Source organism: Pseudomonas sp. PA15(2017) (genome assembly GCF_001945395.1).
Taxonomy (GTDB): Bacteria; Pseudomonadota; Gammaproteobacteria; order Pseudomonadales; family Pseudomonadaceae; genus Aquipseudomonas.
Genome location: NZ_MSXV01000004.1, coordinates 1 through 56,789 on the forward strand (window position 1 = coordinate 1; position 56,789 = coordinate 56,789).

The 56,789-nt window shown below is 64.4% G+C and carries 53 protein-coding genes (1 of these 53 running past the window's edge); 34 read left to right on the forward strand and 19 right to left on the reverse strand.

Translation table 11 applies throughout. The annotated features are described in order from the left end of the window. Positions 1-149 precede the first annotated feature (149 nt). A complete protein-coding gene (locus BVH03_RS01480) occupies positions 150-728 on the reverse strand; it encodes a YceI family protein (RefSeq protein WP_075959545.1) in 579 nt (192 codons plus the stop codon). 62 nt (positions 729-790) lie between these two features. Continuing rightward, positions 791-1,336, reverse strand: coding sequence for a cytochrome b (locus tag BVH03_RS01485; protein WP_075959546.1), 546 nt, complete (start codon positions 1,334-1,336; stop codon positions 791-793). A 265-nt stretch (positions 1,337-1,601) separates the two neighbouring features. On the opposite strand from BVH03_RS01485, the gene BVH03_RS01490 reads away from it, so the two are divergent. Beyond that, on the forward strand, positions 1,602-3,005 hold the full coding sequence (locus BVH03_RS01490) for an adenosylmethionine--8-amino-7-oxononanoate transaminase (RefSeq protein ID WP_075959547.1): 1,404 nt from the start codon (positions 1,602-1,604) through the stop codon (positions 3,003-3,005). Positions 3,006-3,049: 44 nt separating this feature from the next. Here the strand turns inward: BVH03_RS01490 and BVH03_RS01495 are convergent, their stop codons facing one another. After that, a complete protein-coding gene (locus BVH03_RS01495; protein ID WP_075959548.1) occupies positions 3,050-4,360 on the reverse strand; it encodes an OprD family porin in 1,311 nt (436 codons plus the stop codon). Between the two features lie 383 nt (positions 4,361-4,743). On the opposite strand from BVH03_RS01495, the gene BVH03_RS01500 reads away from it, so the two are divergent. Together BVH03_RS01500 and BVH03_RS01505 are read left to right on the forward strand one after the other, a co-directional pair. Continuing rightward, entirely contained in the window at positions 4,744-5,463 is a 720-nt protein-coding gene (locus BVH03_RS01500; protein ID WP_075959549.1) for a 16S rRNA (uracil(1498)-N(3))-methyltransferase, read from the forward strand. A gap of 335 nt (positions 5,464-5,798) precedes the next feature. Further along, on the forward strand, positions 5,799-6,320 hold the full coding sequence (locus BVH03_RS01505) for a cytochrome b (RefSeq protein WP_075959550.1): 522 nt from the start codon (positions 5,799-5,801) through the stop codon (positions 6,318-6,320). A gap of 36 nt (positions 6,321-6,356) precedes the next feature. On the opposite strand, the gene BVH03_RS01510 is transcribed toward BVH03_RS01505, so the two are convergent. The 9 genes from BVH03_RS01510 to pilG all read right to left on the reverse strand — a co-directional run bounded on the left by BVH03_RS01510 (position 6,357) and on the right by pilG (position 20,569). After that, positions 6,357-6,887, reverse strand: a complete 531-nt coding sequence (locus BVH03_RS01510; protein ID WP_075959551.1) for a bacterioferritin — start codon at positions 6,885-6,887, stop codon at positions 6,357-6,359. A 116-nt stretch (positions 6,888-7,003) separates the two neighbouring features. After that, positions 7,004-7,474, reverse strand: a complete 471-nt coding sequence (locus BVH03_RS01515; RefSeq protein WP_075959552.1) for a chemotaxis protein CheW — start codon at positions 7,472-7,474, stop codon at positions 7,004-7,006. Between the two features lie 12 nt (positions 7,475-7,486). Further along, positions 7,487-8,545: a chemotaxis protein CheB gene (locus BVH03_RS01520; protein ID WP_075959603.1), complete on the reverse strand. Its 1,059-nt coding sequence runs from the start codon at positions 8,543-8,545 to the stop codon at positions 7,487-7,489. Next, complete coding sequence (locus BVH03_RS01525) at positions 8,542-16,101, reverse strand: Hpt domain-containing protein (protein ID WP_075959553.1); 7,560 nt, start codon at positions 16,099-16,101, stop codon at positions 8,542-8,544. Before BVH03_RS01525 ends, BVH03_RS01520 begins: the two co-directional genes overlap by 4 nt. A 14-nt stretch (positions 16,102-16,115) precedes the next feature. After that, positions 16,116-16,964: a protein-glutamate O-methyltransferase gene (locus tag BVH03_RS01530; protein WP_075959604.1), complete on the reverse strand. Its 849-nt coding sequence runs from the start codon at positions 16,962-16,964 to the stop codon at positions 16,116-16,118. A 68-nt stretch (positions 16,965-17,032) separates the two neighbouring features. Next, a complete protein-coding gene (locus tag BVH03_RS01535) occupies positions 17,033-19,081 on the reverse strand; it encodes a methyl-accepting chemotaxis protein (RefSeq protein WP_075959554.1) in 2,049 nt (682 codons plus the stop codon). Between the two features lie 82 nt (positions 19,082-19,163). After that, on the reverse strand, positions 19,164-19,703 hold the full coding sequence (locus tag BVH03_RS01540) for a chemotaxis protein CheW (RefSeq protein ID WP_075959555.1): 540 nt from the start codon (positions 19,701-19,703) through the stop codon (positions 19,164-19,166). 44 nt (positions 19,704-19,747) lie between these two features. Continuing rightward, positions 19,748-20,113, reverse strand: coding sequence for a twitching motility response regulator PilH (pilH, locus tag BVH03_RS01545; RefSeq protein WP_013789448.1), 366 nt, complete (start codon positions 20,111-20,113; stop codon positions 19,748-19,750). 48 nt (positions 20,114-20,161) lie between these two features. Continuing rightward, positions 20,162-20,569 (reverse strand): twitching motility response regulator PilG, encoded by a 408-nt coding sequence (gene pilG, locus BVH03_RS01550; RefSeq protein ID WP_070885873.1) that lies wholly within the window; start codon positions 20,567-20,569, stop codon positions 20,162-20,164. A 228-nt stretch (positions 20,570-20,797) separates the two neighbouring features. On the opposite strand from pilG, the gene gshB reads away from it, so the two are divergent. From gshB to BVH03_RS01585, 7 genes are all read left to right on the forward strand, one after another. Beyond that, positions 20,798-21,760, forward strand: a complete 963-nt coding sequence (gene gshB, locus BVH03_RS01555) for a glutathione synthase (protein ID WP_075959556.1) — start codon at positions 20,798-20,800, stop codon at positions 21,758-21,760. Positions 21,761-22,129: 369 nt separating this feature from the next. Next, entirely contained in the window at positions 22,130-23,026 is an 897-nt protein-coding gene (locus tag BVH03_RS01560) for an energy transducer TonB (protein ID WP_075959557.1), read from the forward strand. 69 nt (positions 23,027-23,095) lie between these two features. Next, the gene (locus BVH03_RS01565; protein ID WP_075959558.1) at positions 23,096-23,665 is read left to right on the forward strand and encodes a YqgE/AlgH family protein; all 570 of its coding nucleotides are present in this window, start codon (positions 23,096-23,098) and stop codon (positions 23,663-23,665) included. Further along, complete coding sequence (gene ruvX, locus BVH03_RS01570) at positions 23,665-24,108, forward strand: Holliday junction resolvase RuvX (RefSeq protein ID WP_075959559.1); 444 nt, start codon at positions 23,665-23,667, stop codon at positions 24,106-24,108. The genes BVH03_RS01565 and ruvX overlap by 1 nt, the downstream gene beginning before the upstream one ends. Positions 24,109-24,129: 21 nt before the next feature. Continuing rightward, positions 24,130-24,651 (forward strand): bifunctional pyr operon transcriptional regulator/uracil phosphoribosyltransferase PyrR, encoded by a 522-nt coding sequence (gene pyrR / locus BVH03_RS01575; protein ID WP_075959560.1) that lies wholly within the window; start codon positions 24,130-24,132, stop codon positions 24,649-24,651. Continuing rightward, positions 24,648-25,655, forward strand: a complete 1,008-nt coding sequence (locus BVH03_RS01580) for an aspartate carbamoyltransferase catalytic subunit (RefSeq protein WP_075959561.1) — start codon at positions 24,648-24,650, stop codon at positions 25,653-25,655. The genes pyrR and BVH03_RS01580 overlap by 4 nt, the downstream gene beginning before the upstream one ends. Further along, positions 25,655-26,926, forward strand: a complete 1,272-nt coding sequence (locus BVH03_RS01585; RefSeq protein WP_075959562.1) for a dihydroorotase — start codon at positions 25,655-25,657, stop codon at positions 26,924-26,926. Before BVH03_RS01580 ends, BVH03_RS01585 begins: the two co-directional genes overlap by 1 nt. Positions 26,927-27,171: 245 nt before the next feature. On the opposite strand, the gene BVH03_RS01590 is transcribed toward BVH03_RS01585, so the two are convergent. Continuing rightward, positions 27,172-27,570 carry a TM2 domain-containing protein gene (locus BVH03_RS01590; protein WP_075959563.1) on the reverse strand — a complete coding sequence of 133 codons (399 nt, stop codon included), beginning with the start codon at positions 27,568-27,570 and terminating at the stop codon, positions 27,172-27,174. A gap of 156 nt (positions 27,571-27,726) precedes the next feature. Here BVH03_RS01590 and BVH03_RS01595 point away from each other — a divergent pair, with 156 nt between their 5' ends. Continuing rightward, positions 27,727-28,938 carry a putative DNA modification/repair radical SAM protein gene (locus BVH03_RS01595; RefSeq protein ID WP_075959564.1) on the forward strand — a complete coding sequence of 404 codons (1,212 nt, stop codon included), beginning with the start codon at positions 27,727-27,729 and terminating at the stop codon, positions 28,936-28,938. Next, positions 28,938-29,795: a TIGR03915 family putative DNA repair protein gene (locus BVH03_RS01600; RefSeq protein ID WP_075959565.1), complete on the forward strand. Its 858-nt coding sequence runs from the start codon at positions 28,938-28,940 to the stop codon at positions 29,793-29,795. The genes BVH03_RS01595 and BVH03_RS01600 overlap by 1 nt, the downstream gene beginning before the upstream one ends. 356 nt (positions 29,796-30,151) lie before the next feature. Here the strand turns inward: BVH03_RS01600 and BVH03_RS01605 are convergent, their stop codons facing one another. Both BVH03_RS01605 and BVH03_RS01610 read right to left on the reverse strand, forming a co-directional pair. Next, positions 30,152-31,297 (reverse strand): PilT/PilU family type 4a pilus ATPase, encoded by a 1,146-nt coding sequence (locus tag BVH03_RS01605; RefSeq protein WP_075928470.1) that lies wholly within the window; start codon positions 31,295-31,297, stop codon positions 30,152-30,154. Positions 31,298-31,381: 84 nt separating this feature from the next. Further along, a complete protein-coding gene (locus BVH03_RS01610; RefSeq protein WP_075959566.1) occupies positions 31,382-32,416 on the reverse strand; it encodes a type IV pilus twitching motility protein PilT in 1,035 nt (344 codons plus the stop codon). Positions 32,417-32,552: 136 nt separating this feature from the next. On the opposite strand from BVH03_RS01610, the gene BVH03_RS01615 reads away from it, so the two are divergent. From BVH03_RS01615 to BVH03_RS01665, 11 genes are all read left to right on the forward strand, one after another. Further along, on the forward strand, positions 32,553-33,239 hold the full coding sequence (locus tag BVH03_RS01615; protein ID WP_075959567.1) for a YggS family pyridoxal phosphate-dependent enzyme: 687 nt from the start codon (positions 32,553-32,555) through the stop codon (positions 33,237-33,239). A gap of 37 nt (positions 33,240-33,276) precedes the next feature. Further along, on the forward strand, positions 33,277-34,095 hold the full coding sequence (proC, locus tag BVH03_RS01620) for a pyrroline-5-carboxylate reductase (protein WP_075959568.1): 819 nt from the start codon (positions 33,277-33,279) through the stop codon (positions 34,093-34,095). A gap of 11 nt (positions 34,096-34,106) precedes the next feature. Further along, positions 34,107-34,697, forward strand: a complete 591-nt coding sequence (locus tag BVH03_RS01625) for a YggT family protein (protein ID WP_075959569.1) — start codon at positions 34,107-34,109, stop codon at positions 34,695-34,697. Positions 34,698-34,842: 145 nt separating this feature from the next. After that, entirely contained in the window at positions 34,843-35,139 is a 297-nt protein-coding gene (locus BVH03_RS01630; protein WP_075959570.1) for a DUF167 family protein, read from the forward strand. 109 nt (positions 35,140-35,248) lie between these two features. Further along, positions 35,249-37,231, forward strand: coding sequence for a dynamin-like GTPase family protein (locus tag BVH03_RS01635; protein ID WP_075959571.1), 1,983 nt, complete (start codon positions 35,249-35,251; stop codon positions 37,229-37,231). A gap of 123 nt (positions 37,232-37,354) precedes the next feature. Continuing rightward, entirely contained in the window at positions 37,355-38,494 is a 1,140-nt protein-coding gene (locus tag BVH03_RS01640) for a homoserine O-acetyltransferase (protein WP_075959572.1), read from the forward strand. A gap of 2 nt (positions 38,495-38,496) precedes the next feature. Continuing rightward, a complete protein-coding gene (metW, locus tag BVH03_RS01645) occupies positions 38,497-39,117 on the forward strand; it encodes a methionine biosynthesis protein MetW (protein ID WP_075928463.1) in 621 nt (206 codons plus the stop codon). A gap of 8 nt (positions 39,118-39,125) precedes the next feature. After that, positions 39,126-39,530, forward strand: coding sequence for a DUF4426 domain-containing protein (locus tag BVH03_RS01650; protein ID WP_075959573.1), 405 nt, complete (start codon positions 39,126-39,128; stop codon positions 39,528-39,530). Continuing rightward, positions 39,527-40,120 (forward strand): RdgB/HAM1 family non-canonical purine NTP pyrophosphatase, encoded by a 594-nt coding sequence (gene rdgB / locus BVH03_RS01655; RefSeq protein WP_075959574.1) that lies wholly within the window; start codon positions 39,527-39,529, stop codon positions 40,118-40,120. Before BVH03_RS01650 ends, rdgB begins: the two co-directional genes overlap by 4 nt. A gap of 84 nt (positions 40,121-40,204) precedes the next feature. After that, positions 40,205-41,359: a radical SAM family heme chaperone HemW gene (hemW, locus tag BVH03_RS01660; protein ID WP_143485880.1), complete on the forward strand. Its 1,155-nt coding sequence runs from the start codon at positions 40,205-40,207 to the stop codon at positions 41,357-41,359. A gap of 79 nt (positions 41,360-41,438) precedes the next feature. Then, positions 41,439-41,762, forward strand: a complete 324-nt coding sequence (locus BVH03_RS01665; RefSeq protein ID WP_070885853.1) for a DUF3392 domain-containing protein — start codon at positions 41,439-41,441, stop codon at positions 41,760-41,762. 6 nt (positions 41,763-41,768) lie between these two features. Here the strand turns inward: BVH03_RS01665 and BVH03_RS01670 are convergent, their stop codons facing one another. The 3 genes from BVH03_RS01670 to rph all read right to left on the reverse strand — a co-directional run bounded on the left by BVH03_RS01670 (position 41,769) and on the right by rph (position 44,022). After that, the gene (locus BVH03_RS01670; RefSeq protein ID WP_075959575.1) at positions 41,769-42,767 is read right to left on the reverse strand and encodes a hypothetical protein; all 999 of its coding nucleotides are present in this window, start codon (positions 42,765-42,767) and stop codon (positions 41,769-41,771) included. A 131-nt stretch (positions 42,768-42,898) separates the two neighbouring features. Beyond that, on the reverse strand, positions 42,899-43,273 hold the full coding sequence (locus tag BVH03_RS01675; RefSeq protein WP_075959576.1) for a DUF4870 domain-containing protein: 375 nt from the start codon (positions 43,271-43,273) through the stop codon (positions 42,899-42,901). A gap of 26 nt (positions 43,274-43,299) precedes the next feature. Next, complete coding sequence (gene rph / locus BVH03_RS01680; RefSeq protein ID WP_075959577.1) at positions 43,300-44,022, reverse strand: ribonuclease PH; 723 nt, start codon at positions 44,020-44,022, stop codon at positions 43,300-43,302. 163 nt (positions 44,023-44,185) lie between these two features. Between rph and BVH03_RS01685 the strand changes: the two genes are divergently transcribed. The 5 genes from BVH03_RS01685 to BVH03_RS01705 all read left to right on the forward strand — a co-directional run bounded on the left by BVH03_RS01685 (position 44,186) and on the right by BVH03_RS01705 (position 49,103). After that, complete coding sequence (locus tag BVH03_RS01685) at positions 44,186-45,049, forward strand: YicC/YloC family endoribonuclease (RefSeq protein WP_075959578.1); 864 nt, start codon at positions 44,186-44,188, stop codon at positions 45,047-45,049. A 110-nt stretch (positions 45,050-45,159) separates the two neighbouring features. Further along, positions 45,160-45,780, forward strand: a complete 621-nt coding sequence (gene gmk / locus BVH03_RS01690; protein WP_075959579.1) for a guanylate kinase — start codon at positions 45,160-45,162, stop codon at positions 45,778-45,780. A 132-nt stretch (positions 45,781-45,912) separates the two neighbouring features. After that, positions 45,913-46,176 (forward strand): DNA-directed RNA polymerase subunit omega, encoded by a 264-nt coding sequence (gene rpoZ, locus BVH03_RS01695; RefSeq protein ID WP_013789418.1) that lies wholly within the window; start codon positions 45,913-45,915, stop codon positions 46,174-46,176. A 60-nt stretch (positions 46,177-46,236) separates the two neighbouring features. Further along, entirely contained in the window at positions 46,237-48,345 is a 2,109-nt protein-coding gene (spoT, locus tag BVH03_RS01700; RefSeq protein WP_075959580.1) for a bifunctional GTP diphosphokinase/guanosine-3',5'-bis pyrophosphate 3'-pyrophosphohydrolase, read from the forward strand. A gap of 377 nt (positions 48,346-48,722) precedes the next feature. Next, on the forward strand, positions 48,723-49,103 hold the full coding sequence (locus tag BVH03_RS01705; protein ID WP_075959581.1) for a RidA family protein: 381 nt from the start codon (positions 48,723-48,725) through the stop codon (positions 49,101-49,103). A 39-nt stretch (positions 49,104-49,142) separates the two neighbouring features. Here BVH03_RS01705 and BVH03_RS01710 read toward each other — a convergent pair whose 3' ends face one another. Then, complete coding sequence (locus BVH03_RS01710; RefSeq protein WP_075959582.1) at positions 49,143-50,000, reverse strand: SDR family oxidoreductase; 858 nt, start codon at positions 49,998-50,000, stop codon at positions 49,143-49,145. A gap of 618 nt (positions 50,001-50,618) precedes the next feature. Here BVH03_RS01710 and exbB point away from each other — a divergent pair. From exbB to BVH03_RS01740, 6 genes are all read left to right on the forward strand, one after another. Further along, entirely contained in the window at positions 50,619-51,299 is a 681-nt protein-coding gene (exbB, locus tag BVH03_RS27125; RefSeq protein WP_371915330.1) for a tonB-system energizer ExbB, read from the forward strand. Positions 51,300-51,303: 4 nt separating this feature from the next. Continuing rightward, a complete protein-coding gene (exbD, locus tag BVH03_RS01720) occupies positions 51,304-51,732 on the forward strand; it encodes a TonB system transport protein ExbD (protein WP_075959584.1) in 429 nt (142 codons plus the stop codon). Beyond that, entirely contained in the window at positions 51,729-52,472 is a 744-nt protein-coding gene (locus BVH03_RS01725; protein ID WP_075959585.1) for an energy transducer TonB, read from the forward strand. Before exbD ends, BVH03_RS01725 begins: the two co-directional genes overlap by 4 nt. Positions 52,473-52,614: 142 nt before the next feature. Continuing rightward, positions 52,615-53,538, forward strand: coding sequence for a hydrogen peroxide-inducible genes activator (locus BVH03_RS01730; RefSeq protein WP_075928452.1), 924 nt, complete (start codon positions 52,615-52,617; stop codon positions 53,536-53,538). Between the two features lie 8 nt (positions 53,539-53,546). Continuing rightward, positions 53,547-55,622, forward strand: coding sequence for an ATP-dependent DNA helicase RecG (gene recG / locus BVH03_RS01735; protein WP_075959586.1), 2,076 nt, complete (start codon positions 53,547-53,549; stop codon positions 55,620-55,622). A gap of 93 nt (positions 55,623-55,715) precedes the next feature. Continuing rightward, positions 55,716-56,789 carry the 5' portion of an aminoacyl-tRNA deacylase and HDOD domain-containing protein gene (locus BVH03_RS01740; RefSeq protein ID WP_075959587.1) on the forward strand. It continues 330 nt past the right edge of the window, so the window shows 1,074 of its 1,404 coding nt (coding positions 1-1,074); its start codon is at positions 55,716-55,718; its stop codon lies beyond the right edge, outside the window.

Below are 56,789 nucleotides of genomic sequence, written 5' to 3' on the forward strand. Positions count from 1 at the left end.
CTGCTTTGCCCGCGACCTTCGCCCTGGATATAACCCATAAACGACAATGCCCCTATCAACCGATAGAGGCATTGTCTTCAACTCACCCTCGGACTGCTAGGTTTTCACACAGTCTGTCAGAGCCGGCGTTTTTGTTTCTAGCGTCAGGCTTACTTGCGCACGCCTTCCACGGAAATGATCAGCTCGACTTCCTGCGAAACCGGGCCCAGATCCTTCTCGATATTGAAGTCCTTCAGCTTCAGCTTGGTGCTGCCCTCGAAGCCGGCGCGGTAGCCGCCCCATGGGTCGTCACCCTGACCGATGAACTTGGCGGCGATCACCACCGGCTTGGTCACGCCGTTGAGGGTCAGGTCGCCAGTGATGTCGGCAGCGCCCTGGCCGGTCGACTTGACCGAGGTGGACTTGAAGGTCGCGGTCGGGTTCTTGCTGACGTTGAGGAAATCGGCGCTACGGATGTGCTTGTCGCGCTCGGCGTGGTTGGTGTCGACGCTTTCGGTCTTCAGGGTCACGTCGACCTTGCTGGCCTCGGGGTTCTTCTCGTCGAAGCTGAAGGAGCCGTCGAAATCCTTGAAGGTGCCGTACAGCCAGCTGTAGCCCAGGTGACTGATCTTGAAATTGACGAAGGCGTGCTGGCCTTGCTTGTCGATGGCGTAGTCGGCAGCCATTGCCTGGCCAGCGCCCAGCAGAGCGGTACCCAGCGCCAGTGCAGCGAAAGTCTTCTTCAACATGGAAACTCCTTGTGAGATGAAAATGGATGGCGCTGCAGAGCAACGCCGAAACCGCAGGAAGATCAGCGCCCGAAGATACGCAGCAAGGTGCGATCACGGTCGATGAAGTGGTGCTTCAACGCAGCCAGGCCATGCAGGACCGCAAAGATCACGATAGCCCAGGCCAGGTATTCATGAATCAGGCCGGCGACATCCCCCTGATTGGGAATGCTGGTCACACTCGCCGGCACCTCGAACCAGCCGAACACGCTGATGCCCCGGCCATCGGCAGTGGAGATCAGGTAACCGGAAGTCATCAGCACGAACAGCCCCAGGTACAGGAAGCCGTGCCCCAGCTTGCTGGCCACGCGCGTCAGCCGACCATGCTCGGGCAACGCCGGCGGCGGCGGGCTGGCCAGGCGCCACGCCAGGCGCGCCAGCATGACGATGAACAGCAGGATGCCGATGCTCTTGTGGATGTTCGGCGCCGTCTGGTACCAGGTGCTGTAGTAGCTCAGCCCGACCATCCAGAAACCAAGGGCGAACAACCCGAATACCGCAAGGGCCACCAGCCAATGCAGGGAGATGCTGATGAGACCGTAACGGAACGTAGAATTACGCCACTGCATGGCCTGCTTCCAGAAGTTGAGTTGGACAGAGATTAGCAACAAACCTATCGACTAATAGCAGAAATTGTTGCTGTGAAATATCGAGAAAGGCGATAGCTGAGCACCATCACCAGATGCCAACGAGGTTAGTCCTTGACCTATTCGAAGCGTTCAAAGCCACGGACCTGAACGGTCGCTTTCAGCGGATCAGCGGTGGCAGACGGCAAAAAACGGCAGGTGCGCGCTTCTGATAGGCTTGCCCGCTGATAATTGGGAGAGCGACTCGATGAGTAACCAACACTGGATGCAGCGTGACCTGGACGTCCTCTGGCACCCTTGTACACAGATGAAGGACCACGAGCGTCTGCCGCTGATCCCGATCCGCCGCGGTGAAGGCGTGTGGCTGGAGGACTTCGAGGGCAAGCGTTACCTGGATGCCGTCAGTTCCTGGTGGGTCAATGTGTTCGGCCACGCCAACCCGCGTATCGGCAGGCGCATCAAAGAGCAGGTGGATCAGCTCGAGCACGTGATGCTGGCCGGTTTCAGCCACCAGCCGGTGGTGGAATTGTCCGAGCGGCTGGTGAAGATCACGCCGCCGGGGCTGAGCCGGTTGTTCTACGCCGACAACGGTTCCTCGGGCATCGAAGTGGCGCTGAAGATGAGCTTTCACTATTGGCTCAACAGCGGCCAGCCTGCGAAGAAACGTTTCGTGACCCTGACCAACAGCTACCACGGCGAAACCGTGGCGGCGATGTCGGTGGGCGACGTGGCGCTGTTCACCGATACCTACAAGGCGCTGTTGCTCGACACCCTCAAGGTGCCGAGCCCGGATTGCTACCTGCGCCCGGAGGGCGTGAGCTGGGAAGAGCACTCGCGGACGATGTTCGCCGCCATGGAGCAAACCCTGGCCGAGCACCATCACGAAGTCGCGGCGGTGATCGTCGAACCTTTGATCCAGGGTGCCGGCGGCATGCGCATGTACCACCCGATCTACCTGACGGTGCTGCGCGAGGCTTGCGACCGCTACGGCGTACACCTGATCCATGACGAAATCGCCGTCGGCTTTGGCCGCACCGGCACCATGTTCGCCTGCGAGCAGGCCGGCATCACGCCGGACTTTCTGGTGCTGTCCAAGGCGCTCACCGGCGGCTATCTGCCGATGGCCGCGGTACTGACCACCGATGAGGTCTACGCCGCGTTCTATGACGAATACGCCACCCTGCGTGCCTTCCTGCATTCGCACACCTACACCGGCAACCCGCTGGCCTGCGCCGCTGCTCTGGCGACCCTGGATATTTTCGAGGAGGACGGCGTGATAGAGGCCAACAAACGGCTCGCCGCGCGCATGGCCAGCGCGACCGCACACCTGGTCGATCACTCTCACGTCGCCGAAGTGCGCCAGACCGGCATGGCCCTGGCCATCGAGATGGTGCAGGACAAAGCCGGCAAGGTCGCCTACCCCTGGCAGGAACGCCGCGGCCTCAAGGTGTACCAGCACGCCCTGACCCGCGGCGCATTGCTGCGGCCACTGGGTAGCGTGGTGTATTTCCTGCCGCCCTACGTGATCAGCGAAGAGCAGATCGACTTTCTCGCTGACGTGGCCAGCGAAGGCATCGACCTGGCTACCCGCACTTCGGTCAGCGTACCGGTAGGCGACACCCGCTATCCAGGCTTCCGCGATCCAGGCTGACGGCGCAGGCAGGTGGGCGAGCGCCACCTGCCGTCATGCCTTGCTCAGAGCACGCTCAGCGGATACTCGACGATGAAGCGCACCTGGTCGGAGTCCACATCCGAGGTTCCGGAGATACGGTGCGTGGCCTGGCGCAGGCGGAACTTGAGATCCTTGGCCGCGCCACTCTGCACCACATATTGCACGTTCACATCACGCTCCCAGTGCTTTTCGTTGTCGGCGTAATAGGCGTAGGGGCTGGATGCGTCCATCTTGCTGCCGTCAACGTTGTCGCCGCGGATGTACGAGACGTAGAACGACAGCCCCGGCACTCCGTAACTGGCCAGGTCCATGGCGTAGGTGGCGCGCCAGGAGCGCTCGCCCGGCCCGTTGAAATCCACCAGTTGCGAGGAGTTGGCCAGGTAAATCGAGTCTTGCGCACCGCCGCCGCCGAGCGTCAGGTAGTCGAACGGCTGATCGCCATGCACCCGTTGGTGGGCGATGGTGAAGGTATGCGCCCCCACCGAGTAGGCGGTCGCCAGTGACCAGGCGGTGACGTCGATGTCGCCGGCAACCGACTTGCCCTCATCCAGCGTCCGATAGATGTTGAAATCGAAGTTCAATGCCTGCTGGTCATCGATCGCCAGGTTGTAGATGGCGTTGCCGTAGTACTGACGCCACAGGTCTTCATAGCGCGAGGCGTAGGCACTGAAACTCAAGGCATCGCTGGCCACCCAATTGGCCCCGACATAATCGACACTGCCGCCTTCGGCACCCGGTGCGTAGGTGCTGTAGAAGCCATCGCGGCTACCGGCCTGGTTGAAATCCTTGGACGAAGTGAAATGGCCTGCGTCGATGATCAGGTCATCGATCTCGGCGCTGGTCAGCTGGAAACCAGTCGCGGTGGCAGGTACCAGACGAGCGTCGGCGACTGCGATTACCGGGTTGTAGGGCCGCAGCTGGCCATACTTGAGTTCCGAATTGGAAATGCGCATTTTCACGGCGCCACCGAGGGTGCCGAACTCGTCGTCAGCCTGGTTGGTGGACGAGTCCACCGGCAGCAACCCGGAGCCTGATCGCCCTCGTCCGCTGTCCAGTTTGATGCCCATGTAGGCATTGAGATCGACGCCAAAACCGACGACGCCCTGGGTATAACCCGAGCTGTATTCGAGGTGAAAACCCTGGCCCCATTCGCGATTATCCTCGGCTCCGCTCGCATGGCGATCCATATGCCAGTAAACGTTGCGGGTCAGCAGATTCAGCGTGCTGTCTTCGAGAAAACCCTTGGATTCGGCCTGGTTCGCCTGAGCGGTGGAAATGGCCAGAAGACTGGCGCTCAGCGCCATCAACGATAATCCGGTACGTTGCACGATCATTATTATTCCCTAAGCGTGGAATGTAGCGGCGGATAGTCCGCCCTTGGAACAGGATGAGCTGCAGCGCCCACGCCGCTAAACGGCAACAGGTTTCCCCTGCCTGACGTGCGTTCGCGTGAGCCACCCACCCCTTGGTCAGCCCTGCCGTGCTGAAGCGCCCCGGGAATGCGGCCCGGGAGCAAGGCCGCTCTTTTTTTACCCTATGGCCAATGGACGCATTGTCGCAACCCTCGATGCAGCGAGCGGCGTTGCCGTTCACCTATCGCGAGCGACTCACACCCATCACCGCGTGCCCTGCAGCAACGCCACGGCGATCGATGGCCTGCAGAAAAATGACCAGCCGGTTATGCTTGCCCACCCTCAGCCCATATCCGTCACCGACCATGCGCCTTTCCCGCTTCTTCATCGACGCCCCTCTTTCCCTCGGCCAACACGAACTGCCCGAGGCCCAGGCCCACTACATCGGCCGGGTACTGCGGCACGCCGCGGGTGACGCCGTGCAGCTGTTCGATGGCAGCGGCCAAGAGTTTCTCGGCGAACTGCTCGAGGTGGGCAAGAAGACGGTGCGCGTCGAGCTGCGCGAGCAGTTCACCGGGCAGGCCGAGTCGCCCCTGCACATCCACCTGGGCCAGGGTCTGTCCCGTGGCGAGCGCATGGACTGGGCGATCCAGAAGGCCACCGAACTGGGCGCCCAGGTGATCAGCCCGATCATCAGCACGCGCTGTGAAGTACGCCTGAAGGATGAGCGCACCGACAAACGCATGGCCCACTGGCGTCAGGTGGCGATCAGCGCCTGCGAGCAATGCGGACGCTCGGTAATTCCGCTGATCCATCCGCCCATCACGCTGACCGACTGGCTGCAGCAAACCCAGGCGGATCTCAAGCTGGTGCTGCACCCCGTTGCCGAGCCGCTGAGCAGCCATGCCAAACCCGCGTCGCTGGCCTTTCTGATCGGCCCCGAGGGCGGCCTGACCGATGCCGAAGTCGAGCAGGCGAAAGGCACCGACTTCCACGCCGCGCGCCTGGGGCCGCGCGTACTGCGCACCGAAACCGCGCCGGTGGCGGGCCTGGCGCTGGCCCAGCACTTGTGGGGCGATTTCTAAGAATCTGTTCATGATCCTTATGAGCATGAAGTGGCAGTTACAAGGCAGGAGCAGACATCGGCGCAGTATCTGTGGGAGCGGGCCATGCCCGCGATTTTTCGCGCGCATGGCCCGCTCCCACAGATAATCACCAGCCCAACCTTCGGGAACGAACGGCCGCTACCGCCACTCAGCTACCAGAAATCGAAGAGCCTGGTCTGAAAGATCCTGAACAGGCTCTAAGCCCACTCTGTGGGTGTGGCGACGGCGCATCGCGCAAAACCGCCAGAAACCTGTGGCCAATTGGCTATCATCAGCAGACGGCCCGTGCACACCGGGCATGATGAGAACCCACCATGAATGACCGCTATTCAGGCACCCAGATCACCCTGCACTGGCTCAGCGCTGTGCTGGTCATCTGCACCCTGTCGCTGCCTTATGTCCAGGATCTGGTTGCCGATCTGCTCGGCGGTACTGGCGGGGTGTTCACCCTGCACAAATCCCTGGGCCTGAGCATTCTGCTACTGACCGTTCTGCGCCTGCTGGTGCGTGCTCGGCAAGGCACACCACAGCTGTTGGCCGACCGCGCACGCTGGCAGCGCAACGCCGCCAAGCTGGGCCACGGTGTCCTTTATGCGCTGTTGCTGGCGATGCCCCTGAGCGGCCTGCTGTTCGGCAAACGGCCGGTGGAGTTGTTCTGGCTGGTAACCATCGATCCGCTGCCGGTTTCCGATGCCACCCGCGCCCTGGCCCGTCAGTTTCATCTGACCGCAAAGTACCTGCTGTTCGCCTTGATCCTGGGCCACGCCTGCATGGCGCTCTGGCACCACTACGGGCTGCGCGACGGCGTGCTGCGCTCGATGCTGCCGCGCCGCTGATCGCCGGGGCGTTGAATGCGCCCCCCGGCCAACGCCTCAGAGATCGTCGAGGATATCGGCCATATCGTCGGCGTGTTCTTCTTCCTGGGCGAGGATGTCTTCGAAGATGCGTCGCGTGGTCGGATCGTCGTTGCCGAGGAAGGCGATGATCTCGCGATAGCTGTCGATGGCGATGCGCTCGGCCACCAGGTTCTCGGTCACCATCTCCTTGAGCGAACTACCGGCAACGTACTCGGCATGGGAGCGGCCAATTAGCGTGGCCGGATTGAAGTCCGGCTCACCACCAAGCTGGGTGATGCGCTCGGCCAGTTTGTCGGAGTGCTCCAGCTCCTGCTGCGCATGCTCGAGAAATTCGGCAGCGGCAACGCTGGCCTTGAGGCCGGTGGCCATGTGGTAGTGGCGCTTGTAGCGCAGGTAGCAGACCAGCTCGGTGGCCAACGACTCGTTGAGCAGACGCAGGACTGTCTCGCGATCGGCCGAATAACTCTCGGTGATCGCGCCGGACTCAAGGTGCTGACGCGCGCGCTGGCGCAGGATGCTGATATCGGTGAGAGGGGTGGCGCTCATGACTTTTCTCCATCGGCTTACGGTTGAGTGCGCCTGCTCTGGCGGCCGGCGGCACTGGGTTGTGAGTCGTGGGGGGAGAAAAAAGTTTGACCTGTTTCAAAATGATACTGCGGTGCTCAGATCAGCTCGGCGTCGGCGAGCAGTTGCTCGAGCCCTTCCAGGTCGGGAATGCGCAATACCGCGTCATCCACCTTCACGGCAGCCAGCTCCAGCGCCGCAAGGGCCACGTCCGCCCGCGGCAGATCCTCGGTCACCCGCAGGGAACGGGGAATGCCCTGAACCAGCAAGGCGATGAACTTGACATTGGCGCGGCCGCCCAGGGCATTGAGAATCGCGATGCGGGCACCGTCGCCAACCACTGCAGCGCCACCGCTGGCAGCCTCGAAGCTGAGCAGCGGCAGGCTCAGGTCGCGCCAGGCAACCTGGCCGAGAAACCAGTCCGGCATGCCGGCCAGGGCCGGTGGCGCGCGATAGGGAATCAGTTCGGCCACCGCCACGTTGGGCAGCAGCAGTGTGCGATCGGCCAGCGGCACGACCAGACCGGTCAGGCTGCTGACGCTGTTCTGGGTAACGACGGCTTGGCTCATGAAAACATCCTGTCAGACAGCGAGGGTGGTTGGAGAGGCATGCCGATAACCGGCGCACTGCTCGGCGAGGTGCTCGACGAGCGCCGCTGCCAGCTCCCGCGGATCGGCGGTGAAGCTGCTGTAGCCGCCTTCGCGCAGGCTGTCGGGCATGCTCGAGCAGGCGCAGCTCTCGGCGCGCTGCGTCCAGATGAGCCCGCCCTGGCGCTTCAGGTAGGCGGCCGCGGCGCTGCCATCGCTGCCCATGCCGCTGAAGGCGATCACGCCACTGTCGGCGGCGTAGCGCTGGGCGAGGTTGAGCATCATCTGGTCGATCGACGGGCTGTAAGGTTCCGGCCAGGGGCGATTGGCAACTCGCATGATGCCGTCATCGGCAAAGGTCAGCTCGTTGCTGATCGGCACCACCACCACTTCGCCACAGCGCAAGGCATCGCCATCACGCACGGTGCCGACGCGCCACTGGCTATGGCGGCCGACGGCCTGGGGCAAGGTGGTCTCGAAGCTGGGATCGATATGCTGGGCATACAGGAACGCCACCGGCAGGCCGCCCGGCAGCGCATCGAGAAACGCTTTGACCGCCGCCGGCCCGCCCAGCGATGCCGCCAGCAGCCAGACCTGCCGGGCCGGCTCACCCGCCTGCAACGGCGTGTTGGCCAGCGCCGCCGGCAGTTCGATGCGGCCCGGCCGCTGGGCCTCGGCCAGCACGCCGTCCAGGCCGCCGCCCACGGTGGCCAGGGCCGGATCGCCAACCAGCTTCTTCAGCTTGCCGACCAGCCGGCGCTCCCAGCGCGGGTAGTTTTCCGAGCTGCGCTGCGGCGCATGGCCTTCGCCGAACAACACCGGCACCTCGGCATTGGCCATCAGGGTGTCGATCAACGGCAGGTCATCGGACTGCACCAGATCGACCAGCCACAAGTCCGCTTCACAGGCCTGCAACGCTGCGTCATCGAGGCGCCCAGGATCACTGTTGAGCACCACCTGATAGCCGTTGCTGCTCAGGGCCTGCTGCAGCACATGGCGCTGCAGCGAGGTGTCGGCGATCACGGCGATGCGTGCTGCGCTGGATTGGCTCATGAGCGCTTGGTCCATCTCTCGATGGAGCCGAGCAACAGCGACTCCTGGTAGGGCTTGCCGAGGTACTCGTTGACGCCGATGCTCATCGCCCGCTCACGGTGTTTCTCGCCGGTACGCGAGGTGATCATGATGATCGGCAGATCCTTGAGGCCTTCGTCGTGGCGAATCAGGTTGGCGACCTCGAAGCCGTCCATGCGCGGCATTTCGATGTCCAGCAGCATGATGTCGGGGCGATGCTCCTGCAGCTGGGCAATGGCATCGACACCGTCCTTGGCGGTCAGCACGTTCATGCCGTTGCGCTCCAACAGGCGGCTGGTGACCTTGCGCACGGTGACCGAGTCGTCCACCACCATGACCAGCGTCGGGCGCTCGACCTCGACTTCCGGCACGCTGCCAGCGTCGGCCGTCAGACGCGGCCGGATCTGATACTGCAGATGCGCATGCAATTCGCGGATGGTCGCCAGCAGGTCGAGAATCACCACCACGCGACCGTCACCGAGGATGGTCGCCCCGGAAATACCCGGCACCGTGGCGAATTGCGGACCGAGGCTCTTCACCACGATCTCCCGCGAACCGGCCAGGGAATCCACCTGCACGGCCACGGCGTGTTCGCTGGAGCGCACCAGAATCACCGGCAGCGGCAGGCTCTGGCCGACCAGTTTGGGATGCTGGCCATTGTTGAGCAGGTCGCCCAGGTAGCGCAGCTCGTAGGCTTGCCCGGCGTACTCGAAACGCGGCGCATCGGGGCCGTAGTAGCTTTCCAGTTCGTACGGCGAAACGCGCACGATACCTTCGATGGTGTTGAGCGGAATGGCGTACAGGTCTTCGCCGGACAGCACCATCAACGCACGGTTGACCGATACGGTGAACGGCAGACGGATGCGGAAGGTGGTGCCCTCACCGATCACCGAGTCGATGCTCATCGAGCCACCGAGCTGCTTGACCTCGGCGTTGACCACGTCCATGCCGACGCCACGCCCGGAAATCTGCGTGACCTTCTCGGCGGTGGAGAAACCGGCCTCGAGGATGAACTGCAGGATCTCGTGTTCGCTGAGATCGGAGCCGGCGTCCATCAGGCCGCGTTCGACGGCCTTGCGGCGCACCGTATCGAGGTTGATACCGGCGCCGTCGTCGCTGAGCGTCAGCACGATGTCGCCGCCCTCGCGGCCCAGCTCCAGACGAATGCTGCCCTGCTCCGGCTTGCCGGCATTGGCGCGCACCGCAGCGCCTTCGATACCGTGGTCGACGGCGTTGCGCAGCATATGCTCCAGGGGCGCGACGATGCGTTCGAGCACCGTGCGGTCCATCTCGCCATCGGCGTTGCCGACGGTGAACTCGACCTGCTTGCCAAGTTCGCTGGCCACCTGGCGCACGATACGGCGCAGACGCGGCACCAGGCGATCGAACGGCACCATGCGCGTGCGCATCAGGCCTTCCTGCAGCTCGGTGTTGACCCGCGCCTGTTGCAGCAACAAGGTTTCCGCATCGCGGTTACGCGAGGCCAGGGTTTCCTTGAGGTCCAGCAAGTCGGAGGCCGATTCGAACAGGGCCCGCGACAGCTGCTGCAACTGGGAATGGCGGTCCATTTCCAGCGGGTCGAACTCTTCGTACCCGGCGCGCTCGGCCTCGGCCTGGTAGCGGCTGAGGATCTGCGCCTGGGTTTCGGTGTCGAGGCGGCGCAGCTGATCGCGCACGCGGTCGATGGTGGCTTCCATCTCGCTCAGGGTGAAGCCGAAGTCGCTGACCTGCTGTTCCACGCGCCCCCGGAAAATCGACGTCTCACCGGCCAGGTTGACCAGGCCCTCGAGCAGATCGGCGGGCACCTTGACCAGCTCCTGCGGGGCACGCCGTGCGGCGGCCTCTTCGGCAGCCACTTCGGCGCGCTGCACGAACGGCAGCACGCGGTTCTGCGCGGCGACCACCGGCCGTTCGCTGGCGGCAACGATGGACGTCGCTGCACGCGCCACCGGCTGCTCGGGCTCGGCCGCCGGGCGCTCGTCCTGGGGTTGCTGCTGCAGGCGCAGGCGCAGTTCGTCGAGGCTCTTCTGCAGCCCCTCGAAACCGGACTGCACGTCCAGGAACAGGCTATCCGGCCATGGCGCACCTTGGGTCTGGGCTTCGGTCAGGTGCTGCTCGAGGTCATGGCTCTGGTCGCCCAGCTGCTTCTGCCCAGCCAGGCGGGCACCGCCCTTGAGGGTATGCAGGATACGCAGCAGGTCGTCGATGCAGCCGGCATCGTCACGACGCTCTTCCCAGCGGCCGATGCCAGCTTCCATCGCTTCGAGCAGGTCGTCGGCTTCTTCGAGGAAGATATCGAGGATTTCGTCGCTGTCGGCATCGAAAGCTTCCTGCGGCGCGGCGCTCAACGGCACGGCGCGCGGCATGCTGAGCTGCTCGTCCGGGTTGGCACGCAGGCGGCGGATGGTCTCGATCAGCTCGTCGCCATTGGGCACCTGGCGCTGCGAGCGTACGGCGTCGAGCATCTCGGCGAGGCGGTCGTGACAGGCGTGCAGCAGCTCGAACAACATCGGGCTGGGGCGCAGACGCCCGTTGCCGAGGTCCTCATAGAGGAATTCCAGCTCGTGGGCCAGATCGCCGATCTCACGGATCTCGGCCATCCGCGCGCCACCCTTGAGGGTGTGCAGATCACGCTGCAGGGACTCCAGATCGAGGCTGTTGTCGACGTCATCCATCCAGTGCGTCAGGGCCGCACCGGCGCTGTCGATGATGTCGAAGCCTTCCTCGAGAAAGATCTCGACCAGCTCGGGATCGCGGTCGCCGTGCACCACGGCCTGAGTCGGCTCGGCGGGCAGCATGGGCGGCTCGGCAGTTGCTAAAGCTGGCTCGATGGCCGCAGCTTCTGGATCTAGGTCTCGCTCTTGCTCTGGCTCTCGCTCTGGCTCTGGCTCTCGCTCTGGCTCTGGCTCTGGCCAGGCATCCAGATGTTCGACCGGTTCAGGGGCGACCGGCGCCTCGGGCTCGGCGTGTTGCTCGTCCTGGCCACCGCGCTGACGAAACTGGCGAATGGCCTCGACCAGCTCATCGGCAGGCTGCGCCGGCTGGCGCGCCTGCAGGTTGGCGAGCATGCCGCCAAGCAGCGCATGGCCCTGCTGCACGCTGTCGGTAGCGAAAGGGGAAACACCGTAGCGGCGATCCACCAGCCCCTCGTAGAGGGCTTCCAGCTCGTGGGCCAGCTCGCTGATCGGCGTTACGCCGGCCATGTTGGCGCCGCCTTTAAGGGTGTGCATGTCGCGTTGCAGCGACGACAGCAGCGTGCGGTTGTCCGGCTCTGCCAGCCAGCGCTGCAGATTGCTGGCGGCGCTGTCGAGAATGTCCGCTGCCTCTTCGAGAAAGATCGACTCCAGCTCGTTGTCGTCAGACTCGACGGCTTCGAGCGGCTTTTCGCCGTCATCCGTAGCTTGCAGCGCGCGGGTCGCCTCCTCCAGCTCGACCACCTGCAGGCCCGGCACGTCGCCGGACAGCAGGGCCAGCTTGGCAGGGTCGAGCGCTTCGTCGAACAGTGCGCGCAAGGCGGCCACTCGTTCGGGGCAGGCGCTGACCTCGAGGCCGGCGGCGACCTGATCCATCATACTGACCAGCGCTTCGTGGGCCTGCTCGGCCTCATCGAAGAACCGTTCGCTGACCGCCAGGCTGCCGTCTTCCACGGCGCCATAGACGTCCAGCAGCGCTTCGCACAACTCGTCGATCTGCGGCAGTTCGGCCATTTCCGCGCCGCGACCGAGGGTCGTCAGCTCTTCCAGTAGGGTGTTCAGTTCCTGGCGTTCGGACGGCTGCGTACGCCAGCGGCGCAGCAGGTCTTCGACATCGAGCAGGATGTCCATGCCCTCGGCCAGGAAGATGCTGATCAGCTGCGGATCGCGGCTCTCGCCGTGCTCGTCCTGACGCTGGCTCCGGGCATGCTCGAGGCGTTGCTGGTGCAGCTGTTGCACACGCTCCAGGAAGGCTTCGGTGCCTGGAATCGGTCGCAGCGGGTCGCTTTCCAGCTGGGCCAGGCCTTGCCGGAACAATGCCTGGGCCTCGACCAGCACCTCGGCTTCAGTCAGGTCCAGCGGCACCAGATTGACCTTGAATTCCTTGACCATCTTTTCCAACGGCGCGGCCACTTCGGCCATCGGCAGAATGCCGGCCATGTAGGCGCTGCCCTTGAGGGTATGCAGGGCGCGCTGCAGGTCGTCGGTCACCGGCTGCGGCATTTCACGGGCGCAGTCGTCGAGAAAGGCGGCCAGAGTGTCGAGGTGGGTTTCCGCCTCGTTGCGGAAGATTTCCAGCAACTGCGGATCGAGCCCCGCGGGCTCTTCACTCGCAAGTTCCTGGTTGACCGGTGCGGCAGCCTCGATCTCGCCCGCGGGCTCGGCTACCGCGGCAGCCGGGGCGTCATGCTTTGGGAGGCTCAGCCCCTTGGCCAGCGCATGGGCGTCGGCCGCCAGGCGGTCGACATCATCACGCTGGCGCTGGGCCTGGGCGGCAAACTCTTCGACCAGCTCGGGCGTCAGCGCCACGACCTGATTGATCACCTGCTTGACCTCGTCACCGGGCTGAATGCTGCGGTCGAGCACGCGGTTGAGCAGGTTCTCGATCGACCAGGCCAGCTCGCCGATGACCAGCGCGCGCACCATGCGGCCACTGCCCTTGAGGGTATGGAAGGCGCGGCGGATTTCGGTCAGCGCCTCGCGGTCGTCGGTGTCGGCGCACCAGCGCGGCAGAAACTCGGCGATGGTTTCCAGCACCTCGCCAGCTTCCTCGATAAAGACCTCGCGCAGTTCCTCATCGATGGGTTCTTCATCGGCAGGCGGCGGCAGCAGGCTGGGCGGCACGTCTGCCGCCGGCGGGTTGATCGCCTGCACCGGCGCAGCCATTACGTCGGCCATGGACAGCGGCTTTTCAGCTACCGATTCTTCGACCGCGGACGCCTCGGGCAGGCCGGGCAGCTCGACCTCCGGCAGTTGCAGGTCGTCCAGGTCGACTTCGTTCCACTGCGGCTCGTCGGTCGCCTCCAGATCCAGCGCTTCGAGTTCCAGCGGCTGGTCTTCGAAACCTTGTGTCGGCAGGTCGAGCGCCGGCAACTCGGCGGCGGTCGGCTCGGCAGAGCCGGGTTCGAGATCGCTTTGCAGCTCGTCGAGCGACCACAATTCGTCTCCGGCGCGACCGTGCGGTTCGGGCGAGGCGGCCGGCTGATCGTCGAGGTCGAAGGACCAATCGTCATCGGCGATGGAAGCAGGTTGCTCGGTAGCCGGCAGAATGTCCGGCTCGCCCAGCTCCAGCGGCTCTGCAGACAGCAGGAAGGCATCATCCTGCGGTGCAGTGGCGGCGCGCTCGTCCAGCAGGTCACTGTCGTGCAGCGCCCAGGCGTCATCGGCGACCGCCGCCTTGGCATCGGCGTACGGGTCGTCGCCCAGTTCGCCGAGGTCGACCGTATAGGGATCAACCGCTTCACTGGTTTGCTCGGGCGTCAGCGCCTGAGGTTGCTCATCGGCCCACGCCCCATTGTCGAGTGTCTGCGTCCCATGGGCCTCGACGAGGGTCTCGGAAGCCTGCTCACCGGGCTCGATCACTTCGCCGGGGAGTTCGGGCAGCTCGTCGGGCTGCGTGGCATGAGTGTGCGGCTGATCGTCCAGTGCCCACTGCAGGTCGGCAAGGTCGTTAACGCGGCCTGGCGCGTCGTCGGTGATCGTCTCCGGCTGCTCGAAAGCCGGCTCGTCCAGCACAGGTAGCTGATCTGCGGCCAACTCGACGGCAGCATCCGCCTGAGTGATGTCGGCAGCCGGCGCCGCCAGTACGTCGATATCGTGCAGCGGATCATCCAGCGGCGCTGGTTCGTCGTCGACGGGAGCGTCGAGAATCGATGGTTTTTCCTGCAGCGGGTAACCCAGCGCCTCGAGGCTTTCCTCGGCGACGTCGAGAATCAGGTCGCCCTGGGTGGCGTGGTCTTCGGACAGGCGCTCCAGGTAGTACTCGACGCTGGTGATGGCATCGGCCAGGGTGTCGAGGTTCTGCCAGTTCGGCACCGCCTTGCGGGCCAGCAGCTGTTCCTGGATATAGCGGTTGCAGGCATTGAGCAGCGCGGCGGCGCGCGCCAGCGGAATCATCGCCAGACCACCTCGCACCTGGGTCAGCAGCTCCGGCACGCGGGCCAGATGGTCATGATTCCACTGCGAGGCAATGAACTCGATGATCGCGTCCTTGGCCTGTTCCAGGCCATTGCGCGCCTCCTTGATCACCAGTTGGTGGATCTGCCCGACATCGGTGGTGGGCAGGTGGCTTTCTTCGCGTTTGTTGCCGTCGGTCTGACCGACCATGCCGGTCAACGTCGCTTCGACGTAGAGCAGCGCGCCGGCCACGTCCATCAGCACGGCATCGCTCGGCGACTGAGCGCCTTCGGTCAGCGCGCGCACCACGTCGAGCTGGTCGACGATCACCTTGCGCGGCTGGGCGAAGCCGAGCACGGCCAGGGTGTCGGCGATCTGCTTGAGCGGCACCAGCAGGGCCTGCAGTTCACTGACCTGGGCACGGTCGCTGCGCACGAACAGGTCGAGGCTGTCCTTGACGCGCACCAACTCTTCACAGAGTGCGCCCACCACCGAGCGCATGGCATCGCGGTCGGGGCCGGCCAGACGCGCCCGCTCTTCATCGACCACACCATCGTCGGGCAGCGCTTCGTCGAGGTTGTAGCGCTCGCGCAGCACCCGGTTGCGCGGCGACTGCGGCGAGGCTTTGGCGACGTAGAACAGCAGATTCTTGGTGAGTTCGTCCGGGGCGCCCTGGTTGATACCGTCGGCGCCCTGCTCGGTCAGGCGCTTGAGTTCCTTGTCGACCTGACGCAGCAGCGTGCGCACCGAGGTGCCGTTGGCGATGCTACCGTTGGACAGGCCTTCGACGACGCCGGAAGCGATCTGCCACAGCGACTCGAGAGGCGAGTGCTTGCACAGGGTTTCCAGGCGTGCGAACACCCGCGCCATGTAACCGAGGTTGGTGTCCATGTCCTGCTGGCGAATGACCCCGACCAGCGCCACCTGCAGCATCTGCCGCAGTTTGCGCAGCAGGGGCGGCAGTTCGGCAGTGCGCAGCTGGGTCAGCGACTCGGGCGACAGCGCCGCGGCACGGGCAGACAGGTCAGGCGAGAACAGGCTGGTTTCCGACAGCAGCTTCTCGCCCCGCGCGGCGCGCAGGTCGTTGAGCAGCGGCAACACCGCCATGGGCAGGTCACGGCGTGCGGTCTGGATGCGATCCAGGTACACCGGCAGCTGCAGGATGGCCTGCATCAGCACTTCCAACGCTTCGCCCTGGTTGGCCACGCGACCGTCGATCAGCGCCTGGGACAGGTGCTCCATTTCCTCGGCGAGCAAGGCCGCACCGAAGAACTCGACCATCTGCAGGGTGCCGTGAACCTGATGCACGTAGGTCTGGCAGAAGCGCATGCGTGTCGAATCCTGCGGATTCTCGACGAACGCCTCCAGTGCCTGTCGCGCCTGCTTCAGGGTTTCCGCGATTTCGCCCTTGACCCACTCCAGGGCGACATAGTCGTGCCGATCACCCATACACACTCCGTCTCTTAGCCCTTGCGGGTATACGCCAGCACTCGCTCGTCGGCCACCGGAAGCATGTCCGGGTGCTGCCAGCCGACCACCTCGCCCACCCCGATCACCAGCAAGCCACCCGGCGCCAGGCACTCGGCCAGGCGGTTGAGGATCTCGCGGCGTCGCCAGCGGCGAAAATAGATCAGCAAGTTCTGACAAAAAATAACGTCCATGCCGGTCATTGGCGCCTTGTCCAATTCCAGCACGTTGAGCCTGGCGCAACAAACCCGTGCGGCCAGTTCCGGCAAAACCTTGAAGCGTCCATCGCCCTGCGCCGCGAAATAGCGCGCGCGCAGCGCTTGATCCATCGTCTGCAACCTGCGTTCGTCGTACAGGCCGTCCCGGGCCTTGGCCAGGGCGCTGCGGCTGATATCGGTGCCGGTGACACCGAACCGTCCTTGCGCGCCCAGCACTTCGCTGGCACCAATGGCCAGCGAATAGGGTTCCTCACCGCTGGAGCAACCCACGCTCCAGATCGCCAGGGGCTTCTCCAGGCCCTGCTCACCGCGCCGGGCAACGTAGGCCTGATACGCCTCGAACGAAGCCGGATGCCGGTAGAAGCGGGTTTCCTGAACGGTCAGCCGATCCAGCAGGTTCGCCCATTCCACGGCACCGCGCGGACCATCGGTGACCTGCCGGTAATAACTGGCGTAGTCGGCGATGCCCAGCTCGCGCATGCGCGTGCTCAGGTTGGTCTGCAGAAACACCCGGCGCTGTTCGTTGACCACCATGCCCAGGCGCGATTCCAGCAACTGTTGCCAGTCGCGGAACTCCGTGGCGGACATGTCCGCCAGCGGTTGCAAGGCCCAGACGCCTGACTGCATGTTGAGGCCCTCGCTCGAGCACGCGGCTGCCGCCTGGAACATCGTTCAATGCGCCAGACAGCAGGCGATCACGCCTGCTCGCCGCCGTTCGGCAGGTTGAAACCGGACACCGAGTGGCGCATTTCACTGGCCATCTTGGCCAGATTACCAATGCTCTTGGCGGTGGCGGTGGTACCGGACGAGGTCTGCGAGGTGATCTCCTGAATCACGTTCATGGTGTTGGAGATGTGGCCGGCAGAGGATGCCTGCTGACGTGCTGCGTTGGAAATGTTCTGGATGAGCGCGGCGAGGGTCTTCGATACCTTCTCGATCTCTTCCAGGGCCACACCGGCGTCCTGCGCCAGGCGCGCACCGCGTACCACCTCGGAGGTGGTCTGCTCCATGGAGATAACGGCTTCGTTGGTGTCGGTCTGAATGGTCTTTACCAGCGCCTCGATCTGCTTGGTCGCGCCGGAGGAACGTTCGGCGAGGCGTTGTACCTCGTCCGCTACCACGGCGAAGCCTCGGCCTGCGTCACCGGCCATGGAGGCCTGGATCGCGGCGTTCAGTGCGAGGATGTTGGTCTGGTCGGCGATGTCGTTGATGAGGCTTACGATGTCACCGATCTCCTGGGACGATTCACCGAGGCGCTTGATTCGCTTCGAGGTGTCCTGGATCTGCTCACGGATGTTGTCCATGCCGGTGATGGTGTTGTGTACGACTTCGTTGCCCTTGTTGGCGATGGCTACGGAACGCTCCGCTACCGCAGAGGATTCCGAGGCGTTCGCCGATACCTGGTCAATCGACACGGCCATTTCGTTGATCGCCGCCGAAGCCCCGGCGATTTCCTGAGCCTGGTGCTCGGATGCCTCGGCCAGGTGCATGGCGGTGGCCTGGGTTTCCTGGGCGGCGCCGGCCACCTGCACGGCGGTCATGTTGATCGTCGCGACGAGTTCGCGCAGCTGGTCGATCGAGTAGTTGATGGAGTCGGCGATCGCACCAGTGAAGTCTTCGGTTACCGTCGCGGCCACCGTCAGGTCACCGTCGGCGAGGTCGGCGATCTCATCGAGCAGACGCAGAATCGCGGTCTGGTTACGTTCGTTCTTCTCGGCGGTTTCGGCCAGTCGACGGTTGGTTTCCTTCACCATCACCAGGCCGATGATCAGAATCGAGCCCAGCGCCAGAGCGCCCAGCACGTAACCGGCGATGGTGTTCAGCGAGCGGCCCGAGGCCAGTCCTTCGAAGCCCTCGGACAGGGTAGAGGCCTTGTCGAGCAGGGTCTGCGATACGGTGAAGATGGTGTTGGCCGACTCACGAACCTGGAACAGTTCCGGCGAGGTTTCGAGAATCTCGTCCACGGAACCGGATACGAATTCGAACAGCTCGGAAATCTCGCCGAGGCGCTCCAGGGCTTCCTGGTCGCTGACCTTGGTGATTTCCATGGCCGCGTTGCCTTCCTGCATCGCGCTGAGCACACGGCCGAACAGGCTGGCGTCACGACCGAACATGTCGGCGGCCTGCACCGAGTCCTGGTCACCGGCGAGCACCTTGTTCACCGAGCCGAGAATACGTTCGGCGAGCAGCGACTGACGCTGGGCGACCGATACCTGGGCCGCCGGCGCACCGCTCTCGAGCAGGATGTCGACCACTTCCTCGTACTCGACCTGCAGCTGCGGAATGGTTTCGGCCAGGGTGGCGGCAACCTGGTGCAGCGACAGAACGGTCTGCTCGCTGGCCAGAATGGCGTCGGCGTTCTGGCGCAGGGCATCCCAGTCCTGCTGCACGGCAGCCATCTGCGCCTGTACCGATGCCGGCGTGGCAGGCAGACCGGTCTGCGCATTACCGTCGGTCAGGTAGCCCCAACGGGTCTGGAAATCGTTGCGGGCATCGCGAAGCAGGGCAAAAGCCTCGGCCTTGCCCGCAGCGGATTCGGTGGCATCCTTGGCGATACGCTGGGACAGCACGCGCAGTTCACCGGCGTTGCTGAGGTACTCGGTGTCGTAGTTACTTTGCGTATTCATGTACGCGAAGTTGGCGAACAGCATCACGATCGAAATGATCAGGACGACGAACAGCCCCGCCACGAGTGCGCCGACCCGTGTCCCCGCCAGCACATTGTTGGAGATTACTTTTTTCATTATCTGGCCCCCGCCTGGACCCTACCGCACTTCGAATTCCATCTAACGTCAGAAGGCTGGCTGCGCCGCCCCCACCGAAAAGCTATCTGTATGCCACGTCGACAAACTCTGGAGCCTGGGCCAGCGCATGAGGGCTGAACACCAACCAGGGTTGTTCACGCTGGAACACACCGTGAATGAATGGCGCGATGGAAGCCTCGAGCGCTGGCAACCGCTCGGAAAAGGTGTCCACCGCGAAATGCTGCATGCCGAACACCTCGTCGACCGTCAGGCCCGCGAAGATGTCGTGATGATCGACCACCAGCACCCGCCGCTGCTTGCGCAGGGGCGACAGCTCGCCGCCGAAGAAGCCGCACAGATCCATCACTGGCAGCAATCGTCCACGCACGTTGGCCACACCCTTGACCCAGCTTTTCACGCCGGGCAGTAAGGTATGTCGTGGCTCGTGCAACACTTCACCGACCTCACCCATCGGTGCGACGAAAAACCGCTCGCCCATGCGAAAGCCAATGCCGCTCCAGGTCTGCACCGCCACCTGCTGCGACGGCAAGCCCGCTGCCAAAGCGCGGCAGCGCTGCTCGATGCCGAGAAGGATCTGAAAGGGGGTGCGTGTCTCTGACATGCCTGTCGTGACCTTCTTCTTTTGTCGTGTCGCGCTGCGCGGCCTCAGCCAGCGAGCACCGCGTTCAGTGTTTTCAGCAGCGTAGCTTCGTCGACCGGCTTGGTCAGATAGTCCTTGGCGCCCTGGCGCTTGCCCCAGACCTTGTCGGTTTCCTGATCCTTGGTGGTGACGATGATCACCGGGATGTGGCTGGTTTCGGCATCCTTGGTCAGCTGCCGGGTGGCCTGAAAGCCATTGAGCCCGGGCATGACGATGTCCATCAGCACCACATCGGGTTTTTCCTGGCGTGCCAGGGCGACGCCGTCAGCGCCGTTTTCGGCCTTGAGTACCTGGTGGCCGTGCTTTTCCAGCATGGCGGTCAGCTTGTACATTTCGGTCGGCGAGTCATCAACAATCAGAATTCGAGCCATGATGTTTCCCAATACATGAAGAGAGGCGGTTGTAGCGACAGCCGGAGGTCAGGACGCCTGTTCGACCGGAGAGAACTCCGGTACGTGGGTCTTGATCGCGCCGAGCAGCTCTTCCTTGCTGAATGGCTTGGTCAGGTACTGATCAGAACCGACGATGCGCCCCTTGGCCTTGTCGAACAGGCCGTCCTTGGACGACAGCATGATAACGGGCGTGGACTTGAAGGCACTGTTGTTCTTGATCAACGCGCAGGTCTGATAGCCGTCGAGACGCGGCATCATGATGTCGACGAAGATGATGTTCGGATGGGTGTCGGCGATCTTCGCCAGGGCATCGAAACCGTCCACAGCGGTGATCACGTCACAGCCCACCTTTTTCAGCAGGGTTTCCGCTGTACGACGAATCGTCTTCGAGTCGTCGATCACCATCACCCTCAAGCCTTCCGAATGCTGTTCCATGTCTGCCCTGCCACCACTTCGGTGAGTCGTTGTATTACGCCATATCCAGTGCGCCGGAGGCCCTGAAACCAATGGGCCCGGCCCATCGCTGGGCCTTTTTAGCACACTCTCCACATGCAAGCCATCGGCCTGGTCGCCCTTGACCACCAGCCCCGTCAGCGCCACCCTTGGCGCCCATTCCTGCTACCTTTGCGGCTGCTTCGCACCGCCCTCTACGGAGATACTTCAATGAGCGTTCGGCTCGGCATCGTCATGGACCCCATCGCACAGATCGCCTACAAGAAGGACAGCTCGCTGGCCATGCTTCTGGCTGCCCAGGCGCGCGGCTGGAGCCTCTTCTATATGGAACAGAAGGACCTCTACCAAGCCGCCGGTGTCGCCCGCGGCCGCACTCGCCCGCTCAAGGTATTCGCCGATCCCCAGCGCTGGTTCGAATTCGGCGACGAGCAAGACATGCCCCTGGCCGAACTCGACGTGATCCTGATGCGCAAGGACCCACCCTTCGATAACGAATTCGTCTATTCCACCTATCTGCTCGAACAGGCCGAGGAAGCCGGCACGCTGGTGGTCAACCGCCCACAGAGCCTGCGCGACTGCAACGAGAAGTTCTTCGCCACACGCTTTGCGCAGTTCACGCCGGAAACCATCGTCAGCCGCAGACCCGACATTCTGCGTGATTTCGCACGACAGCACCGTGACATCATTCTCAAACCCCTCGATGGAATGGGCGGATCGATGATCTTTCGTCACCGTGAGGGCGACCCGAACCTCTCGGTGATTCTCGAAGCCCTCACCGCCCATGGCAGCCAGCAGATCATGGCGCAGCGTTACCTGCCCGCCATTGTCGACGGTGACAAGCGTATTCTGATGATAGACGGTGAACCGGTTCCCTACTGCCTGGCGCGCATTCCGGCCAGCGGCGAAACCCGCGGCAACCTGGCTGCCGGTGGCCGTGGCGAAGCCCGCCCGCTCACCGAGCGCGACCGCGAAATCGCCGCCGCCGTTGGCCCGAGCCTGCGCGAGCGCGGCCTGCTGTTCGTCGGTCTGGACGTAATCGGCGACCGCCTGACCGAGATCAACGTCACCAGCCCGACGTGCATTCGCGAGATCGATGCGGCCTTCGATACGCGCATCGGCGAACAACTGATGAACAAGATTGCCGAAAAGCTCAATGCGCGGAGTGCTTCATAGACTTTTGCACATCGCCTCGGCAGACTGCACGACAATTGAGGGTCCGCTGACGTTTCACGCACGGTCGCGCCGGAGCCAATTTTTGCGCGAGGCAAGGCACGAGATGCGAAGTTTGGCGGGCCAAATGAGCCATCGAGTAACGCCGCATCGCGCAAAAATTGGACCGGCCCTACGGGTTGCGCGGGAAATGACCTCCGCTGTCGTTGCAGGACTTGGCAATGGAACAACCATTCCCAGCGTCCCACGCCTAACCGGAGGCCATTTCCCGCGGCAACGCGACTCGTGCTGAAGCGTCAGCGGACCCTCGGGCCTGCTGACGTTTCAGCACGCCCGTGCCGAAAAGTCAGCAGACCCGACGAATAGATAGCGATGAACGCAACAGCCAGCCCACCCGATCTCACCTCCTCCGGCGTTCGCCCGGCGGATCGGCTGGGCTTCACCCTGTTTCTGGCCGCGGTGTTGCACGCTGCGCTGATTCTCGGCGTGGGTTTCACCTTTGCCGAGCCCGGACAGATCAGCAAGACTCTGGAAATCACCCTGTCCACCTTCAAGAGCGATGAAAAGCCCAGGGAGGCGGACTTCCTCGCCCAGGACAACCAGCAGGGCAGCGGCACCCTGGACAAGAAGGCAGCACCGACCACCACCGAGCAGGCGCCCTTCCAGGACACCGAAGTACGCAAGGTGACCCCCGCCGCCGCGCCGCCACCGCCAGCTGTGAAGCCCGAAGCGCCGAAAGCCGCGGTGACCACCCGTGCCCCGCAACAGCAGAAGGCGCCGGCCAAGCGTGAGGAAACCAAGCCGACGCCGCCGACCCCGGAGGCGCCGTCCTTCGACAGCGCGCAGCTGTCCGCCGAGATCGCCAGCCTGGAAGCCGAGCTGTCCGACCAGGTGCAGCAGTACGCCAAGCGCCCGAAGATCCACCGTCTCAACGCCGCCTCGACCATGCGCGACAAGGGCGCCTGGTACAAGGACGAATGGCGCAAGAAGGTCGAGCGCATCGGCAACCTCAACTACCCGGACGACGCCCGCCGCCGGCAAATCCACGGCAGCCTGCGCCTGTTGGTGTCGATCAACCGTGACGGCAGCCTGTACGAAGTGATGGTGCTGGAGTCTTCCGGCGAACAGGTGCTCGATCAGGCCGCCATGCGCATCGTGCGCCTGGCCGCGCCCTACGCGCCGTTCACCGGCGATCTGGCCGACATCGACCGCTTGGAGATCATTCGCACCTGGCGTTTCGAGCGTGGCGACCGCCTGTCGAGCAACTGACGCGGACGCGGCGTTTTCGTCCGTACATGCAGCTTGTAGCTTGCGCCGCGCAGCTTCAAACTAGCGGTCATGAAAGACGCCAGCCCAAGCATCCTCAAGCACCACTTTCTGATCGCCATGCCACACATGGACGATCCGAACTTCGCGCACACCGTGATCTACCTCATCGATCACAACGACCAGGGCGCCATGGGCCTGGTGATCAACCGCCCCAACGGCCTGAACCTGGCCGACGTGCTCGAACAGCTGCGGCCGGACAGTGATCCTTCGGTGCTGTGCCAGAGCCTGCCGATCTTCAGTGGCGGCCCGGTGCAGACCGACCGCGGCTTCGTGCTGCACCCCAAGGGCCAGCACTTCCAGGCCACAGTCGATCTGGAAGATTTGAGCCTGTCGACCTCCCAGGACGTACTGTTCGCCATCGCCGAAGGTAACGGCCCGGCCAGCCACCTGATCGCCCTCGGCTATGCCGGCTGGGGCGCCGGCCAGCTGGAGGCCGAGCTGGCCGATAATGCTTGGCTGACCTGCCCGGCGAACCAGGCGATTCTGTTCGAAACGCCCTACGACCAGCGCCTCGGCGCCGCCGCCGCACTGCTCGGCATCGACCTCAACCTGCTCACCGCCCAGGCGGGCCACGCCTGATGGCCGAAATCGACAAACAATCGCTGCGCCTGTTGCTCGGCTTCGACTACGGCACCAAGCAGATCGGCGTCGCCGTCGGCCAGCCGATCACCGGTTCGGCCCGCGAGCTGTGCATCCTCAAGGCGCAGAATGGCGTGCCGGACTGGCAGAAGGTCGAAGCGCTGATCAAGGAATGGCAACCCGATGCCATCGTCGTCGGCCTGCCATTGAACATGGACGGCACGCCGAGCGACATGAGCGAACGGGCCGAGAAGTTCGCCCGTCGCCTCAACGGTCGTTTCAACCTGCCGGTATTCACCCACGACGAACGCCTGACCACCTATGCCGCCAAGGGCGAGCGCCTGCAGCAGGGCCAGACCGGCGGCTATCGCCAGCGCCCGGTCGACGCGCTGGCCGCCGCCCTGTTGCTGCAGGGCTGGCTGGAAGAAAACTGCCTGGGCTGACCCGTTCACAAGGAGCTTTAGATGAGCCTACCCAACCCCGCCGAACTGTTGCCGCAGATGGCGACTTCGCTGAGCAGCCACCTGAGCCGTCGGCAGATCAGCACGCCGCGCTTCATCGGCATCCGCACTGGCGGTGTGTGGGTGGCCCAGGCGCTGCTCGAGCAACTGGGCCGCGACGAGCCGCTGGGCGTGCTCGACGTATCCTTCTACCGCGACGACTTCACCCAGAATGGCCTGCACCCACAGGTGCAACCGTCCGAGCTGCCGTTCGAGATCGAAGGCCAGCATCTGGTGCTGATCGACGACGTGCTGATGAGCGGGCGTACCATCCGCGCCGCCCTGAACGAGCTGTTCGACTACGGCCGCCCGGCCAGCGTGACCCTGGTCAGCTTGCTCGACCTGGACGCCCGCGAGCTGCCAATCCGCCCCGACGTGGTGGGTGCGACGCTGTCGCTGGCGGCCGATCAGCGGGTAAAATTGTCCGGCTCCGCGCCCTTCACCCTTGAACTCCAGACGCTTTCCGACCAAGGCCGTCCGCAATGACCGCACTCGATGCCAAGCGCCCGCTGCAACTGAACGACCAAGGCCAGTTGCGCCATTTCCTGTCCCTCGACGGCCTGCCCCGCGAGCTGCTGACGGAAATCCTCGACACCGCCGACTCCTTTCTCGAGGTCGGCGCCCGGGCCGTGAAGAAAGTTCCGCTGCTGCGCGGCAAGACCGTGTGCAACGTGTTCTTCGAGAACTCCACGCGCACCCGCACCACTTTCGAGCTGGCCGCCCAGCGCCTGTCCGCCGACGTGATCAGCCTGAACGTGTCGACCAGCTCGACCAGCAAGGGTGAAACGCTGTTCGACACCCTGCGCAACCTCGAAGCCATGGCCGCCGACATCTTCGTGGTACGCCACGCCGGCTCAGGTGCGGCGCACTTCATCGCCGAGCACGTGTGCCCGAACCTGGCGATCATCAACGGTGGCGACGGCCGCCACGCGCACCCGACTCAGGGCATGCTCGACATGCTGACCATCCGTCGCCACAAGGGCAGCTTCGAGAACCTCTCGGTGGCCATCGTCGGCGACATCCTGCATTCGCGGGTGGCGCGCTCCAACATGCTGGCGCTCAAGACCCTCGGCTGCCCCGACATCCGCGTGATCGCGCCGAAGACCCTGCTGCCCATCGGCCTGGCAGAAAGCTACGGCGTACGCGTGTTCAGCGATGCCAATGAAGGCCTCAAAGATGTCGACGTGGTGATCATGCTGCGCCTGCAGCGCGAGCGCATGACCGGTGGCCTGCTGCCCAGCGAGGGCGAGTTCTACCGTCTGTTCGGCCTCACCGAACAGCGCCTCAAGCTGGCCAAGCCCGATGCCCTGGTCATGCACCCGGGGCCGATCAACCGCGGGGTGGAAATCGAGTCGGCGGTGGCCGACGGCCCGCAATCGGTGATTCTCAACCAGGTCACCTACGGCATCGCCATCCGCATGGCCGTGCTGTCCATGGCCATGAGCGGCCAGAATGCGCAACGCCAACTCAACGCTGAGGAGCAAAACTGATGCGTACCCGTATCCTCGGCGCCCGCGTCATCGACCCGAGCAGCGGCTTCGATCAGGTTGCCGATCTGTATATAGAAGGTGGCAAGCTGAGCGCCATCGGCCAGGCGCCAGCAGGCTTCGAAGCCGATCAGACCCTGGATGCCAGCGGCCTGATCGCGGCGCCCGGCCTGGTCGACCTGTCCGTCGCCCTGCGCGAGCCCGGCTACAGCCGCAAGGGCAGCATCGCCAGCGAAACCCTGGCCGCCGCTGCTGGCGGCGTCACCAGCCTGTGCTGCCCGCCGATCACCAAGCCGGTGTTGGACACCTCGGCGGTGGCCGAGCTGATCCTCGACCGTGCCCGCGAAGCTGGCCACGCCAAGGTGTTTCCCATCGGCGCCCTGAGCAAGGGACTCGATGGCGAGCAGCTCGCCGAACTGGTCGCTCTGCGCGATGCCGGCTGCGTGGCGTTCGGCAATGGCCTGAACAATTTCCGCAACGCGCGCACCCTGCGCCGCGCCCTGGAATATGCAGCCACCTTCGACCTCACGGTGATCTTCCACTCCCAGGATCACGACCTCGCTGAGGGCGGCCTGGCCCATGAAGGCGCCACCGCCAGCTTCCTGGGCCTGTCGGGGATTCCGGAAACCGCCGAGACCGCGGCCCTGGCGCGCGACCTGCTGCTGGTCGAGCAGAGCGGCGTACGGGCGCATTTCAGCCAACTGACCAGTGCCCGCGGCGCACAGCTGATCGCCGATGCCCAGGCTCGCGGCCTGCCGGTTACTGCCGATGTAGCGCTGTACCAGCTGATTCTGACCGACGAGGCGCTGATCGACTTCTCCAGCCTCTATCACGTGCAACCGCCGCTGCGCACCCGCGCCGACCGCGATGGCCTGCGCGAGGCAGTGAAGAACGGGGTGATCAGCGCCATCTCCAGCCATCACCAGCCTCACGAGCTCGACGCCAAGCTGGCGCCGTTCGGCGAGACCGAGCCCGGCATCAGCGGCGTGCAGTTGCTGCTGCCACTGGCCATGACGCTGGTGCAAGACGGCTTGCTGGACCTGCCCACCCTGCTCGCCCGCCTGAGTAGCGGCCCGGCGCAGGCGTTACGCCTACCGGTCGGCCAACTCAAGCAGGGCGGCGCGGCGGATCTGCTGCTGTTCGACCCCCAGGCCTCCACCGTGGCCGGCGAAAGCTGGTATTCCAAAGGCCGCAACAGTCCATTCCTGGGCCATTGCCTGCCCGGCCGGGTGCGCTACACCCTGGTGGACGGGCATATCAGCTTCCAGAGCTGATTTGCGCCGTGCACTGCGCTCACCTTCTGGGAAGCCGTGTCGTCAGGCACGGCGCAAAAACGTGGGAGCGGCTTCAGCCGCGATCAGTCTGCAGATCACCAACACCATCGCGGCTAAAGCCGCTCCCACGGACTCGGCAAAAGCCATCAAACACCTTGAGGTGCGCCCGGCCGCCGAGTCTGAATCACCGACCGGCAGCGTTGTAATAATGCGGGCTCGTTTCAGCGCACGTTATTGCAGCCGCCCTACCCGTTGCGCGCATTCTTGATCGACACCTGGTTGTTCAGTGTCCAAAGGTCATACAGCACGCCGACCAGAAACAGCCCGCCGGTCAGCAGATAGAGAATCCCGGTGACCCACTTGCCCTGGTACATGCGGTGTGCGCCGAAAATGCCAAGGAAGGTCAGCAGGATCCAGGCAACGTTGTAGTCCGTCTCGCCAGCGGTGAAACGCAGGTCGGCTTCACGATCCATGGCCGGAATCAGGAACAGGTCGATGATCCAGCCGATGAACAACAGCCCCAGGGTGAAAAACCAGATGGTGCCGGTCACCGGCTTGCCGTAATAGAAGCGGTGCGCACCGAGGAAGCCGAAGATCCACAGTAGGTAGCCAATGATCTTGCTGTGGGTGTTTGCACGCTGCATCAAAAGCACCTCTCATTCAACTATACAAAGGCACGGACGCTCGTCAGAGCCTTAACACAACATAAGATAACATAACATAACATCCCGACAAGATGCCCTTGAGCGATTGCTGCCATCGCCCGATACTGTATATAAATACAGCTAACGGATCACGCCATGCAATTGATCGAAAAGCTTACGGTACTCGCCGACGCCGCAAAATACGATGTTTCCTGCGCCAGCAGCGGCGCGCCCAAACGCAGCTCGAAAGGCCAGAGCGGTATGGGCGCCACCGACGGCATGGGCATCTGCCACAGTTTCACCCCCGATGGCCGCTGCGTCGCGCTGCTGAAAATTCTGCTGACCAACTTCTGCCTGTACGACTGCCAGTACTGCGTCAACCGTCGCTCCAGCGACGTGCCGCGTGCGCGCTTCACGCCCGAGGAAGTGGTCACCCTGACTCTGGATTTCTATCGTCGCAACTGCATCAGCGGGCTGTTTCTCAGCTCCGGCATCATTCGCTCCGCGGACTACACCATGGAGCAACTCAACCGGGTCGCCAAGCTGCTGCGCGAGGAACACGAGTTTCGTGGCTACATTCACCTCAAGACCATTCCCGACGCGTCACCGGAGCTGATCGCTGAAGCCGGTCGCTACGCCGACCGCCTCAGCGTGAACATCGAACTGCCCACCGAAAGCAGCCTGATCCGCCTGGCGCCGGAAAAGAGCGTGGCGCCGATCAAACAGGCGATGGGCACCATTCGCAACGGCGTCGAGGAGGCGGACAGCGAGAAGCGTGCGCCCGCCTTTGCGCCTGCCGGGCAAAGCACGCAGATGATCGTCGGCGCGGACGCCACCGACGACAGCACCATCCTGCACACCGCACAATCGTTGTATGGCGATTTCCGCCTCAAGCGCGTCTATTACTCGGCCTTCAGCCCCATTCCGCAAAGCCCCAAGAGCGTTCCCTTCGAGGCGCCGCCGTTGCTGCGCGAGCACCGCTTGTACCAGGCGGACTTCCTGATGCGCGGCTACGGTTTCAAGGCCACCGAGCTGCTCGACGGCCCCGGCAACCTGGCCCTGGACATCGACCCCAAGCTGGCCTGGGCGCTGAACAATCGCCAGCATTTCCCGGTCGACCTCAACCGCGCGGACGTGACCCTGATCGCCCGTATCCCCGGCATCGGCGTACTCAGTGCCCAGCGCCTGGTCGCCCTGCGCCGCCAGAAGCGCATCCGGTTTGCGGACGTCGGCCGCCTGCGCTGCGTACTGGAAAAGGCCAAGCCGTTCATCGTCACCCAGGATTACCGCCCGGCTCAGGCAACGCGGGAATCCCTGGTGCTGCGCCAGCAATTGAGCGAAGCGCCGCAACAGATGGGGCTCTGGTGATGCACGCGGTGCACTTCGACGGCAGTTTCGCCGGCTGGCGGGACGCTGCCCGAGCCCAACTGCGCCGAGGCATGGCGCCGCATCAGCTGAGCTGGGTGCAGGACAGCCAGGAAAACCAGGATCTGTTCGCCGCGCTGGAAGCGCCTCAACCCGCCGCGGCTGCCGACCGCCCCGTGCGGGTTCCGCGCGCCCTGATCGAACAACTGGAAAGCGCCGCTCGCTTTCGCTGCGCTCAACGCTGGGCGTTGCTGTACCGCATCCTCTGGCGTGTCGCGAACGGCGACCATGCCGCCATGCTGGCCGGCGATATCGACGGCAGCGAACTGCACGCCCGCCTCAAGGCGGTTCGTCGCGAAGCGCATCACCTGCACGCTTTCCTGCGCTTCAAACCGCGGGACGCCAGCGCTGGTGGGCCGGAGCTGGTGGCCTGGCACGAGCCGGCCCACGACATTCTCGCCAGCGCCTCGGGCCATTTCGCCGAACGCCTTGGCCGGCAGACCTGGCTGATCGCCACGCCGGACGACGCGGTGTACTGGGATGGCGAAAAGCTGCAGCACGCCAGTCCCTGCCCACCCGACTGGCAACGCCTGGCCCAGGGCACCGATGACCGCAACGAAGCGATGTGGCTGGCCTACTACGGCAGTACCTTCAACCCGGCACGCCTCAATCGTAGCGTGCTGGAAACCAATATGCCGGTGCGCTTCTGGCGCAACCTGCCGGAAGGTCCGCTGATTCCCCGTTTGATGAGCCAGGCCCGCGCGGGCGCCCAGGTCGATGGCCAGTCCGAGGCCGTGGCCGCTCGGCCGGGAAAACGAATCAGTGCCGCTGCGGAGAAAGTGTTGCCTGTGCGGCAGTGAACTCAGCCGGATGGAGTACGGCTGCTCGACCTTGTTTCTGAGCTGCCTACGCGGCAGCTCAGAAACAAGCCCGCGCCCTAAGAACCGGTTCATAATCTTTCGGCCCAGGTTCGCCGATTTGGCCGCTAAGTGGCGGGCTCGGCCGTTCATTGATCCACTGTGGGAGCGCGCCATGCGCGCGAAAAATCGCGGGCATGGACTAGGCGTCCCCGCCCGCTCCCACAGATACTGCGCCGACAACCGCTTCTGACGCATAAAGATCGTGAATAGGTTCTAAGCCAGGCGCAGAACCTGCCTGCCAACAACCAACAAAAAACCCGCCGAAGCGGATTTTGTTTTTCAGTGCCTTGGGCCGCTCAGCGGAACCGCCGCCCTTGATCTTCGTCGGTGATTTCCAGGGCCAGGCCCTGGGACATGCTGGTCAGGTGCTCGCCGTCGGTTTCCGAGCCGAGCTTGATCATCAGGCGCAGGTCGTTGGCCGAGTCGGCGTACAGCAGGGCATCCTCGTAGGTGATTTCACCCTGGCTGTAGAGGTTGTAGAGCGCCTGGTCGAAGGTCTGCATGCCGTGTTCGGTAGAGCGTTTCATCAGGCCCTTGAGCTCGTGCACCTCGCCCTTGCGGATCAGGTCGGCGGCCAATGGGGTGTTGATCAGCACCTCGATCACCGCGCGGCGGCCCTTGCCGTCGGGCGTGGGGATCAGCTGTTGGGCGACGATGGCCTTGAGGTTCAGCGACAGGTCCATCCACACCTGGTTCTGCCGGTCAGCCGGGAAGAAGTTGATGATCCGGTCCAGCGCCTGGTTGGCGTTGTTGGCGTGCAGGGTGGCCAGGCACAGGTGGCCGGTTTCGGCGAAGGCCACGGCGTGGTCCATGGTCTCGCGGGTACGCACCTCACCGATGAGGATCACGTCCGGCGCCTGGCGCAGGGTGTTCTTCAGCGCCACTTCGAAGGAGTCGGTGTCGATGCCCACCTCTCGCTGGGTGACGATGCAGTTCTGGTGCTGGTGGATGTACTCGATCGGGTCTTCGATGGAGATGATGTGGCCGCTGCTGTTCTTGTTGCGGTAGCCGATCATCGCCGCCAGCGAGGTGGACTTGCCGGTGCCGGTGGCGCCGACGAACAGCACCAGGCCGCGTTTGGTCAGCGCCAGCTTCTTGAGGATTTCCGGCAGTTTGAGGTCGTCCAGCGTCGGGATGTTGGTCTCGATGCGGCGCAGCACCATGCCGGCCAGGTTGCGCTGGTAGAAGGCGCTGACCCGGAAACGGCCGATGCCTCGGGCGCTGATCGCGAAGTTGCATTCGTGGTTCTCCGCGAAGTCGCGGCGCTGCTGCTCGTTCATCACCGCGTGCACGGTTTCACGGGTCATTTCCGGCGACAGCGGGGTCTTGGTCACCGGCATGATCTTGCCGTTGACCTTCATCGACGGCGGCACGCCAGCGGTGATGAACAGATCGGAGCCGCCCTTCTCGACCATCAGGCGCAACAGTTTCTCGAATTCCATGGGTGCTTACCTAAATGCGCTGGCGCGATGTTCAATTGCCGGCGGAGCTGCTTCCGCCCGCCTGGGCTCGGAATCGTGAAAAGGTCAGAAATTCTCTGGGGTCTTGGCCTTTTCACGGGCACTTTCACGGCTGACCAGGCCTTTGGAAACCAGCCGTTTCAGGCAGGCGTCGAGGGTTTCCATACCCAGTGCACCGCCGGTCTGGATGGCCGAATACATCTGCGCCACCTTGTCTTCGCGGATCAGGTTACGGATCGCCGGGGTGCCGATCATGATTTCGTGGGCCGCCACCCGACCGCCACCGATCTTTTTCAGCAGGGTCTGGGAAATCACCGCCTGCAGGGATTCGGACAGCATGGAGCGGACCATGGACTTTTCCTCGGCCGGAAACACGTCGACCACCCGGTCGATGGTCTTGGCGGCGGAGGTGGTGTGCAGGGTGCCGAACACCAGGTGACCGGTTTCCGCGGCGGTCAGCGCCAGGCGGATGGTTTCCAGGTCACGCATTTCGCCGACCAGGATGATGTCCGGGTCTTCACGCAGTGCCGAGCGCAGCGCTTCGGAGAAGCCGTGGGTGTCACGGTGCACTTCGCGCTGGTTGACCAGGCACTTCTTCGATTCGTGGACGAATTCGATGGGGTCTTCGACGGTGAGGATATGGTGGTACTTGTTGCTGTTGATGTAGTCGAGCATCGCCGCCAGGGTGGTCGACTTGCCCGAACCGGTCGGCCCGGTGACCAGCACCAGCCCGCGCGGCACGTCGGAGACCCTCTTGAAGATCTCGCCCATCCCCAGGTCTTCCATGCTCAGCACTTTCGACGGAATGGTCCGGAATACCGCGCCGCTGCCGCGGTTCTGGTTGAAGGCGTTGACCCGGAAGCGCGCCACACCGGGCACTTCGAACGAAAAGTCGGTTTCCAGGAATTCTTCGAAGTCCTTGCGCTGCTTGTCGTTCATGATGTCATAGATCAGCGCGTGCACCTGCTTGTGATCCAGGGCAGGCAGGTTGATCCGGCGCACATCGCCGTCGACCCGGATCATCGGCGGCAAGCCTGCGGAAAGGTGCAGGTCCGACGCGCCTTGCTTGGCGCTGAAGGCAAGCAGCTCGGTGATATCCATGGGACTCCCTAATGACGGTAGAATGCCGCGTAACTTAAGGATAGGGGCCTTGGGGGGTCACCAGGCGGCTGCGCGAGCACGCCCTTGGCAGAACACCGTGGGGCCCGCAGAAACGCTCAGGCGGCAGGCGCAGGTAATGTCCACGATAGCAGAGAATATTGCAAAGGTCGGTGTGCGGATCCGTGAGGCGGCGCAAGCCTCGCAGCGAGATTTTTCCTCTGTCGGGCTGCTGGCGGTGAGCAAGACCAAGCCCGCCGAGGCGATTCGCGAAGCCCACGCGGCCGGCCTGCGGGATTTCGGCGAGAACTACCTGCAGGAAGCGCTCGACAAGCAGGCGCTGCTCGTCGACCTGCCGCTGACCTGGCATTTCATCGGCCCCATCCAGTCCAACAAGACCCGCCCCATCGCCGAGCACTTCGCCTGGGTGCACTCGGTGGATCGCCTGAAGGTCGCCGAACGCCTGAGCGCCCAGCGCCCCGCCGAGCTGGCGCCGCTGAACATCTGCCTGCAGGTCAACGTCAGCGGCGAGGCGAGCAAGTCCGGCTGCGTGCCCGAGGAACTCGCTGCCTTGGCACAGGCGGTTACACAACTGCCCAACCTGCGTTTGCGCGGATTGATGACAATCCCTGCGCCCACCGATGACGTGGCCAGGCAACGTGCGGCGTTCGCCCGCCTGCGCGTACTGCGGGATGCGCTGAACCTCGATCTAGACACCCTGTCCATGGGCATGAGCCACGACCTCGAAGCGGCCATCGCCGAAGGTGCGAGCTGGGTGCGTATCGGCACGGCGCTGTTCGGCGAACGCGATTACGGCAAGGTTTGAATTACCCGATCTCGACTCTTCAGATAGGAACCGCCCCATGACCACTCCCCGCATCGCCTTCATCGGCGCCGGCAACATGGCTGCCAGCCTGATCGGCGGGCTGCTCGCCCAGGGCCTGCCGGCGGGCGCCATCCGCGCCAGCGACCGTGGCGCCGAACAGCGCGAGAAGATCGCCGCCGAACACGGCATCGACGTGATGGCCAGCAATGCCGAGGCCTGCCGTGATGCCGACGTGATCGTTCTGGCAGTCAAGCCGCAGGTCATGAAGGACGTGTGCCTGGACCTGGCCCCCCACGTGCAGGCCGGCCAGTTGATCGTCTCCATCGCCGCCGGCATCACCAGCGCCAGCCTGGAAAACTGGCTGGGCGCGCGAGCCATCGTGCGCTGCATGCCCAACACCCCATCGCTGCTGCGCCTGGGCGCCAGCGGCCTGTACGCCAATGCGCAGGTCAGCACCGCGCAGCGCCAACAGGCCGAGCAGTTGCTCGGCGCCGTCGGCATGGCGGTGTGGCTGGACGAGGAAAAGCTGATCGACGCCGTGACCGCCGTGTCCGGTAGCGGCCCGGCGTATTTCTTCCTGCTGATCGAGGCGATGACCGCCAGCGGCGAGAAGCTCGGCCTGCCCCGCGATGTTGCCGCCAAGCTGACCCTGCAGACCGCCCTGGGCGCCGCACAGATGGCATTGAACAGCGACGTCGACGCCGCCGAGTTGCGTCGCCGCGTCACCTCGCCGGCCGGCACCACCGAGGCGGCGATCAACACATTCCAGGCTGGCGGCTTCGAAGCCCTGGTCGAGCAGGCCGTCAAGGCTGCCGATCAGCGCTCGGCCGAGCTGGCCGAACAACTGGGTCAATAAGGAGACAATCAATGATCGGTCTGAACACCGCAGCCGTTTACATCCTGCAGACCATCGGCAGCTTCTACCTGCTGATCGTACTGCTGCGCTTCATCCTGCAACTGGTTCGCGCGGACTTCTACAACCCGCTCAGCCAGTTCATCGTGCGCGCCACCCACCCGATTCTCAAGCCGCTGCGGCGCATCATCCCCAGCCTCGGTGGCCTCGACCTGGCCTCGCTGGTGCTGGCGCTGATCGTCCAGTTCGCGCTGATGGCCCTGACCCTGATGCTGATGGGCGTCGGCATCAGCGACCCGCTGCTGGTCCTGGTGTGGTCGATCATTGGCGTGACCGCCCTGCTGCTCAAGGTGTTCTTCTTCGCCCTGATCATCAGCGTGATCCTCTCCTGGGTCGCCCAGGGCACGCACAACCCGGCCGCCCTGCTGGTCAATCAGATCTGCGAGCCGCTGCTGATGCCGATCCGCCGCATCCTGCCCAACCTGGGCGGCCTGGACCTGTCGCCCATCGTGGCGTTCCTGATCCTCAACCTGATCGACATGCTGGTAATCCGCAATCTGGCGGTCAGTACAGGGATGTTCAGCGGCCTGAGCCTGGCGATCTGAGCTCTCATGAGCTGCTGCGCGTCGCCCCTACTGCGTTAAAATCAGGCTCGGACTGCTCATTTACAACTTGTAAACTCCGCGTCCTCGCCTGTTTTTGCCTTGTAGGGCTCTAGCTCGCGAGATCATGAACAGGTTCTAGAAATCGATGAGTTTCTTTCGCTGGGATGGCGACGCGCTGATCCTCGACTGCCACCTGCAGCCCAAGGCGAGTGCCGATGCATTCGCCGGGCTGCATGGCGGGCGCCTGAAGATCCGCCTCACCGCCCCACCGGTGGACGGCAAGGCCAATGCCCACCTGCTGGCCTTTCTGGCCGCGGCCTTCGGCGTTGCCAAGAGCCAGGTCAGCCTGGAAAGCGGTCAGCAAAGCCGCCAGAAGCGGGTGCGCATTAAGGCGCCCAGCACATTGCCCGGCGAACTCGGCCTGACCGCTCGCCCATCCTGAACGACCATCAGGTGCCATTGCGCCGCACTCGCCATTGACGCCGCCTGCGCCCCTCGCATAATGCTCGGCAGCCCGCATCGAAGCCGATGCCCTGTCAGGGAACCCACCGATGAGCATGGAACGTCTCAGTGAGCAGGTCGATGCATATGTCGCCTGGAAGCGCGAACTGGTCCGCGAGATCACCCGCTACCGCAGTTGGCTGGCCCATAACCGGCTGAGCAGCGAAGGCGTCGAGGCACGCCTGGAGCGAGCGCTGCGCCTGCTGCGCACCGACCACATCACCCTGGCCTTCGTCGGCGAGTTCTCCCGCGGCAAGACCGAGCTGATCAACAGCCTGTTCTTCTCCGAATACGGCCAGCGCCTGCTGCCGTCCCAGGCCGGGCGCACCACCATGTGCCCGACCGAGATTCTCTTCGACCCGGGCGCCACGCAGCCCTACATCCGCCTGCTGCCCATCGAGACACGCATTGCCGAGGCCAGCGTGGCGCAGTTCAAGCGCACGCCCCGCCACTGGGTGAATGTCGCCCTCGACACCAATGACCCGGACAGCATGGCCAGAGCCTTCGCTCAGGTCGCCGCCAGCAAGGCCATGCCGGTGGAGAAAGCCATTGCCCTGGGCTTTCACCCGGACAACCTGGAAAGCACTGACAAATCCGGCCAGGTGTTGGTACCAGCCTGGCGCCACGCCATCGTCAACTTCGACCACCCGCTGCTGCGCCAAGGCCTGCGCATTCTCGACACACCCGGCCTCAACGCCCTGGGCTGCGAGCCGGAGCTGACCCTGTCGATGCTGCCCAGCGCCCAGGCGGTGATCTTTCTGTTGTCAGCCGACACGGGTGTGACGGCCAGCGATCTGGATATCTGGCAGCAGCACGTACAGCCCCTCGACGAGGAACGCCAAGGCTGTCTGTACGCGGTGCTGAACAAGATCGACGTGCTGTGGGACGACCTGGCCGGCGACACCTTCGTGGCCAATGCCATCGAGCGGGTACGCATGCAGGCTGCCCGACACCTGGGTATCGCCGGCCGGGACATCCTGCCGCTGTCGGCCAAGCAGGCGCTGCTCGCCAAGGTGCGTCAGGACCCGGCATTGCTGGCGCGCAGCCAGATGGCCGAACTCGAGACGCTGCTCTGCGAGCGCATCGTGGCGCAAAAGGAACGGCTGCTCGAAGAGCGCGTGGTGCGCCAGGTGCTGGCCATGCTCAATAACAGCCAGCACGTGCTCGGCCTGCGCCTGGCCAAGGTCAACGAACAGCTGGAGCTGCTCGACGAGCGCCGCCAGGACAACGGCCAGATGCTCATGGAGTTGACCAGCCGTACCAAGGACGATCACACCCTGCACCACAAGCGCCTGGTGGCGCTGCGCACCAATCAGCGCCTGCTGCGCAACCAGGGCGAGCGCCTGAAGACCTCGGCCCAGGCGGAAAAGCTCGAAGCGCACCTCGCCCAGCTGCGTCGTCAGCTCAATGGTGCCTGGACGACCCTGGGCATCAACCAGGCGATCCTCGGTTTCTTCACCGCGGTCGAGGACGACCTGCACAGCCTGTCCCACGATGCCGACATGGCCAACCGCATGGTCGAGGCCATCTACCGCCGGCACAACGAGGAGAACCCGCTGCAGGCGGTCGATGCGCCGCGCTTCGAACTGGCGGACTACGTGCGCGAACTGCGCCATCTGCAGAAGAAGGGCGACCGCTTCCGCCTGCGCCTCAAGACCCTGCTGACCGAGCAGCGCAGCCTCGGCCGACGCTTCTTCGCCACCCTGGTACAGGAAGTCATCGGTCTGCACCGCCGTCTGCGCCGCGATGCCGAGCGCTGGGCCGACGAGGCACTGATGCCGCTGATGCAGCACACACTCGAGCACAAGCAGTTGCTGGAAGGCCACATGCTGCGCCTCAAGGCCCTGGCCCAGGACACCCAGCACGGTCGCCAGCGCCACCGGCAGCTGGCCCAGTATGCCGATGAACTCAAGCAGCAACTGACCCAGGCCGGCGACATGCTGCGCGTGATGCGCCGCCCGGCACCCATCCAGCGGCAAGCCAAGGTGGTCACCCTCAAGGGCATGCCGCGCCCGATCGGTAACCTCGAGTAGCCGGCAGCGCGATACGCCGCGCCAACGGTCTCGGCCTGCGCGGCCGGCAGTTTCCTTGCCGCTGACAGGCGCGCTCTTTAGACTGCTGCACTTTCCCGTACCTTCCTTAGCCGAGCAGAGTCGATGTCGACTGTTTTTCCTCAAGACTCCGTTGGCCTGGTGACGCCGCAGATCGCCAGGTTTTCCGAGCCACTGGCGTTGGCCTGCGGCCGCAGCCTGGCCGACTACCAGCTGATCTACGAAACCTACGGCGAGCTCAACGCCAACGCCAGCAACGCGGTGCTGATCTGCCACGCGCTGTCCGGCCATCACCACGCCGCCGGTTACCACAGTGCCGATGACCGCAAGCCAGGCTGGTGGGACAGTTGCATCGGCCCCGGCAAGCCGCTGGACACCAACCGCTTCTTTGTCGTCAGCCTCAACAACCTGGGCGGCTGCAACGGCTCGACCGGCCCGTCCGACATCAACCCGGCCACCGGCAAGCCGTTCGGCGCCGACTTCCCGGTGATGACCGTGGAGGACTGGGTCAACAGCCAGGCACGCCTGGCCGACCTGCTGGGCATCGGGCAGTGGGCTGCGGTGGTCGGTGGCAGCCTGGGCGGCATGCAGGCCATGCAGTGGACGATCAGCTACCCGGAGCGCGTGCGCCACTGCCTGGCCATCGCCTCGGCACCGAAACTCTCGGCGCAGAACATCGCCTTCAACGAAGTGGCGCGCCAGGCGATTCTCACCGACCCGGAGTTTCATGGCGGGCACTTCCAGGATCAGGGCGTGATTCCCAAGCGCGGCCTCATGCTGGCACGCATGGTCGGGCACATCACCTACCTCTCCGATGACGCCATGGGCGAGAAATTCGGCCGCGGTTTGAAGAACGAGAAACTCAACTACGACTTCCACAGCGTGGAATTCCAGGTGGAAAGCTACCTGCGCTATCAGGGCGAAGAGTTCTCCGGGCGCTTCGATGCCAACACCTACCTGCTGATGACCAAGGCGCTGGACTACTTCGACCCGGCCGCCGAGCACGACGGCGACCTGGCCAAGACCCTGGCCAAGGCCAAGGCGGACTTCTGCGTGATGTCGTTCACCACCGACTGGCGCTTCTCGCCGGCCCGCTCGCGGGAAATCGTCGACGCCCTGCTCGCCGCCCGCAAGAACGTCTGCTACCTGGAAATCGACGCGCCACAAGGCCACGACGCCTTCCTGATGCCGATCCCCCGCTACCTGCAGGGTTTTGCCAGCTACATGAAACGGATCGAGGTGTAAGCATGCGAGCCGACCTAGAGATCATCCAGGAATGGATTCCCGCCGGCAGCCGCGTCCTCGACCTGGGCTGCGGCGACGGCGAACTGCTGGCCTGGCTGGGCGCCAACAAGCAGGTCAGCGGCTATGGCCTGGAGATCGACCCGGACAAGATCGCCCAGTGCATCGGCAAGGGCGTCAACGTCATCGAACAGAACCTCGACGAAGGCCTGGGCAACTTCGCCAGCGACAGCTTCGACGTGGTGGTCATGACCCAGTCGCTGCAGGCGCTGCACTTTCCCGACAAGGTGCTGGCCGAGATGCTGCGCGTCGGCAAGACCTGCATCATCACCTTTCCCAACTTCGGTCACTGGCGCTGCCGCTGGTACCTGGCCAGCAAGGGCCGCATGCCGGTGTCCGACTTCCTCCCGTACACCTGGTACAACACGCCGAACATCCACTTCTGCACCTTCGAGGACTTCGAACGCCTGTGCCACCAGCAGAGCGCCCGGGTGCTCGACCGCCTGGCCGTGGACCGCGAGCACCGGCATGGCTGGGCCAGCCGCGCGTGGCCGAACCTGCTGGGCGAGATCGGCATCTACCGTATCAGCGGCCACAATGCGCACGACGTGCGCATCGCCAACTAGGCCGCCCCATGCGCCTGCTCGCCATGTTGATCGCCCTGTGCCTGAGCCTGCCGGCACTGGCCGACAACCGCATGCAGCGCCTTGGCGACCTGCAGGTGCATTACAGCGCCTTCAACGCCAACTACCTGCAACCGCAGATCGCCCAGGCCAGCGGCCTGGTGCGCAGCGCCAGGCTGGGGGTGTTGAACATCAGCGTGCTGCGCGGCGGCAAGCCGACGACAGCAGCGATCAGGGGCGAGGTGAAGAACGTGCTGGGCCATGGTCAGGCACTGACCTTCGTCGAACAGCGCGAGGGCGAATTCGTTTCCTACCTGGCGCAGTTTCCCATCGAATCCCGTGAGGTGCTGCTGTTCAACCTGCAGGTGAACGGCCAGCGTCTGGACTTCAACCAGGAACTCTTTCCGGAGCCATGATGCCTTTCCCAGAACTCGTCCTCGCCAGCCACAACGCCGGCAAACTCAAGGAACTGCAAGCCATGCTCGGCGACCCCGTGCGCCTGCGCTCGGTCGGTGAGTTCAGCCAGGTGGAGCCGGAAGAAACCGGCCTGTCGTTCGTCGAGAACGCCATCCTCAAGGCGCGCAACGCCTCGCGCCTGTCCGGCCTGCCAGCGCTGGCCGACGACTCCGGCCTGGCGGTGGATTTTCTCGGTGGGGCACCAGGCATCTATTCGGCCCGTTACGCCGATGGTCAGGGCGATGCCGCCAACAACGCCAAGCTGCTGGCGGCCCTCAAGGAGGTGCCGGACGCCGAGCGCGGCGCCCAGTTCGTCTGTTGCCTGGCCCTGGTGCGACACACCGACGACCCGCTGCCGATTCTCTGCGAAGGCCTGTGGCACGGCCGCATCCTGCATGAGGCGCGCGGCGAGCACGGCTTCGGCTACGACCCGCTGTTCTGGGTCGAGGAGCGCCAGTGCTCCAGCGCCGAGCTGTCGCCGGCCGACAAGAATCAGCTCAGCCACCGCGCCATTGCCATGAAGTTGCTCAAGCAGCGTCTGGGGTTGTAAGCGGTTTCAAATGGGGCGTTTCGTCCACGCGCTTTGGCAGTTTGCCCAACTCGTGCCACGATAGCGCCCCGCAACCACCCTGCCGTGATCCAGAAGCCCGTGTTCCAGCTGCCGCCCCTGGCCCTGTACGTCCATATTCCCTGGTGCGTGCGCAAGTGCCCCTACTGCGATTTCAACTCCCATGCCGCCGGCCCCAACCTGCCGGAAGAGGCCTACGTCGACGCGCTGCTCGCCGATCTCGACGCTGACCTGGTCCAGGCCCACGGCCGCCCGCTGACCTCGATCTTCTTCGGCGGCGGCACGCCCAGCCTGTTTTCCGCCAAGGCCCTGGGCCGCCTGCTCGAAGGGGTGGAGCGGCGCATTCCGTTCGCCGGCGATATCGAGATCACCCTGGAAGCCAACCCGGGCACCTTCGAGCAGGAGAAATTCGCCGCCTACCGGCGCCTGGGCATCAATCGCCTGTCGATCGGCGTGCAGAGCTTCCAGGCGGAAAAACTCAAGGCCCTGGGGCGCATCCATGATGGCGATGAAGCCGTGCGCGCCGCCGACATGGCCCGCGCCGCCGGCTTCGACAATTTCAACCTGGACCTGATGCACGGCCTGCCGGATCAGTCCCTCGACGATGCCCTGGGCGACCTGCGCATCGCCATCGCCCAGGCGCCGACCCACCTGTCCTGGTACCAGCTGACGGTGGAGCCGAACACGGTGTTCTGGAACCAGCCGCCGGTGCTGCCCGAGGACGACACCCTGTGGGACATCCAGGAGGCCGGCCAGGCGCTGCTCGCCGAGCACGGTTACGCCCAGTACGAAGTGTCGGCCTACGCACAGCCCGAGCGCATGGCACGGCATAACCTGAATTACTGGACCTTCGGTGACTTCCTCGGCATCGGTGCCGGCGCCCACGGCAAGCTGAGTACGCCGGATGGCCGCATCAGCCGCACCTGGAAAACCCGCCTGCCCAAGGATTATCTCGACCCTGCCAAGCGCTACAGCGCCGGTGAGCGACTCCTCACCGCCGAGGAGCTGCCGTTCGAGTTCCTGATGAACGTGCTGCGCCTGAGCGATGGCTGCAACGCCGAGCTGTTCAACCAACGCACGGGGCTGCCCCTGGAACAACTGGCCGAGGCCCGCGAACAGGCCCACCGCCGCGGCCTGCTGCAAGCGGACCCGACGCGCCTGGTGGCTACCCGCGGAGGCCAGCTGTTTCTCAATGATCTGCTGCAGTATTTCCTGCCCTGAATCACCGCGCCCTGCGAACCAACGGCGCGTCGGATGATCCGAGGCAGCAGGATTCAATCGTCACGCCCGAGGAGCAACCATGGATTATGTGCTGGACCTGATCGCCACCGTGTCACGCTGGAGCCGTGGCCACCTCAGCGAGATTTCCCTGGGGCTCATGGCCACCCTGCTGGTGCTGTTCGGCCCGGCCATCAATGCCTGGATACAGGGACGTATCGGCAGCCTCAATTTCGTGCTGCGCACCTTGATATTCGTCGCGGTCTGCGTGGTCGGCTACGGCCTGGCGCTGGTCTATCTGACCCCACTGCTCACCCAACTGCTGGGCCATTTCAACAACTACACCCTGGCGCCGGTGCTGCTGGTGGTGATGTTCCTGATCGGTGTACTGGCGGATCGTAGCTGAGCCGATTCAGGGCACGACCTTGAGCCAGTCGACCACGCCCACGTCGCCATTGCGGTGAGTGCCCAGCACCTGACCGACAGCATCCTGCTCGACCGACAGGTCGGGCTCAATCGGCTTGCCACTCGAGCGCTCGACGCCAGGCGCCTCGACCAGCGGGCTGAACAGCAGGTTGCCGTGCAAGGCGCGTACCCGGGTGGTTGCGGGGTACTGCATGGGGCCGAATTCGACCGTCTCGGTCAACTCGGCCTGCCAGTCCAGCAGCGCGCCATAAGGCCCGTCGAGCCACAGGTTCCACAGCCGCAGCGTCATCCCCTGAAAGCGCACGGGAATGTCGGTGGTTTCAAGCTGCCAACGGCCGTCTTCCACCGCGCGCACGGTCATCGGCCCGGGCCAGGTGATGCCGGCCACCTGGCTGCCGGCGGCCAGCGTGCAACCTTCCAGTTGCCATTGCTCGGGCGCAAAACGTGCGCCATCAACATAGCGGAAAGTCACCGGAGCCTGTGCCGAGCACTGCCAACCGGCCAATTGCGCATCGTCGACCAGACTGACCTCGGCAAACGTGTCGTCCAGAATCAGGCGACGCACCGTGGCGCCCTGTATCACCGCGGGCTGCCGATCGAATTCGGCGCGCTGCAGGCTTTGCAGACCGTGGGGCAAGGGCTTGCCACCGAGGCTCCTGCCGGGCTCCAGGCGTTTCAGCCACACCCGCGTGCCAGCGGGTAGCAGCAACTCACCCAGGGCTTGCTCGCTGTCCAGCCGGGGGCTCAGCGCGCGCTGCTCGAACCAGTGACTGGCTTGCCAGCGCAGGAATTCGACGGCGGGCAGGCTGCCATTGGCGAGAAACACGGCGAGCAGCCCGAACCACCAGGGATGGGCGCGGATGAACCACCGGGAGCGGACATTCAGGCAGGCGACCAGCAGCGCCAGCAGCGCGGCGACGCAAACCAGCGACACCAGCAGGGACAATGATCCGAGCATCATGGCCAGTGGATCGATGGGGATCATGGGTGTCCTTGTAAGCGCTATGAGCCGATTTCGTGGCAGAGCTTAGAAGTCGCCCTCGAGCGAATCAACACTTGGTTACACTTCAATAAAAAAGCCAGCATCTGCTGGCTCTTTCTTTGATCAGGCAATGATCATTTGATCAATCTGAGGCAGAAGGGATAGCGATAGTGCTTGCCCTCGCCCGCCTTGATGCCGCCGATGATGGTCAGCACCACGGTGCCGATGCACAGCAGGCCCATCAGCAGAAAGCCGATGAGTACCAGCATCAGCACCAGACAGACGATACCGGCGATGGCTACCGTCAGCTGGAAGTTGAGCGCTTCCTTGCCTTGCTCGTCGATGAAGGCGTGCGAATCCTTCTTCACCTGCCAGACCACCAGCGGGCCGATCAGGTTGCCAAAGGGGAACACGAAGCCGAGGGCGGCCGCGAAGTGGCAGATCATCGCCCACTGGCGCGCATCGCGATCGGGCTCGTCAGCAGGCGTTACGGCGTTATGCTCATCCATCACGGCTCTCCTCGGTCAGCGAAACATCACTCGGCCAGCGCAGCCTGTTGCAGGGCGAACAGCTCGCCCATGCCCTGCTGCGCCAGGGCCAGCATGTCATTCAGCTCGGCAGGCTGGAACGGCGCGCCTTCGGCAGTGCCCTGCACCTCGATGAAACCACCGGTGCTGGTCATCACCACGTTGAGGTCGGTCTCGGCGGCGGAGTCTTCCAGGTAATCCAGATCCAGCACCGGCTCGCCCTGGTAGATGCCTACGGACACCGCCGCGATCATCTGCTTGAGCGGGTCGCCGCCTTTCAGGCCGCCGCGTTTCTTCATCACCTTCAGGGCATCGACCAGGGCAACCATGGCGCCGGTGATCGATGCGGTGCGGGTGCCACCGTCGGCCTGGATCACGTCGCAGTCGACGTACAGGGTGTTCTCGCCGAGCTTGCTCATGTCCAGCGCGGCGCGCAGCGAGCGGCCGATCAGGCGCTGGATTTCCAGGGTGCGACCGCCCTGTTTGCCTTTGCTGGCTTCACGCTGGTTACGGTCGCCGGTGGCACGCGGCAGCATGCCGTACTCGGCGGTGACCCAGCCCTGACCCTGACCTTTCAGAAAGCGCGGTACACCCTGCTCGACGCTGACGGTGCAGATCACCTTGGTGTCGCCGAACTCGACCAATACCGAACCCTCGGCGTGCTTGGTGTAGTTGCGGGTGATGCGGATCGAGCGTAACTGATCGGCGGCGCGGCCACTGGGACGTTTCATCAACAAATACCTGCTCTCGAGTAGAATCTGCCGCGCATTATAAGGGCTCTTGTCACCGCGCCGCGACCGCGCCCGCCCGATGGCGCCGCGCGGGGTTTGGGAGCCACCGTTGCGGTGCGCTACAATCGCCGCCTTTGCCCTACAGCAAGCCGAGGTAAGCAGCATGATCCACAGCATGACGGCCTTCGCCCGCACCGAGCAGGCAGGTGCTAACGGCACCCTTAGCTGGGAGCTGCGCTCGGTCAATCACCGCTACCTCGAACCCCACCTGCGCCTGCCGGAAGCCTTCCGCGACCTCGAGGGCGCGGTGCGCGAAGCGCTGCGCCAGGGCTTGTCACGCGGCAAGGTGGAATGCACCCTGCGCTACACCGAAGAAAGCACCGGCAAGCCGCTGCAGGTCGACCGCGACAAGGCTAGCCAACTGATCGCCGCCGCCGAGAGCGTCGCCGCACTGATCAAGCAACCCGCACCACTGAACCCTCTGGAAGTGCTCGGCTGGCCCGGCGTGCTGGTGGCCGATAGCAGCGACCCCCAGGCGCTCAACAAGGCCGCGCTGGAGCTGTTCGGCAACGCCCTCGACGAGCTGAAGAATGGCCGCAGCCGCGAAGGCGCCGAGCTGGCCAAACTGCTCAATGAGCGCCTCGACAGCATGCTCGAGGAAGTCGCCGCCCTGCGCGAGCTGGTGCCGCAGATGCTCGAGGCCCAGCGCCAGAAGATCATCGAGCGCTGCCGCGAAATGCACGCCGAACTCGACCCGCAGCGCCTGGAGCAGGAGCTGGTGATGCTCGCCCAGAAGAGCGATGTGGCCGAGGAACTGGATCGCCTGAGCACCCACGTCACCGAAGTGCGCCGCGTACTCAAGGCCGGCGGTGCGGCCGGGCGCCGCCTGGACTTCCTGATGCAGGAACTCAACCGCGAAGCCAACACCCTGGGCTCCAAGGCGTTCGACCCGCGCAGCACCCAGGCGGCGGTCAACCTCAAGGTGCTGATCGAGCAGATGCGCGAGCAGGTGCAGAACATCGAATAGCAAGCTGTTGAAAACAGCGGCGCTGCCGTCGCGGCGCAGCACACAGCCAGACAGCGGCGCCCGGTCCCGACCACGCGCCTTCCCGACTCCAACCGTTTCAGGACAGATCCATGAGCACCACCAGCGGCACGCTGTACATCATTTCAGCCCCCTCGGGCGCCGGCAAGAGCAGCCTGGTGAAAGCGCTGATCGACAGCGAACCGCTGATTCGCGTGTCCGTATCACACACCACCCGCGGCATGCGCCCGGGCGAGCAGGACGGCGTGCATTATCACTTCGTCGATCACGCGCAGTTCACCGCCATGCTCGAGCGCAGCGAGTTCCTCGAGCATGCCCAGGTGTTCGGCAACTACTACGGCACGTCCCAGCGCGCGCTGGAAAAGACCCTCGCCGAAGGCATCGACCTGATTCTGGAGATCGACTGGCAGGGCGCGCAGCAGGTGCGCCGCCTGATGCCCCAGGCCAAGTCGATCTTCATCCTGCCGCCAACCCTCGAAGCGCTGCGCCATCGCCTGACCGGCCGCGGCCAGGACAGCGGCGAAGTAATCGAGCAACGCATGCGCGAAGCGGTCAGCGAGATGAGCCATTACGTCGAATACGATTACCTGGTGATCAACGATGATTTCAGCCACGCGCTCAGCGATCTGAAAGCCGTTTTCCGCGCCAACCAGCTACTACAGACGGCACAACAACAGCGCCACGCCGGTCTGCTGAGCGAGCTGCTGGCCTGAAAGCGGCGGCAGGCGGCAGGCCAAAGCGCGATCGCCTGTAGCCTGTAGCCTGTAGCCTGTAGCTGCGTTAGACTATCCAGTCCGCTCGCCCATTCGGGCCCAGCTAAATTTGCATTCGTTACGAGGAACACCATGGCCCGCGTTACCGTTGAAGACTGCCTGGACAACGTCGATAACCGCTTCGAGCTGGTCATGCTCGCCACCAAGCGCGCTCGTCAGATCGCAACCGGCGGCAAAGAGCCGAAAGTGGCGTGGGAAAACGACAAGCCGACCGTGGTCGCCCTGCGTGAAATCGCCAGCGGCCTGGTAGACGCCGAGATCGTCGCCCAGGAAGACATCATCGAAGAGGAACCGCTGTTCGCTGCCTTCGAGGAAGAGGCGAACGAGCCTCTGTAAGCCTATGCCGGGTCGAAAGCGTACGTCGCAGGTGGACAATGCACGGCAGGGGAGCTTCCCATGCCGAGCATAGACGCCCTCGCCGACAGGCTTTCAGGCTACCTGGGCGACGAACAGGTCAACCTCGTTCGTCGCGCCTACTTCTACGCCGAACAGGCGCACGACGGGCAACGCCGCCGCAGCGGAGAAGCCTACGTGACCCATCCGCTGGCGGTGGCCAGCATCCTCGCCGACATGCACATGGATCATCAGAGCCTGATGGCCGCCATGCTGCACGACGTGATCGAAGACACCGGCATCGCCAAGGAAGCCCTGCACGCGCAGTTCGGCGAGTCCGTGGCGGAGCTGGTGGATGGGGTCAGCAAGCTGACCCAGATGAACTTCGAGACTAAGGCCGAGGCGCAGGCCGAGAACTTCCAGAAGATGGCCATGGCCATGGCGCGCGACATTCGCGTGATCCTGGTCAAGCTGGCCGACCGCCTGCACAACATGCGTACCCTGGAAGTGCTGTCCGGCGAGAAGCGCCGACGCATCGCCAAGGAAACCCTGGAAATCTACGCGCCCATCGCCAACCGGCTGGGCATGCACAGCATGCGCGTGGAATTCGAGGACCTGGGCTTCAAGGCCATGCATCCGATGCGCTCCGAGCGCATCCGCGCCGCCGTGCGCCGCGCCCGTGGCAACCGCAAGGAAATCGTCACCCGGATCGAGGAATCGCTGCTGCACTGCCTCGAACGCGAAGGCCTGAGCGGCGAGGTGGTGGGCCGCGAGAAGCACCTGTACAGCATCTACCAGAAGATGCGCGGCAAGCGTAAGTCGTTCAACGAGATCATGGACGTCTACGCCTTCCGTATCGTGGTCGACAAGGTCGACACCTGCTACCGCGTGCTCGGCGCCGTGCACAACCTGTACAAGCCGCTGCCGGGGCGCTTCAAGGATTACATCGCGATTCCCAAGGCCAACGGCTACCAGTCGCTGCACACCACGCTGTTCGGCATGCATGGCGTGCCCATCGAGATCCAGATCCGTACTCGTGAAATGGAAGAGATGGCCAACAACGGCATCGCCGCGCACTGGCTGTACAAGTCCAGCGAGGACGAACTGCCCAAGGGCAACCACGCCCGCGCCCGCCAGTGGGTCAAGGGCGTGCTGGAGTTGCAGCAGCGCGCCGGCAACTCGCTGGAGTTCATCGAGAGCGTGAAGATCGACCTGTTCCCGGACGAGGTCTACGTGTTCACGCCCAAAGGTCGCATCATGGAGCTGCCAAAAGGCTCCACGGCCGTGGACTTCGCCTACGCAGTGCACACCGACGTCGGCAATACCTGCATCGCCTGCCGCATCAACCGCCGCCTGGCGCCACTGTCCCAGGCCCTGGAAAGCGGCTCCACGGTGGAGATCGTCAGCGCGCCGGGCGCTCGCCCCAACCCGGCCTGGCTGAACTTCGTGGTCACCGGCAAGGCGCGCACCCATATCCGCCACGCACTCAAGCTGCAGCGCCGCTCGGAATCGGTAAACCTCGGCGAGCGCCTGCTCAACAAGGTACTGGCGAGTTTCGAGAGCCACCTCGACAAAGTGCCTGCCGAACGCCAGCTGGCCGTACTCAACGAGTACCGCCTGGAAACCTTCGACGATCTGCTCGAAGACATCGGCCTGGGCAACCGCATGGCTTACGTGGTGGCGCGCCGCCTGCTGGCCAGTGACGGCGAGGAACTGCCGAACGCCGAAGGCCCCCTGGCGATTCGCGGCACCGAGGGCCTGGTGCTCAGCTACGCCAAATGCTGTACGCCGATTCCGGGCGACCCGATCGTCGGCCATCTCTCGGCCGGCAAGGGCATGGTGGTGCACATGGACACCTGCCGGAACATCAGCGAAGTGCGCCACAACCCGGAGAAGTGCATCCAGCTGGCCTGGGCCAAGGATGTCACGGGCGAATTCAACGTCGAACTGCGCGTCGAGCTGGAGCACCAGCGCGGTCTCATCGCGTTGCTGGCCGGCAGTGTCAACGCCGCCGACGGCAACATCGAGAAGATCAGCATGGACGAGCGTGACGGCCGCGTCAGCGTCGTCCAACTGGTGGTCAGCGTGCATGACCGCGTGCACCTGGCCCGGGTGATCAAGAAGCTGCGCACCCTGCCTGGCGTCATGCGCATCACGCGTACGAAAGCCTGACGCGCCGCACCACTCACCTCAACGATCTTTGTGCGCATAAAGCGGCAACTACAACGCAGAAGCTGCCGTTCGCCGATCTACCGTGGGAGCGCGCCATGCGCGCGAAAAATCGCGGGCATGAACTGGGCGTCCCCGCCCGCTCCCACATGCAATCACCTGTCCATCCTATGGGAGCGACCGGCCGCCTCGCCGCTTAGCGGCCAAAATCGACGATCTGGTCTGCAAGATCATGAACAGGTTCTTATGACTACCTGGAAGCGTCATCGCCTATCCAAAAGGCGCAACGACGCCGGTCTTGGCTTGAGGCGGCGAACGCCAGCCTGTAGCCTGCCCGCGTCCGTCTTGCAGCCTGAAGCTGCCCTATCAAGGAGTTCTCCATGAGCAAGAGCGTCATCAACAGCGACAAGGCCCCGGCCGCCATCGGCACCTATTCTCAGGCCATCAAGGCCGGCAACACCGTCTACCTGTCCGGGCAGATCCCGCTGGACCCCAAGACCATGGAGCTGGTGGAAGGCTTCGAAGCGCAGACCGTGCAGGTCTTCGAGAACCTCAAATCGGTGATCGAAGCGGCTGGCGGCACCTTCAAGGATGTGGTCAAGCTGAACATCTTCCTCACCGACCTTTCCCACTTCGCCACCGTCAACGAAGTGATGGGCCGCTACTTCCAGCAGCCCTATCCGGCTCGCGCCGCCATTGGCGTGGCCGCCCTGCCGAAAGGCGCCCAGGTGGAAATGGACGGCATCCTGGTCATCGACTGATGCTGCCGCAGGCCCGCAGCGTCGGCTCCGGGCCGCTCTTCAGCGCTCCCGCAATACCGCGGCATAGCCTTCGCGATAGCTGGCGTATTGCGGCGCCCAGCCCAGCGCCCGGGCCCGGGCGTTGCTGCAGCGCTTGCTGCCGGAGCGGCGCACTGCGGCATCCTCGGCCCAGTGCTCGACCCCGAGCTGCTCACGCAGCCAACCGACCACCTCATGCAGGGGCGCAGGCTCGTCGTCCACGCCGACGTAGCAATCGTCCAGTGTCTTGCCCGCCAGATCGGCCTGCAGCAGAAAGGCCAGCAGACCGGCCGCGTCATCGGCATGAATGCGATTGCCGAACAGCGGCGGCTCGACCGACACGCGGTACCCCATGCGCACCTGCTTGAGCAGCCATTCACGCCCCGGTCCGTAGATACCCGTCAGGCGCACCACGGTAGCGGGTATGCCGCTGCTCCAGGCCACCTGCTCGGCCTCACGCATGATCCGACCCGAATAGCTCTGCGCTTCGGCTGGCGACGCCTCGTCGATCCACTCGCCACCTGCCTGGCCATAGACACCGCTACTGGAGACGAACAACAGCCGCTTCGGAAGCTGTCCGCGCTCCCGCAACCAGCCCAGCACGTGGCGCAGCCCATCGACATAAGCCTGGCGGTAGCCTGTTTCGTCATGCTGCGTGGCAGCGGCGCTGTACACCAGGTAATCCAGCTCCTCGCGGGGCCACTGGTCGGGGCAGTCGGCCTGGAGCAGATCACCGGCCACCGGCGCGATGCCTGCGGGCAATTCAGCCACGTTGCGGCGCATGCCATAGACCTCCCAGCCCGCGCCATGCAGGCGCACGGCCAGCCGGCCACCTACATCGCCGCATCCGGCGATCAGCACCCTTGCAACTTTGCTCATCGAAACCTCTCCCAGCCTGGCAAGTACTCAAAAAGCACTCACAAACGTAATAAAGTTACACTAACGCTTTCATGAACAAGAATTACTTGCAATAATGCTTAGCCTTTTTTTCCGCGCTGCCCGTGGCTGCGCAGGTCACCGCCCTCACATTTAGGTCCGGCAAGCATGAACTCTATCGCCCATAGCGCCAAGCCAACCAACCTCGCCGCACGGCCGCAGCGCCTCGGTGCCTCTCTTGCCCTGTTGCTCAGCCTGACGCTGGCCCCAATCGCGGGCTTTGCTGATCAGTCGGCGCCGGCTCCCGCCCAACCTGCCGCCACGCAGCCGACCACCGAGCAGCCTGCAGCAGCCGAGCCGCAAGCACAGTCGCTGTCTCCAGAGGCCGCGGCGCAGGTCGATGCCCTTGGCGACAAGCTCGAGGCACTCGGCCCACAGGCTACGCCCGAGCAGTTGAACGAAGCACGCCAGCAGTTCTTCAGCGAGAACAACATCGCGCCGCAGGATGCAGACAAGCTGAACCAGGCACTGGCCGCCGAGCAGAGCGCCGACGCACAGGCGCTGAATAGCGACCCTGCCGCCGAAGCCGAGCAGGTCTTCCACGACCTGTCGCCGTGGGGCATGTACCAAGGCGCCGACGTAGTGGTGAAAAGCGTGATGATCGGCCTGGTGCTGGCTTCGATCCTCACCTGGACCATCTGGATCGCCAAGACCATCGAGCTGGTTACCGCACGCCGCCGCCTGCGCCGCGAGATCGTCGAACTCAAGGGCGCACGCAACCTGGCCCAGGCCAGTGACCAGGCCCGTGCCAAGCACAGCTTCAGCGAAATCCTCATCGAGGACGCCCGCGAAGAACTGAAGCTCTCGGCCTCCAGCCGCGAGAAGGAAGGCATCAAGGAGCGTGTCAGCTTCCGCCTCGAGCGCCTGGTCGGCGCCTGCGGTCGCGACATGAGCAAGGGTACCGGCGTGCTCGCCACCATCGGTTCCACCGCACCCTTCGTCGGCCTGTTCGGTACCGTGTGGGGCATCATGAACAGCTTCATCGGCATTGCCAAAACCCAGACCACCAACCTCGCGGTGGTCGCCCCCGGTATCGCCGAAGCCCTGTTGGCCACCGCACTGGGTCTGGTCGCGGCGATCCCGGCGGTGATCATCTACAACGCCTTCTCGCGCTCGATCAGTGCCTACAAGGCCCAGGTCGCCGATGCCTCGGCCCAGGTGCTGCTGCTGGTGAGCCGCGACCTGGACACGCTGCCGGGCCATGATCGCGCCCAGCAGCCTCACGTGGTCAAGGTGGGTTAAGACCATGGGGCTTCATCTCAACGAAAACGGCGGCGACGATCTCCAGGAAAACCACGAGATCAACGTCACGCCCTTCATCGACGTGATGCTGGTGCTGCTGATCATCTTCATGGTCGCCGCGCCACTGGCCACCGTCGACGTGAAGATCGACCTGCCCGCCTCCAGCGCCAAGCCGGCGCCGCGGCCGGAGAAGCCAATCTACCTGAGCATCAAGGAAGACAAGAAGCTGTACCTCGACAACGACGAAGTACAGCCTGCGATGCTCGGCGCCACCCTGGACAAACTGACCCAGAACGACAAGGAAAAAACCATTTTCGTGCGCGGTGACAAGGGCGTCGAATACGGCGACCTGATGGAAGTCATGGACACCCTGCGCGGTACTGGTTACCTGAAGATCGGCCTGGTTGGCCTGGAGACGGTCGGCGCGCAATGAAGAAATCCAGCCGCACGTTCTCCTGGGGTGCCAGCCTGGTCATCGTGGTTGGGCTGCACGTTGGCCTGTTCCTCTGGGCCATGTACTGGCAGCCCCAGGCGACACCTATCGAACTGCCGCCACCGGCGGCGATGATCGTCGAGCTGGAGCCCTTGCCGCCAGCCGCGCCCAAGCCTGCTCCGCCGCCGCCACCGGAAGTGGTTCCGGAGGAGCCCGAGCCGCAGCCGAAAATCGCCGAAGCGCCTAAGCCTACGATCGCGGTGACGCCGCCCAAGCCGAAGCCCAAGCCAAAGCCGCCGAAACCCAAGCCGCCCGAGCCCAAGCCACCGGAGCCCCAGGAGCAGCCGCCAGAAGAGGCGCCGCCAGCACCGCCCGCCCCGGCAGAAGCCAAGCCGGCCGCACCGCAGCAGGCACAGGTCAGTTCACCGAGCGCGGCGGAACGAACCTGGCAGAGCGAACTGCTGGCCCACCTGGCCAAGTACAAGCGCTACCCCGAAGACGCGCGTCGTCGCGGTCTCGAGGGCGTCAACCGCCTGCGCTTCGTGGTCGATGCCGACGGCAAGGTGTTGTCGTACACGCTGGTGGGCAAGTCCAGCAGCGCTTCGCTGGATCGGGCCACGCTGCAGATGATTCGTCGCGCGCAGCCGCTGCCCAAGCCGCCCGCGGACGTACTGAGGAACGGCAGCATCGAAATCGTCGCCCCGTTCGTCTACTCGCTGGAGCGTGGCCGCAGCCGCTGACCGCAGGTCTTCATCTGCCCCGGCAACCGCCGGGGCAGCGCTTTTACAAGCCGCCTGCTGCGGACATCTCTTGAGCACCCTGAATGGTTGGTTCCCTTGAAGACAGCGGCTATGCTTGGCGCCATCTCAATGGATTAAGACTATGACCCTCACCGAACTGCGCTACATCGTGACGCTCGCCCAGGAACAACACTTCGGCCGCGCGGCGGAACGTTGTCACGTCAGCCAACCCACGCTATCGGTGGGCGTCAAGAAACTCGAAGACGAGCTCGGCGTACTGATCTTCGAGCGCAGCAAAAGCGCCGTGCGCCTGACCCCCGTCGGCGAGGGCATCGTCACCCAGGCGCAGAAGGTGCTGGAGCAGGCCCAGGGCATTCGCGAACTGGCCCAGGCCGGCAAGAACCAGCTGGCCGCACCACTGAAGATCGGCGCCATCTATACCGTCGGCCCGTACCTGTTCCCTCATCTGATCCCGCAGCTGCACCGCGTGGCCACCCAGATGCCGCTGTACATCGAGGAAAACTTCACCCATGTGCTGCGCGACAAGCTGCGCACCGGCGAACTGGATGCGATCATCGTCGCCCTGCCGTTCCAGGAAGCCGACGTGCTGACCCTGCCGCTGTACGACGAGCCTTTCTATGCATTGCTGCCGGCGGATCACCCATGGACGGCCATGCAAACCATCGACACCAAGCTGCTCAACGACAAGAGCCTGCTGCTGCTCGGCGAAGGCCACTGTTTCCGTGACCAGGTGCTGGAGGCCTGCCCGACCCTGCGCAAGGGCGAGGAGCATGCCAAGCACACCACGGTGGAATCCAGTTCGCTGGAAACCATTCGCCACATGGTTGCCTCGGGCCTGGGCGTATCGATCCTGCCGTTCTCGGCCGTCGACAGCCACCATTACGCGCCTGGCGTGATCGAGGTTCGCCCGCTCAGCCCGCCGGCGCCCTTTCGCACCGTGGCCATCGCCTGGCGTGCCAGCTTCCCGCGCCCCAAGGCCATCGAAGTGCTGGCCGACTCCATTCGCCTGTGCTCGGTCGCCAAGCCACTGCCACGTAACGCCTGAGGACCGCGATGAGCGAGCTGTCGACGGTTTCCGTTACCGACCTCAAGGGCGTTGGTGCAGCCCTGGCGGAAAAGCTCGCCAAGGTCGGCCTGGAAACCCTGCAGGACATCCTCTTCCACCTGCCGCTGCGCTACCAGGATCGCACCCGCATCGTGCCCATCGGCGCCCTGCGCCCCGGCCAGGATGCAGTGGTCGAGGGTACCGTGTCAGGGGCCGACGTGGTCATGGGCAAACGCCGCAGCCTGCTGGTCCGCCTGAACGATGGCAGCGGCACGCTGAGTCTGCGCTTCTACCATTTCAGCAATGCGCAGAAGGAAGGCCTCAAGCGCGGCACCCAGGTGCGCTGCTACGGGGAAATCCGCCCCGGCTCGTCCGGCCTGGAAATCTACCACCCCGAATACCGTGCGCTGAGCGGTGACGAACCGCCAGCCGTGGAACAGACCCTGACGCCGATCTACCCGACCACCGAAGGCCTGACTCAGCAGCGTTTGCGCCAGCTCAGCGAACAGGCGCTAGCGCGCCTCGGCCCGCACAGCCTGCCGGACTGGCTACCCCGGGAGCTGGCCAGGGAGTACGAATTGGCGCCGCTGGATCAGGCGATTCGCTACCTGCATCGTCCGCCACCGGATGCCGACCTCGAAGAGCTGGCCGAGGGCCGTCACTGGGCCCAGCACCGCCTGGCCTTCGAGGAACTGCTCACCCATCAGCTGTCGATGCAGCGCCTGCGCGAAAGCGCGCGCGCCCAGCAAGCACCCTCGCTGCCGCTCGGCAAACGCCTGCCGCAGCGTTTTCTCGACAACCTCGGGTTCAAGCCCACCGGCGCGCAACAGCGCGTGGGTGCGGAAATCGCCTACGACCTCAGCCAGCACGAGCCGATGCTGCGCCTGGTGCAGGGCGATGTCGGCGCCGGCAAGACGGTGGTGGCCGCCTTCGCGGCGCTGCAGGCCATCGAGGCCGGCTATCAGGTGGCACTGATGGCGCCCACCGAGATTCTCGCCGAGCAACACTTCATCAACTTCACCCGCTGGCTACAGCCCCTGGGCCTGGAAACCGCCTGGCTGGCCGGCAAGCTCAAGGGCAAGGCGCGGGCCACCGCGCTGGAGCAGATCGCCGCTGGCGCGCCCATGGTGGTCGGCACCCACGCGCTGTTCCAGGATGAAGTACGCTTTCGCAACCTGGCCCTGGCGATCATCGACGAGCAGCACCGCTTTGGCGTGCAGCAGCGTCTGGCCCTGCGCCAGAAGGGCGTGGGCGGCCGGCTCAGCCCGCATCAACTGATCATGACCGCCACCCCGATCCCGCGCACCCTGGCGATGAGCGCCTATGCCGACCTGGATACCTCGATCCTCGACGAACTGCCGCCCGGCCGAACCCCGGTGAATACCGTATTGGTCGCCGACAGCCGCCGCCTCGAGGTGGTCGAGCGGGTGCGTTCGGCGTGCAACGAAGGCCGCCAGGCCTATTGGGTCTGCACGCTGATCGAGGAATCCGAGGAGCTGACCTGCCAGGCAGCACAAACCACCTACGAGGACCTGGCCGCCGCGCTGGTCGGCCAGCAGGTCGGGCTGATCCACGGGCGCATGAAACCGGCCGAAAAGGCCGCGGTGATGGATCAGTTCAAGCAGGGGCACCTGCAACTGCTGGTGGCCACCACGGTGATCGAAGTGGGCGTCGACGTGCCCAACGCCAGCCTGATGATCATCGAGAACCCCGAACGCCTCGGCCTGGCCCAGCTGCACCAGCTGCGTGGCCGGGTTGGGCGAGGCAGCGCGGCCAGCCATTGCGTGCTGCTCTACCACCCGCCACTGTCGCAGATCGGCCGCGAGCGCCTGGGCATCATGCGCGAAACCTGTGACGGCTTCATCATCGCGGAGAAGGATCTCGAGTTGCGCGGCCCCGGCGAAATGCTCGGCACTCGACAAACCGGGCTGTTGCAGTTCAAGGTAGCCGACCTGATGCGTGACGCCGACCTGCTGCCGGCGGTACGCGATGCCGCCCAGGCGCTGCAGGAGCAATGGCCGCAGCATGTCAGCCCGCTGCTGGAGCGCTGGTTGCGCCACGGACAACAATATGGGCAAGTGTGAGCGAGACAGGACGATGGTCGCCTGGAACGGTTATGTCGTCAGCTTGCTGGTTATACTTGGGACGTTGCGCTCCCTTTGAAGACGGAATACGTCATGACTGAACTCGCCATCGCCGACACCTCCCCCCAACCGCCTCAGGTAATCCGTCAGCTGCTGGAGAAACTCGGTGTGACTTATCAGGCCCGCCAGCATCAACCCGGCATACCGGCTGCGCAACGCGTGCAGACCGTACTGCTGGAAGACGCCGTGGGCGCTCTGCTGGTGCTGTTCCCGCAGAATCAATTGCTCGACCTCAATCGCCTGGCCGAACTGACCGGCCGCAAGCTGACGGCCGTCAAGCCCGAGCGCCTCAACCGCATGCTCGGCAAGCATGACCTGGCCCTGCTGCCGGGTATTCCGGCGCTGACCAGCTCGCCCTGCCTGTATGACGAGCGCCTGCTCGACGTGCCGACCCTGTATATCCAGTCCGGCCAACAAGGCGTGCTGCTGGAGATCGGCACCGAGGCCTTCAAGGGCCTGCTGGGCAAAGCCAGCGCCGCGCGCTTCGGCGAGCTGGCGAGCAAGGTACGCCCCAACTTCAGCCGCCCCGAAGATGACCGCCAGGAAATAAGCCAGGCGGTGCAGGTGTTCACCGCACGCCGCATCCAGCAGCGCCTGGAAGAGACCATCGAAATTCCACCGCTGGCCGAAACGGCGCAGAAGATCATCAAGCTGCGGGTCGACCCCAATGCCACGGTCGACGACATCACCGGCGTCGTGGAAACCGACCCGGCACTGGCCGCTCAGGTAGTCAGTTGGGCGGCCTCACCGTATTACGCGGCGCCCGGCAAGATTCGCTCGGTCGAGGACGCCATCGTGCGCGTGCTGGGCTTCGACCTGGTGGTCAACCTGGCTCTCGGCCTGGCTCTGGGCAAGACCCTCAGCCTGCCCAAAGACCAGCCCCAGCAGGCCACGCCTTACTGGCAGCAGGCGATCTACACCGCCGCCGTGATCGAAGGCCTGACCCGTGCCATGCCGCGTGCGCAGCGCCCGGAAGCCGGTCTGACCTACCTGGCCGGCCTGCTGCACAACTTCGGTAATCTGGTGCTGGCGCACGTGTTCCCGCCGCACTTCTCGCTGATCTGCCGGCATCTGGAGGTCAACCCACACCTGCCGCACAGCTACATC

Coding starts and splice junctions, on each gene's coding strand:
- proC (WP_075959568.1), top strand. CDS start 33,277: ATGACCACTCCCCGCATCGCCTTCATCGGCGCCGGCAACATGGCTGCC.
- BVH03_RS01535 (WP_075959554.1), bottom strand. CDS start 19,081: ATGAAAAAAGTAATCTCCAACAATGTGCTGGCGGGGACACGGGTCGGC.
- BVH03_RS01500 (WP_075959549.1), top strand. CDS start 4,744: ATGCGCCTTTCCCGCTTCTTCATCGACGCCCCTCTTTCCCTCGGCCAA.
- BVH03_RS01560 (WP_075959557.1), top strand. CDS start 22,130: ATGAACGCAACAGCCAGCCCACCCGATCTCACCTCCTCCGGCGTTCGC.
- BVH03_RS01675 (WP_075959576.1), bottom strand. CDS start 43,273: ATGGATGAGCATAACGCCGTAACGCCTGCTGACGAGCCCGATCGCGAT.
- BVH03_RS01530 (WP_075959604.1), bottom strand. CDS start 16,964: ATGCAGTCAGGCGTCTGGGCCTTGCAACCGCTGGCGGACATGTCCGCC.
- BVH03_RS01625 (WP_075959569.1), top strand. CDS start 34,107: ATGATCGGTCTGAACACCGCAGCCGTTTACATCCTGCAGACCATCGGC.
- BVH03_RS01540 (WP_075959555.1), bottom strand. CDS start 19,703: ATGTCAGAGACACGCACCCCCTTTCAGATCCTTCTCGGCATCGAGCAG.
- BVH03_RS01640 (WP_075959572.1), top strand. CDS start 37,355: ATGTCGACTGTTTTTCCTCAAGACTCCGTTGGCCTGGTGACGCCGCAG.
- BVH03_RS01615 (WP_075959567.1), top strand. CDS start 32,553: ATGTCCACGATAGCAGAGAATATTGCAAAGGTCGGTGTGCGGATCCGT.
- BVH03_RS01525 (WP_075959553.1), bottom strand. CDS start 16,101: ATGGGTGATCGGCACGACTATGTCGCCCTGGAGTGGGTCAAGGGCGAA.
- rph (WP_075959577.1), bottom strand. CDS start 44,022: ATGAAACGTCCCAGTGGCCGCGCCGCCGATCAGTTACGCTCGATCCGC.
- BVH03_RS01705 (WP_075959581.1), top strand. CDS start 48,723: ATGAGCAAGAGCGTCATCAACAGCGACAAGGCCCCGGCCGCCATCGGC.
- BVH03_RS01730 (WP_075928452.1), top strand. CDS start 52,615: ATGACCCTCACCGAACTGCGCTACATCGTGACGCTCGCCCAGGAACAA.
- BVH03_RS01590 (WP_075959563.1), bottom strand. CDS start 27,570: ATGCAGCGTGCAAACACCCACAGCAAGATCATTGGCTACCTACTGTGG.
- BVH03_RS01510 (WP_075959551.1), bottom strand. CDS start 6,887: ATGAGCGCCACCCCTCTCACCGATATCAGCATCCTGCGCCAGCGCGCG.
- BVH03_RS01635 (WP_075959571.1), top strand. CDS start 35,249: ATGAGCATGGAACGTCTCAGTGAGCAGGTCGATGCATATGTCGCCTGG.
- BVH03_RS01630 (WP_075959570.1), top strand. CDS start 34,843: ATGAGTTTCTTTCGCTGGGATGGCGACGCGCTGATCCTCGACTGCCAC.
- gshB (WP_075959556.1), top strand. CDS start 20,798: ATGAGCGTTCGGCTCGGCATCGTCATGGACCCCATCGCACAGATCGCC.
- BVH03_RS01595 (WP_075959564.1), top strand. CDS start 27,727: ATGCAATTGATCGAAAAGCTTACGGTACTCGCCGACGCCGCAAAATAC.
- BVH03_RS01505 (WP_075959550.1), top strand. CDS start 5,799: ATGAATGACCGCTATTCAGGCACCCAGATCACCCTGCACTGGCTCAGC.
- BVH03_RS01670 (WP_075959575.1), bottom strand. CDS start 42,767: ATGATCCCCATCGATCCACTGGCCATGATGCTCGGATCATTGTCCCTG.
- exbB (WP_371915330.1), top strand. CDS start 50,619: ATGTACCAAGGCGCCGACGTAGTGGTGAAAAGCGTGATGATCGGCCTG.
- BVH03_RS01605 (WP_075928470.1), bottom strand. CDS start 31,297: ATGGAATTCGAGAAACTGTTGCGCCTGATGGTCGAGAAGGGCGGCTCC.
- BVH03_RS01665 (WP_070885853.1), top strand. CDS start 41,439: ATGGATTATGTGCTGGACCTGATCGCCACCGTGTCACGCTGGAGCCGT.
- pilH (WP_013789448.1), bottom strand. CDS start 20,113: ATGGCTCGAATTCTGATTGTTGATGACTCGCCGACCGAAATGTACAAG.
- BVH03_RS01580 (WP_075959561.1), top strand. CDS start 24,648: ATGACCGCACTCGATGCCAAGCGCCCGCTGCAACTGAACGACCAAGGC.
- BVH03_RS01600 (WP_075959565.1), top strand. CDS start 28,938: ATGCACGCGGTGCACTTCGACGGCAGTTTCGCCGGCTGGCGGGACGCT.
- BVH03_RS01610 (WP_075959566.1), bottom strand. CDS start 32,416: ATGGATATCACCGAGCTGCTTGCCTTCAGCGCCAAGCAAGGCGCGTCG.
- gmk (WP_075959579.1), top strand. CDS start 45,160: ATGAGCACCACCAGCGGCACGCTGTACATCATTTCAGCCCCCTCGGGC.
- ruvX (WP_075959559.1), top strand. CDS start 23,665: ATGGCCGAAATCGACAAACAATCGCTGCGCCTGTTGCTCGGCTTCGAC.
- BVH03_RS01490 (WP_075959547.1), top strand. CDS start 1,602: ATGAGTAACCAACACTGGATGCAGCGTGACCTGGACGTCCTCTGGCAC.
- rpoZ (WP_013789418.1), top strand. CDS start 45,913: ATGGCCCGCGTTACCGTTGAAGACTGCCTGGACAACGTCGATAACCGC.
- BVH03_RS01480 (WP_075959545.1), bottom strand. CDS start 728: ATGTTGAAGAAGACTTTCGCTGCACTGGCGCTGGGTACCGCTCTGCTG.
- spoT (WP_075959580.1), top strand. CDS start 46,237: ATGCCGAGCATAGACGCCCTCGCCGACAGGCTTTCAGGCTACCTGGGC.
- BVH03_RS01520 (WP_075959603.1), bottom strand. CDS start 8,545: ATGAGCCAATCCAGCGCAGCACGCATCGCCGTGATCGCCGACACCTCG.
- BVH03_RS01485 (WP_075959546.1), bottom strand. CDS start 1,336: ATGCAGTGGCGTAATTCTACGTTCCGTTACGGTCTCATCAGCATCTCC.
- recG (WP_075959586.1), top strand. CDS start 53,547: ATGAGCGAGCTGTCGACGGTTTCCGTTACCGACCTCAAGGGCGTTGGT.
- pyrR (WP_075959560.1), top strand. CDS start 24,130: ATGAGCCTACCCAACCCCGCCGAACTGTTGCCGCAGATGGCGACTTCG.
- BVH03_RS01685 (WP_075959578.1), top strand. CDS start 44,186: ATGATCCACAGCATGACGGCCTTCGCCCGCACCGAGCAGGCAGGTGCT.
- BVH03_RS01565 (WP_075959558.1), top strand. CDS start 23,096: ATGAAAGACGCCAGCCCAAGCATCCTCAAGCACCACTTTCTGATCGCC.
- exbD (WP_075959584.1), top strand. CDS start 51,304: ATGGGGCTTCATCTCAACGAAAACGGCGGCGACGATCTCCAGGAAAAC.
- metW (WP_075928463.1), top strand. CDS start 38,497: ATGCGAGCCGACCTAGAGATCATCCAGGAATGGATTCCCGCCGGCAGC.
- pilG (WP_070885873.1), bottom strand. CDS start 20,569: ATGGAACAGCATTCGGAAGGCTTGAGGGTGATGGTGATCGACGACTCG.
- BVH03_RS01710 (WP_075959582.1), bottom strand. CDS start 50,000: ATGAGCAAAGTTGCAAGGGTGCTGATCGCCGGATGCGGCGATGTAGGT.
- BVH03_RS01650 (WP_075959573.1), top strand. CDS start 39,126: ATGCGCCTGCTCGCCATGTTGATCGCCCTGTGCCTGAGCCTGCCGGCA.
- BVH03_RS01725 (WP_075959585.1), top strand. CDS start 51,729: ATGAAGAAATCCAGCCGCACGTTCTCCTGGGGTGCCAGCCTGGTCATC.
- BVH03_RS01585 (WP_075959562.1), top strand. CDS start 25,655: ATGCGTACCCGTATCCTCGGCGCCCGCGTCATCGACCCGAGCAGCGGC.
- BVH03_RS01495 (WP_075959548.1), bottom strand. CDS start 4,360: ATGATCGTGCAACGTACCGGATTATCGTTGATGGCGCTGAGCGCCAGT.
- rdgB (WP_075959574.1), top strand. CDS start 39,527: ATGATGCCTTTCCCAGAACTCGTCCTCGCCAGCCACAACGCCGGCAAA.
- BVH03_RS01515 (WP_075959552.1), bottom strand. CDS start 7,474: ATGAGCCAAGCCGTCGTTACCCAGAACAGCGTCAGCAGCCTGACCGGT.